We start from the raw sequence: 56,708 nt of genomic DNA on the forward strand, positions 1-56,708 counted from the left end.
GTGGTTTGATTTTCTCACGGGGGAGGGAAGAGCGTGGCGGGCCCCCGTCGGCGTTCCCCCCCCCCCCCCCCCCCCCCCCCGCGGTCGTTGTCGGTGCCCACCCGCACAATGGATGGCGGAACGCGGAATGTGACGGAAGGGCGGCGTGACCCATGACCGTGTGGGACGACATCGTCGGGCAGGAGAAGGTGAGCGCGGTGCTCGACGCCGCGGCCCGGGACGCCGACGCCCTGGTCACGGCCGCCGTGGCGGGCCAGCCGCCGCCGGAGGCGTCGAAGATGACCCACGCCTGGCTGTTCACGGGCCCGCCCGGAGCGGGCCGGAACCAGACGGCGCGGGCCTTCGCGGCCGCCCTGCAGTGCGTGAGCCCCGACCGCGCCCTCGGCGGATCACCCGGCTGCGGATTCTGCGACGGCTGCCACACCGCGCTGCTCGGCACCCACGCGGACGTCACCACGGTCGCCGCCGTGGGCTCGGAGATCCTGGTGAAGGACATGCGGGACACGGTCCGCAAGTCGTTCACCTCCCCCGCGAACGGCCGCTGGCAGATCATCCTGGTCGAGGACGCCGAGCGGCTGAACGAGAAGTCGGCCAACGCTGTCCTCAAGGCCGTCGAGGAGCCCGCCCCGCGGACGGTCTGGCTGCTGTGCGCCCCCTCGATCGAGGACGTCCTGCCCACGATCCGCTCCCGCTGCCGCCACCTGAACCTGCGGACGCCGTCGGTGGAGGCGGTCGCCGACATGCTCGTCCGCCGTGACGGCATCCAACCCGAGGTCGCCGGGGCCGCCGCCCGCGCCACCCAGGGCCATGTCGACCGGGCCCGCCGGCTGGCCACCGACCCGGCGGCCCGTGAGCGCCGCGCCGCCGTGCTGAGGCTCCCGCTGCGGCTGGACGAGGTGGGCGCCTGTCTCAAGGCGGCCCAGGAGCTGGTCGACGCGGCCGCCGAGGACGCCAAGCAGCTCGCCGAGGAGATGGACGGCAAGGAGACCGAGGAGCTGAAGGCGGCGCTCGGCGCGGCCCAGGGCGGCCGGCTGCCGCGCGGCACGGCGGGCGTGATGAAGGACCTCGAGGACATGCAGAAGCGCCGCAGAACCCGCACCCAGCGCGACAGTCTGGACGTGGCCCTCGGCGACCTCACCGGCTTCTACCGCGACGTCCTCGCCCTCCAGCTCGGCTCACGCGTCGCCATCGCCAACGGCGACACCGAGGACGCCCTGGAGCGGCTGGCCCGCGGCAGCACCCCGGAGGCCACGCTGCGCCGTATCGAGTCGATCGCAGCCTGCCGCGAGGCGCTGGACCGCAACGTGGCTCCGCTGCTGGCGGTGGAGGCGATGACGATGGCACTGCGGGCGGGGTGAGCCGGGCGTACGGTGGTTGACGGACCGCGTCCCCCGTACGAGGCCACACCATGAACGCACCGCACTCATCCCATCGCTCAGCGTTACGCTCGTCCGATGCACACCTGGCCCTCCCCCCGCCGGAAGCACGCCACCCGGACCGGAACCCGGAACCGGACCCGCCGGGCGACCGCGCGCGTCTCGGGCAGCCTGCTCGTGTCCGCCGCGCTGCTCGTGTCCGCCTGCTCCGCCGGCAGTTCGACCGCGTCGTCCGGCCGTGCGGCGGAGGCGGCGCTGGCCGCACTGCCGCGGTCCACCCCGTCGGCGCTGTCGTCGTACTACAACCAGCACCTGAAGTGGCGCAGCTGCGGTGCCCCCGGCTTCCAGTGCGCCACGATGGTGGCGCCGCTGGACTACGCCAAGCCCGGCTCGGGTGACATCCGGCTCGCCGTCGCCCGCAAGAAGGCCACCGGCAAGGAGCGGCCGCTCGGCTCGCTGCTGGTCAACCCCGGCGGCCCGGGCGGCTCCGCGATCGACTACCTCCAGCAGTACGCGGGCATCGGCTACCCCGCCGAGATCCGCGCGCGCTACGACATGGTCGCGATGGATCCGCGGGGCGTCGCCCGCAGCGAGCCCGTCGAATGCCTCGACGGGCGCCAGATGGACGCCTACACGCAGACGGACAACACGCCCGACGACCAGCGGGAGACGAACGCGCTGGTCAGCGAGTACAGGACGTTCGCCGACAGCTGCGGGGCGCACTCGGCGAAGCTGCTGCGGCATGTGTCCACCGTCGAGGCGGCGCGCGACATGGACATCCTGCGGGCGGTGCTCGGCGACCCCAAGCTGAACTATGTGGGAGCGTCGTACGGCACCTTCCTCGGAGCGACGTACGCCGGGCTGTTCCCGGGCCGGGTGGGCCGCCTGGTGCTGGACGGGGCGATGGACCCCTCCCTGGACGCCCGGAAGCTCAACCTGGACCAGACGGCGGGCTTCGAGACGGCGTTCCAGGCGTTCGCCAAGGACTGCGTGCGCCAGCCCGACTGCCCGCTCGGCGGCAAGGGCACGACACCCGCCCAGGTCGGCGACCACCTCCAGGCCTTCTTCCGCAAGCTGGACGCCCACCCCATCCCGGCGGACGACGCGGGCCACCGCAAGCTCGGCGAGCCGCTGGCCACCACCGGCGTGATCGCGGCGATGTACGACCAGGGGACCTGGGGGCAGCTGCGTGACGCGCTGACCTCGGCGATGCAGAAGAACGACGGCGCGGGCCTGCTCGCTCTCTCCGACAGCTACTACGAACGCGACGCGAACGGCCACTACAGCAACCTGATGATGGCCAACTCCGCCGTGAACTGCCTCGACCTGCCGCCCGCCTTCACCACCCCCGAGCAAGTGGATAAGGCCGTCCCGCAGTTCGAGAAGGCGTCCCCCGTCTTCGGCAAGAGCCTGGCCTGGGCCTCCCTGAACTGCGCGTACTGGCCGGTGAGGGCCACGGGCGAACCGCACCGCATCGAGGCGAAGGGCGCGGCCCCCATCGTCGTGGTCGGCACCACCCGCGACCCGGCCACGCCCTACCCCTGGGCCCGCTCCCTGGCCGGCCAGCTCTCCTCGGGCCGCCTGCTGACCTACGTCGGTGACGGCCACACCGCCTACGGCCGCGGCAGCTCCTGCATCGACTCGGCGATCGACACCTACCTCCTCCACGGCACCCCGCCGCCCGCCGGAAAGCGCTGCTCATAGCCCCTGTGGCCCGCCCCGGACGCCCACGCTCCGGGGCGTGGGCGAAGCACCCCTCGAAACTGTGTAGACTTACCGACGTTGCTGATCGCACCATAAGTGCGGGCAACGCGCCGCTTTAGCTCAGATGGCCAGAGCAACGCACTCGTAATGCGTAGGTCTCGGGTTCGAATCCCGAAAGCGGCTCCCTTTGAACCCCAGGTCAGATGCTTCTGACCTGGGGTTCTGTCGTTGGGCGGTCCAGAGAGATCGAGGGCGGCGGATTCGGGAGTGTGTTCGGCGCCCCGCTGGCTAGTCTTCAGGCGTGACGACCGAGTTGACCCTGCTGCCCCGAGTCTCCTGTCGCGGACAGGAGATCACGGCGCCTCGACTGCGTGGACTGCTGGCGTTGCTCGCCGGGGAGCTGCGTACCGGGTGCAGTACGGGCCGGCTGGTCGAGGGGCTGTGGGCGGAGGAACTGCCCGAGCGGCCGGGCAAGGCGGTGCAGGTACTGGTGTCTCGGCTCCGGGCACAGCTCGGTGCCGGACTGATCGTGAGCACACCGACGGGGTACCGGCTCGCGCTGGACGAGGCGCAGGTCGACAGCTCGGCGCTGCTGTCGTACGAGGCCGCGAGCGCCGGGTGCGCGCGGGCGGGGGACCATGAGGGTGCCCTGGCGCGGGCCGAGCAGGGGCTGGCGCTGTGGGACGGCAGCCTGGGTGCCGGGGAAGCCGAGGAGCGGCACGATCCGGTGACGGCGTTGCGTGCCGACCGGGTCCGGGCGTTCCGTTCGCTGGTCCGGTACCGGGCGCTCGCGCTGGCGCGGCTGGGGCGCGGGGAGGAGGCCGCGGCACCGCTCGCCGAGCTGGTCCGCGAACTGCCGCGCGACGAGGAGGTGCTGGCGGAGCTGCTGCGCTGCGAGGCGGCCACGGCGGGCCGGGCCGCGGCGCTGGCCCGGTACGACGCCTACCGACGCGGGCTGCGCGACGAGCTGGGCACGGACCCGGGGCTCCGGCTCAGGTCCGTGTACCAGGAGCTGCTGCGTGCGGACACCCCGTCCGTCCGCCACGGCGTGCCGCACGAGCCGAACCCCCTGCTGGGGCGGGACGCCGACGTCGTCGCCGTCGCCGGGCTGCTGCGCGACGCGCGGGTGGTCACCGTCGTGGGCCCCGGCGGGCTGGGCAAGACGCGGCTCTCGTACGCGGTGAGCCGGGCGGCTGCGCAGCCCTTGGTGCACTTCGTCGCCCTGGCCGGTGTCACCGCCGACGAGGACGTGGCCGACGAGGTGGCCTCGGCGGTCGGTACCGGGGACGTCCGGCAGTTGGCCGGCGGCGGGGACGTGGTGAGCGGCATCGTCGCCGCGCTGGGGTCCGGCCCCGCTCTGCTGGTGCTGGACAACTGCGAGCACGTACTCGCCGGTGCGGCCGGTCTCGTCCAGGCGCTGGTGTCGCGGTCGAAGGAGCTGCGGGTGCTGGCGACCAGCCGGGCACCACTGGGGCTGACCTCGGAGTCCGTGTACGCGCTGCCCGAGTTGTCCCCCGCGACCTCGGTGGAACTCTTCGAGCAGCGGGCGCGGGCCGCCCGGCCCGGCGTCGAGCTGCCCGCCGACCGGGTGGCCGAGATCTGCCGTCATCTGGACGGGCTGCCGCTGGCCGTGGAACTCGCCGCGGCCCGGGTGCGGGTGCTCTCCGTGGCCGACATCGCCCGCCGCCTGCAGGACCGTTTCGCGCTGCTGCGCGGCGGCGCCCGGGACGCACCCGAGCGGCATCGCACGCTGCGGGCCGTGGTCGAGTGGAGCTGGAACCTGCTGGAGAGCGACGGCCGGGCGGCGCTGCGCGCGCTGTCGGTCTTCCCCGGGGGCTTCACCGTGGACGCGGCGGAGTACGTGCTCGGCGAGACCGGGGGCGCGCTGGATCTGCTGGAGCAGCTGGCCGGCCAGTCCCTGATCAAGGTGGGTGACAGCCCGTCCGGGGTGCGCTTCCACATGCTGGAGACGCTGCGGGAGTTCAGCGCCGCCCGGCGGGAGGAGGCGGGCGAGGGCGAGGCGGTGACCGGCCGGTTCCTCCGCTGGGCCCGGGACTTCGGCCGGGTGCACCACGACGCGCTGTTCGGCGGTGACGCGCTGGCCGCCTTCGGCCGCGTCCGTGCCGAGCAGGACAATCTCGTCCTGGCGCTGCGGCACGCCCTGGCCCGCACCGACGCGCCGGCCGTCGCCGCCGTGACCGCCGCGCTGGCCTGCGTGTGGTCCGCCGGCAACAACTACGCCCGGCTCACCGCCCTCGCCGCCGAGACCGGCGGGCCGCTGTCCCATTTCCGCCCGGGGCCGCAGGACCCCGAGGACCTGGAGGCGGCCCGAAGCGCGGCGGTGGTGTGCGCGGCCGGGCTCTTCATGGGGCACGGCCCGCACGCCGTGCGCCAGCTCGTCACTCTGCGCCGTCTGCCGCCCGCACCGGCGGACACCGTGCCGCGGGCACTGGCCGTCGTGCTGGGTGCCGTCCCGGACATACACCCGCCGCGGTACGCGCGGTTGCAGGAGTTGTGCGACGCCGACGAGCCCATGCTGGCGGGCATCGCGGCGGGCGTCGCCAGCTATGTGTGGGAATCCACGTACGAGACGGAGCGGGCGCTCGAGTGCGCCCGCCGGATGCTCACCGCGGTCGAGCCGCTCGGCAATCCGTTCCTGATGCTGCTCAGCCGTGGGCGGATCAGCGAGTTGTGCCTCAAGACGGAGCGCGGCGCGGAGGCGTACGGCCATCTGCGGGCGGCGGAGGCGCTCGGTGAGGTCGGGGACTGGTCCGACGCGATCGGTGTCCGCTACGGCCTGGTGTCCGCCTGTCTGCAGCGCGGGGAGGTCGACGAGGCGGAGTACTGGCTGGGCCTCGCGTCCCCGGACCGGCAGCCGGAGCACGCCCAGGCCGTCACTCCCGAGGGGCTGCAGGCGCGGGCGGAGATCGCACTGGCCCGGGGGCTGACCGAGGTCGGCCTCGGGCTGTGGCGACAGGCCGCGGCAGGGCTGCGGGAGAGCAGCCTGCTGGTGGCCGGTGATCCCTTCCTGGATTCGTGGGCGCTCCAGGTGCAGGCGGCCGCGCTCGCGGCGCACGCGCAGCACAGCCGGCTGGAGCCGGTGGCCCACCTGGCCGAGGACCTTCGGGTACGGCTGCTCGGGATGCTGTCCGGCTCGCCCGGTGCCGGGGATCTGCCGGAGCTGTCGGTGTACGGCACGGTGCTGCTGGCGCTCGGGTTCGCCGGGCTGGCCCGTGACGACACGGCGGCGGTACGGCTGATGGCGCTGGCGGAGCGGATGCCGGTGATGCGGGACCTGCCCACCCTGTCCTCGGCGCGGTCCCGGCAGGCGGCCGAGAACGCCGACAGGGCGGCCTACGCCGAGGCGAGATCGGCGTACGCCACCCTGGGCCAGGAGGAGTTGCGGGCCACGGCACTGCGCGAACTCAACTCCGCGGCTCGCGGTTGAACTGGGCCTTGGACCACAGGTAGCCCAGCACGGTCAGCGCCAGACACCAGCCGACCGCCAGCACCGCGTTCTTCGTGCCGATCTCGCTGCCGAGCAGCAGTCCGCGCAGGGTCTCGATGGCCGGCGAGAAGGGCTGGTACTCGGCGAACCAGCGGAATCCGCCGGGCATGGCGTCCACCGGCACGAACGCGCTGGACAGCAGCGGCAGCATCGTCAGCGGCATGCCGAGGTTGCTGGCCCCCTCGGCGTTCGGGCTGGCCAGGCCGATGCCGACCGCGATCCAGGTCAGGGCGAGGCTGACCAGGGCCATCAGGCCGGCCGCCGCGATCCACTCCAGCGGCGTCGCGTCCGGCCTGAAGCCCATGGCCACCCCGAGGCCCAGGATCAGCGCCAGGGCCAGCATCGTCTGGATCACGGTGCCGATCACATGACCGGTCAGCACGGAGGCGCGGGAGATCGCCATGGTGCGGAACCGGGCGATGATGCCCTCGGTCATGTCGGTGGCCACGGACACAGCGGTGCCGAGCGAGGTCATGCCCACGGTCATGAGGAGGATGCCGGGGACGATGTAGGCGATGTACTCGGAACGGTCCGCGTGGCCGCCGGCCATGCCCGCGCTCATCACGTCGCCGAAGACGTAGACGAAGAGCAGCAACAGCATGACCGGGGTGAGCAGCAGGTTCAGGGTGAGCGACGGGTAGCGGCGGGCGTGCAGGAGGCTGCGCCGGAGCATCGTGAGGTTGTCGCGGAAGGCGTGGGCGGGGGCGCTCATCGGACGGTCTCCCTGTCGGTGGTGGTGGTGGCGGTGGTGGCGGTGGGGTCGGTGGCGGGGTCGGACGTGCCGGTCAGGGCGAAGAAGACGTCGTCCAGGTCGGGGGTGTGGACGGTCAGTTCGTCGGCCTCGATGCCGGCGGCGTCGAGCCAGTCGAGGATGGCGCGCAGTTCGCGTTGGCTGCCGTCGCTGGGGATCTGCAGGGCGAGGGATTCGTCGTCGCGGGAGGTCTCGCGCAAAGCGGTCGCGGCCCGTTCGTAGGCGGTGGGGTCGCTGAAGCGGAGCCGGACGTGTCCGCCGGGGACGAGGCGCTTGAGTTCCTCCGCGCTGCCCTGGGCGACGATCTTGCCGTTGTTGAGTACCGCGATGCGGTCGGCGAGTTCGTCGGCCTCGTCGAGGTACTGGGTGGTGAGGAAGACGGTGACGCCGTCGGAGACGAGTTCCCGGATGATCTGCCACATGGTGTGGCGAGAGCGTGGGTCGAGGCCGGTGGTGGGTTCGTCGAGGAAGATGATCCGCGGGCTGCCGACCAGGGTCATGGCGATGTCGAGGCGGCGCTTCATGCCGCCGGAGTAGGTGGAGGCGGGCTTCTTCGCCGCCTCGGTGAGGTCGAAGCGTTCCAGGAGTTCGGCGGTGACCTGTCGTCCCTCGCGCTTGGAGAGGTGGTGCAGGTCGGCCATCAGGAGCATGTTCTCCTCGCCGGTGATCAGGCCGTCGACGGCGGAGAACTGGCCGGTGACGCCGATCGCGGCCCGTACTGCCTGGGCCTGGGCGGTGAGGTCGTGCCCGGCGATCCGCGCCCGACCGCCGTCGGCGGAGATGAGAGTGGAGAGGATCTTGACGGCGGTGGTCTTGCCCGCGCCGTTCGGGCCGAGCAGCGAGAAGATCGTGCCGGCCGGCACCTGGATGTCGATGCCGTCCAGGACGGTCTTGTCTCCGAAGGACTTGCGCAACCCGGTGGCTGCGATGGCGAGTTCGTGGTCTGTCGTCGGCATGCCGCAGAGCTTGCGGCCGAGGCGGTTCAGCGTGGTTTCAGCGCGGTTTCAACCGCGCGGGGGAGGCCCCCTGCCGGGTGGCCGGGTGCGCGCTGCGACGCACGATGAGCTGCCCTGCTCGGTACGGCCGGGACTGCCGGCGGTGTGGCGGAAGTGCCCCGAGCGGGACGCCGGGTGTCTGCCGGATGTTTCATCCCTTTTACCGCCGGATGCCTGGATACTGCGAGGCATGTCGCATCCCGGGACGCTCGTCCTGATCACGGCCATCGCGGTGCTGGCGCCGCTGCTCGCGTACGCCGGCGGCCGCTGGATCCCCGTCCCGCTGGTCGTCCTCGAGATCGTGCTCGGCATCGCCGTCGGCCCCGACGTCCTCGGCTGGGCCCGGCACGACCGGGCGATCGACGTCCTGTCGAACCTCGGTCTGGCCATGCTGGTCTTCCTCGCCGGGTGCGAGATCGACTTCGCTGCCGTCCGCGGCACCGTCCTGAACCGCTCGATCGCCGCCTGGGGCATCTCCCTGGCGGCCGGCCTGGGTATCGCGTTCGCGCTCACCGGCGGTGAGACCACGAAGAGTTTCGTCATCGGCACCGCGCTCACCAGTACCGCGCTGGGCACGGTCCGGCCGGTCCTGCGCGACTCGGGGGATCTGCGCGGTCGCTTCGGGACGGTCGTCCTCGCCTTCGGCGCGGCTGGTGAGCTCGGTCCCGTCATCGCCATGGCCCTGCTGCTCAGCGGCCGCGGGCCGGCCATGGCCACCGCGGTCCTGGTGGCGTTCGCGGCCGTGACCGCGGCGGGCATGCGGTGGGCACTGCGGCCACGCCCGGCACGGTTCTCCCGGCCGGTCGCCCGAACGCCGGACAGCGGCAGCCGGTTCGCCGTCGGGTACGTCGTGCTGCTGCTCGCCTCGGTGCTCGGTCTGGCCGGCGTGTTCGGCCCGGACATCCTGCTCGGCGCCTTCGCCGCCGGCGTCGTCACCCGCCCGATCCTGCACACCGCCGGCCCTGCGCGCAGCGTCCAAGTGCTCAGCAGGACGGGGGCGATGGGGTTCGGCTTCCTGGTCCCGCTCCTCTTCATCGTCACGGGCATCGACTTCGACCTCGACGCGCTGCTGCACGGAGGCAGTTCCCTCGTCCTGCTGCCGGCCTTCCTGCTGCTCTTCCTCCTGGTCCGCGGCCTGCCGCTCTACCTGCTCGCCCCGCCCGACCTGACCCGCCGCGACAGCGCCGCCCTGCTCCTGCACGGTTCCACGTGCCTTCCCCTCGTCGTCGCCGTCACCACCCTCGGCCTCGCCGACCGGTCCATCGCCCCGGGCGAGGCCGCCGCCCTCGTCGGCGCCGCCATGCTCTCCGTCCCGGTCTTTCCGCTCCTCGCTCTCCGGATCCGCGCGGGCCGTGGCGAGAGGGCCGAACGGCCGTCGGGAGTTGTCGGGAGCGCGCAGTCGTGGTGAGCCGAGGGAGGGGGCGCGGGGGAGGGGGTACGGCTCAAGTTCCCGCGACGCAGGGAAAGGTGCTCACAAAACCGGAGCAAAGGGGCGGCAAAGTGAATCTGCGTCAGGTGAACCGGCGCACCTGAGGCAACATCTTGGTGAACGGCGAGCGCCCCGCGGTCAGGACGCCGGTGCCGCCGTAGGCCGGATGGGGTGAGGGACGTGGTGGAGCCGAGGATCGCCGTCGCGGTGGTGACCATGGGCAACCGGCCCGCCGAAGTCGACGCCCTGCTGGAGTCCGTGGCCAAACAGGACGTCGCGCCCGCCCGCATCGTGATCGTCGGCAACGGCTGTCGGCTGCCCGAGTTCGCCGAACGGCTGTCCCTGCCGGGCGAGGTCACCACCATCGACGTCGAGGAGAACCTCGGTTGCCCGGGCGGCCGCAACGTCGCCCTGGCCCGGCTGCGGGAGTACGGCGACGTCGACGCCGTCGTGGAACTGGACGACGACGGACTGCTCGTCGACCCCGACGTGCTGCGCCGGGTGCGCGAGCTGTACGCGGCCGACCCGCGCCTCGGCGTCATCGGCTTCCGCATCGCCGACGAGCACGGTGAGACGCAGCAGCGGCACGTGCCCCGGGTGGGCAAGTCCGACCCCCTGCGCGGCGGTTACGTCACCGGCTTCCTCGGCGGCGGGCACGCCTTCCGCATGGCGATGCTGGCCGAGACCGGTGACTGGCCCGCCGAGTTCTTCTTCGCGCACGAGGAGACCGACCTCGCCTGGCGGGCCGCCGACGCCGGCTGGAAGATCCTCTACGCCCCCGAACTGCTGCTGCAGCACCCCAAGACCTCGCCGGCCCGGCACGCCATCTACTACCGCGTCAACGCCCGCAACCGGGTCTGGCTCGTCCGGCGCCGGCTGCCGCTGCCGCTCATCCCGGTGCACCTGGGGGCGTGGCTGCTGCTCACCCTCGCCCGCACCCGCTCCCCGGCCGGGCTGCGTGCCTGGTTCGGCGGGTTCGCGGAGGGGCTGCGGGAGTCGCCCGGCGAGCGGCGGCCGATGCGCTGGCGGACGGTGTGGCGGCTCACCCGGCTCGGGCGCCCGCCCGTCATCTGAGCGGAGGGCGGCGTGGCGCGGCGAAGGCGCGAGGACCGGAAAGCGAGAAGGGGACGGGACAGGTCCCCGGTCGTTCACCTCCGCCGACCGGGGACCCTTGAGTCCCCGGATCAGGCCTGCGGCGACACTCCCCCGAGTTACGCGACTTGCCGCGCGCGCCGTCGGGCCGGATCCGATGAAAAGATCACATCAGGGCGCGCCAACGGATCGCTAACATGTGGCCAACGGTTCGTCCGCAGGTCGCGGTTCGGCTGGCCGGAAGTAGCCGGGCGGCAGGGCTAGTAGGCAGGAACCCTAACGGATTCCAGCCCCGGCCAACAGATGGTGGCTGGCGGAAAATCGTTGTGAATGGGGCGGATTTCCGCCAAGGACCGGCGGGCGCACGCCCGCCGCGCAGCATGGTCGGACGGGACCGCGCGGGAAGGCAGTGGAGCGGGATGCGGCGGTGCGAGCTGCGCTTCGGACTGCTGGGACCGCCCGTACTGTACGACCGACAGCCGTACGAAATTTCGTACGACGCCTCCGACGGCGCCCTCGGCACCGCGGAGAACCCCGTCACCCCCGAGACCCCCGAGACCCCTGACAACCTCGTCCGTGCCATCGGCAGCCCCAAGGTCCGCGCCCTCCTCGCCGCGCTGCTGCTGGAGGCCGGCCGGGTCGTCTCGGTCGAGTCGCTGAAGGACGCCCTGTGGGGCGGGGCACCCCCCGTCTCCGCGCAGGCCTCCCTGCACAACCACGTCACCCGGCTGCGCAGGCTGCTGGACGACCCCGAGCGGCTCAGGGCCGTGGCGCCCGGCTATCTGCTGCGCGTGGACGAGGGCGAGTTGGACGTGCACGTCTTCGACGCCCGGGTCGCCGAGGCGCGCGCCGCGCACGCCCGGCGGGACTGGGCCGGTGTGGTGCGCCCCTGCACGGCCGCGCTCGCGCTCTGGCGCGGCACCCCGCTGAGCGGACTCCCCGCCGACCTCGGCGGCTACGCGCTCGTGCAGCGCCTGGAGGAGGCGCGGCTGTTCCTGCTGGAATGGCGGTACGACGCGGAAATCGCTCTCGGCGGAGCCCGGTTGGCCGCAATCGTCCCCGAGCTGGCGGCCCTGGTCGCCGAGCATCCGCTGCGCGAGGCGTACCACCGCCAGCTGATGCTCGCCCTGCACCGCACCGGCCGCCAGGCCGAGGCCCTGGCCGTCCACCGTGACCTGCGCGCCCGCCTGGTGGAGGAACTCGGCATCGAACCGGGCCCATCGGTCCGCGAGGCCCATGTGGAGGTCCTGCGGGGCGCCCCGGTACCGGAGGCGGGGGAAAGGAGCGCCCGGGTCCCCGCCCAGCGTGTCTACACCCCTGCGCCCGCCGACGGTGGGAAACCCCCGCAGGGCTCACCCGCGCCCGACGACGGGAGCGGTACGGGCCGTGCGGGCGGGAACCCGACCCCGGCCGAAGGCCGGGTCTCCACCCATGCACCCGCACCGGCCCAACTCCCCGCGCCCCCGGCGAACTTCACCGGCCGGGCCGCCGAGACCGAGGCGCTGCACCGCACCCTCGCCGCCCGGCGGAGCCGGCTCGCCGTGATCAGCGGCATGGCCGGGGTGGGCAAGAGTGCCCTCGCCCTGCACGTGGCCCACGAGCTGAGGGAACGTTTCCCCGACGGTCAGCTGTACGTGAACCTGCACGGCGCGACCCCCGGCATGGCCCCGCTCACCTCGTCCCAGGCGCTCACCGCCCTGCTCCGCGATCTCGGCGCCGAGCCCCGCAACATCCCGGAACACCCGGACGCCGCAGCCGCGTTGCTCCGCTCCCTGCTCGCCCCGGCCCGCATCCTGCTGGTGCTGGACGACGCGGCGAGCGCGGCTCAGGTACGGCCGCTGCTCCCGGCCGGGCCCGGCTGCGCCGTGATCATCACAAGCCGCTCCCCGCTGACCGCCCTGGACGGGGCCCGGTGCTTCCCGCTCGGCCCGCTGACCGGCGAGGACAGCGCGGCACTGCTGCGCGCGGTGAGCGGACGCGAGGGGCTCGACGCGAGCCACGCCCTGGTCGAGCTGACCGGCAGGCTGCCGCTCGCGCTGCGGGTCGTCGCCGCCCGGCTGGCCGCCCGCCGGGCCCTCACCCCGGACGTGCTGGCCGGTCAACTGGCCGCCACGGAAGGCCGCCTGCACCACCTGGAGTACGACGACCTGAGCGTCCGCCGGTCCCTGGCCGTCGCCCATGACGCGCTCGCCGCCGCCGAACGTGAGGCCGACCGGGATGCGGCCCTGGCCCTGCGCCGCATCGGCGCGCTCGACCTGCCCACCTACGGAGCCCCGCTGGTCGCCCGCCTCACCGGCACCGACGCGCGCCGCGCCGAGGCCGCCCTGGACCGGCTGGTCGACGTGGCCCTGCTGGAGGAGACGGAGTACGGCCGCTACGCCCCGCACGACCTGGTCCGGGACTTCGCCCGCGAACTGGCCGGGCAGAGCCCCGAGCCGGCCAACGGCGCCGATCCGGACCTGACCGCCCTGCGCTGGTACGCGGCAGCCGCCGAGCGGGCCCTCGTCGCCATCGTGGAGCCCGGTCTCGACCAGGACGACCGTCTGCGGCCCACCTCCGCCCAGCCGGCGGAGCACGCGGCGGACGTGGCGAACCTGGGCACCTTCGAGTCCGCCGAGCGGGCGTTCGCCTGGGGCGACGTGGAGCTGGAGAACATCGTGGCGCTGGTCGAGCGCAACGCCGGCCCGGGGGGCGAGTGCCGGGCCGCCCATCTCTCCACGCTCGTCCGGCTGTTCTTCCCCTATGTGCAGCGCAGCGGCCGGGTCGCCGAGATGGAGGTGCTGGGGCGGGCCGCGCTCGGCGCGGCGCGCCGGCTCGGCGACGAGGCGGCCGAGGCGTACGCCCTGGGCGACCTCGCGGGCCTGCACTTCCTGACCGGCCGGCAGAACGACGCCCTCGCCCTCACCGACCAGGCCCTCGTGATCTGGCGGCGGCTGGGCACGGTGTCCTGGATCCGGCGCTGTCTGAACAACCGCGGGCTGCTGCTGGAGGGGCTCGGCCGGTTCGAGGAGTCCGGCGAGGCGCTGCGGCAGAGCCTCGCCCACTCCCGGCAGCTGAACGACCCCTACGGCGAGGCCGTCACCCACAGCCACCTCGGCAACCTCTACGAGCACACCGACCCGCGGGCCGCCATCGAGCAGCACCGGCGCTCGCTGGCGATCGGGGACGAGATCGGCGCGGTCATCGTGCAGCACTCCGCGCACTGCAACATCGGCTACGCCCACCTCGCCCTCGGCGAACCGGCCGCTGCCGCCGGGCACTTCCAGGAGAGCCTGCGCATCCTCGGCGGGCACGGCGACTGGCACGGCGAGTCGCAGACCCGGCTCGGCCTGGTCCGCGCGCTGCGCCGGCTGGGCGAGGCCGAGCGGGCCGCGCAGGAGTGCACCGAGCTGCTGCGCCGGGCCGACGCCCGCGCCGACCGCTACATGGGCGGCCTCGCCCGTCACCAGCACGGGCTGCTGCTGCGCGAGCTGGGCCGGCGGCCGGAGGCCCACGACGCCTGGCGCGCGGCCCTCGTGGCCCTGGACGGCACCGACGAGCAGACGGTGCTGGAGGAGCTGCGCGAGCTGCTGGCCGAGGCCTCGGCCCCGTGAGGGGCCCTCACTTGGCGTCGGCGTAGCACTCCACCACCGCCGTCGTGAACGGGAAGCGCACCGGGGTCTCGCCGAAGGTCAGCCGTCCGGCGAGGTCGGCGGCGTCGCGGATGGCCCGGGCGACGGTGTCGGCCTCCTCGGCGGGGCAGTGCACGATCACCTCGTCGTGCTGGAAGAACACCAGCTCGGCCGCCAGGCCGGCGCAGGACCGGCGCAGCGCGGCGAGCAGCAGCAGGGCCCAGTCGGCGGCGCTGCCCTGCACCACGAAGTTGCGCGCGAAGCGGCCCCGCGCGCGGGAGTTGGTGGAGGCGTAACCGGGGACCCACGGCTGCCCGTCGGCGGTGTCCTCGCCGATCGGGATGCCCGCCTCCTCCTCCGCGTCCTCGCCCTGCCGGGCGGCGGGCGGACAGGTCCGGCCCAGCCAGGTGCGCACGAGCCGGCCCTCCTCGCCGGCCCGCGCGGCCTCGTCGACGTAGGCCACCGCCTTGGGGAACCGGCGGCGCAGCGCGGCGAGGTTCTTCAGACCGTCGCCCGAGGTCTGGCCGTAGACCGCGCCGAGCACGGCGAGCTTGGCCTGGTCGCGGTCGCCGGAGAAGGCGCGATCGGAGACGGACTGGTAGAGGTCGCTCTCGCGGCCGGCGACCTCCATCAGGCCCGGGTCGCGGGAGATCGCCGCCAGCACGCGCGGCTCCATCTGGTCGGCGTCGGCCACGACCAGCCGCCAGCCGGGGTCGGCGACCACGGCCCGCCGGATCACCTTGGGGATCTGCAGCGCGCCCCCGCCGTTGGTCACCCAGCGCCCGGTGACCGTGCCGCCGGCGAGGAACTCGGGCCGGAAGCGGCCGTCGCGGACCCAGTCCTGCAGCCAGGACCAGCCGTGGGCGACCCGGATGCGGTACAGCTTCTTGTACTCCAGCAGCGGTTTCACCGCCGGGTGGTCGAGGGATTCGATCTCCCAGCGGCGGGTGGACTTCACCTTGATCCCGGCCTGGGCGAAGGCCTTGACGACGTCGGCGGGCAGGTCGGGCCGGACCCGGCGGCCGAAGGCGGCGGACACCTCGTCGGCCAGCTCGGCCAGGCGGCGCGGCTCACCGCCGCCCGCGTACCGCTCGCCCAGCAGGTCGTGCAGCAGCTCGCGGTGGACCTCGGCGCTCCAGGGGAGGCCGGCGTGGTTCATCTCGGCCGCCACCAGCATCCCGGCCGACTCGGCGGCGGTCAGCAGCCGCATCCGGTCGGGGTGGGCGGTCTTCTCGTGCCGCCGCTGTTGGTCGGCGTAGACCGCGAGGAGGTCCGCCAGCGGCAGCCGGGTGCCGCTCGGCTCGAACAGCGGCGACTGGGCGCCCGGTTCGGCCGGGCGCAGCGGCGGGTCGGGCGGTACGGGGCCGCCGCGGAGGCGGGCCAGGGCGGCGGCGGCCGAGCGCGGCTCGCCGTACCGGCCCTCGTGGCCCAGCAGAAGTGTCTCGGCGTCCTCGATGTCGTAGCACCGCTCCACTCGCACCCCCGTGGCGAGCAGACGCGGATAGACCTCGGGGGTCGACCGCCACACCCAGCGCGTCACCTCCGGGCGGCTCCGTACCGCCCCGGCGAGATCGCTCTCCCGCCGCACCGGACCGACGGGCAGCCCGTCCGGGCCGAGGGGGGCGACGTCCACGCCACCGTCCTCGGCCGGTGCGAGAGCCCACCGGTCGGTCATGACTGCGAGTGTGGCAGGCGGCACTGACAATGGGGCTGACCTGCGTGTTCGCTCCTCGGGGCCAGGTTTTCCCGGACCGCTGTTCCGGACCCTGCTCAGTCCGCCGGTCCGTCGCTCGCGGCCTCCTCCGCGTCCGAGGCCGCCTTCTTCTGCTCCAGCAGCAGCGCCAGCACCCTGCCGACGTACTCCTCGGTCCCCGCCTTGGTGATGCCGAGCCCGCTGAGGACGCCCGTGCCGTTCTCGTGCTCCAGCAGGGCCAGCAGGAGGTGCTCGGTGCCGATGTAGTTGTGGCCGAGCCGGAGGGCCTCGCGGAAGGTGAGTTCGAGGACCTTCTTGGCCTCCGGGCCGTAGGGGACGAGGTCGGGGACCTCCTCGGCGGCCGGCGGGAGCGCGGCGGTCGCGGCCCGGCGTACGGAGTCCAGCGGGACGCCCTGCGCGGTGACCGCCTTCGCGGCCAGACCCTCCGGCTCGGCCAGCAGCCCGAGGACCAGGTGCTCGGGGCGGCCCTCGGTGCTGCGCGCGGCCAGCGCCTCGTTGTGCGCGGCCATGACCACGTTCCGCGCGCGCGGGGTGTAGCGGCTGAAGCCCTGGCTGGGGTCGAGGTCGGTGGACTCCTTCGGCACGAACCGCTTCTGCGCCGCCTGCCGGGTCACGCCCATGCTCCTGCCGATGTCGGTCCAGGAGGCCCCCGAGCGGCGGGCCTGGTCGACGAAGTGGCCGATCAGATGGTCGGCCACGTCATCGAGGTGGTCGGCGGCGATCACCGCGTCCTGGAGCTGGTCGAGAGGTTCGGTGTGGACCTTCTTGATCGCCTCGATGAGGTCGTCGAGGCGCACGGATGCCGTGATGTTCGGATGGGTCGCCATGTGTCAACCGTAGGTTGTCACTTCGGGAGTGTCAACCGGTGGTTGACAGTTCGGATGTCCTGCCCGTGCCGGCTGCTCGGGCGCGGCCGCCAGGCGCACCGCCGGCACCGCGAACACCGTTCCGCTGAAGTGATCCAGGCCCCGGGTCGCCCGTCGGCTGCGCCGCAGCGGCGAGGCGAACCGCCCGGAGGCCGGCCCGACCGAGCCGTCCATCAGAAGGCCCGCCGGCGTCCCGGTTCCCGGCAGGGTCAGGAACAGCGCCGCCAGGCCGAGCACCGAGGCGACCGCGTGCGCGGGTGACCGAATTCCGTGGAGTGAGATGCCGCAGTCCAGGCGGTCGCGCACGGAAGGTTGTCCACAGGGTGTGGACAGCCTCGGCCCGCTGTCCGCGGCTCATGGCACGATCGACAGCGTGACCAGCACCTCCAGCACCGTCGAGCGGGCCTTCCGGGCCGCCCTGTACGACGACACCGACGCCGGACTCGACACGGGCGCCTCCCTGCTCGCCGCCGACCCCGCGGTCGACGCCGAACTCGTGGGGCGCGGCGAGGAGTTCGTCGCCACGGCCTGGCAGCGCGGCTGGCAGCCCGCCGATGTCGTACGGCTCGTACGGCGCGACCTGGAGGACGGCCACGTCCGCCTGGCCGCGGGGCTGATCCGGGCGCAGGCCGGGCGGGACCGCCCGCGCGGACGCCGCTGGGCAGCCCAGTTGGAGGCCCTGCCGCAGGACTCCGCGCGCGGCGGCGACCGTTTCTCGCACGCCACCGCCGTCCTCCAGCTGTACCGCCTGCTGCTGCGGCTGCCCGCCCTGGAGCCTCTCGAGGAGCCGCGTCGCGAGCACGGACCCGCCGCCTCCCGCATGCTCGCGCGGATCCGCGCCCTGCTCGCCAAGGCCGAGGCCACCGGGTATCCGGAGGAGGCCGAGGCGCTCAGCGCCAAGGCGCAGGAGCTGATGGCCCGGCACAGCGTCGACGAGGCGCTGCTCGCCGCCGCTGCCCCCGCGCCGGACGTGCCCGGCGCCTGCCGCATCGGCGTCGAGCCGCCGTACGAACAGGCCAAGGCGATGCTGCTGGACGCGGTCGCCACCGCCAACCACTGCCGCGCGGTGTGGAACGAGCCGCTGGGCTTCTCCACCGTCGTCGGCTTCGAGGCGGACCTGGAGGCGGTCGAACTGCTCCACACCTCGCTGCTGGTGCAGGCCACGCACGCGATGACCAGGGCGGAGGCCGCCCAGCGGGCCGGGGGCCGGGGGCGCACCAAGACCTTCCGGCAGTCCTTCCTCGCGGCCTACGCCCACCGTGTCGGCGACCGTCTCGCGGCCGTGGCCGAGACCCAGGTGACCCAGGACCTGCTGCCCGTCCTCGCCACCCGCGAGGTGGCCGTCACCGACCGGCTGGAGCGCATGTTCCCCGAGACCACCACGACCCGGCTGCGCGGCGTGACCGACGCGGCCGGCTGGACGGAGGGCGCGCGAGCGGCGGACGAGGCCCAGGTCAGGGCCCGCCCCAGGCTGCCGTGAGGGTCAGTCGCCGACCTGCTGGAAGGCGCTGACGGAGGCGTTCGGGGTCCCCTGCGTGCCCTTGGCGGCGACGGGCCCGTACGACCAGGGGAAGCTCCGGGTGGTGCTGGAGCCGGGCAGGGAGATCAGCACGGTCTTCGCCTCGACGCTGCTCCTGTCGCCCGCCTTGCCGCGCACATAGGAGATGGTGAAGCTCGCCGAGTCGCCCTTGGCGAGCTTCAGCTTCTGGGCCTTCGCCCCCTGCTGCACGGGCACGTCGACCGCGGCGGCGCCCGTCTTCAGCCGGGCGCCCGGGAACTTGTCCAGGGTGCAGGGCGCGCTCTGGTTGGTGATGCTGACGGGCACCTCGCCCGTGTCACCGGCGGCCGGGGCGACGCTGGCCGACCCGATCTGCACGGACACACCGCCGATCTCGCAGGCGGAGCTGCTCTTTCCGTTCTTGCCGCCGCCGCCGTCATTGCAGGCGGTCAGCAGGAGGGCGGCAGCGAGGGCGGTGACGGTGAGCGGAATGGCGCGCATGAGCAGATCCCCATCGAGGTCGTGACGGTCTCCCCGCATCATGGCCCCTGCGCCCGGGACGCGATCACGCACCCCGGGCGAATTCACCGCTTCAGGGGCCCCGTCACTGCTTCACGGGTGCCGTCGGCAGCCCGGACGGCAGCTTGCCGCCCTCGGCCTTGGTGTAGGTCTCCTGGCCCAGCTTGCCCGACCAGGTCACCTTCATCGCGTCCGCCCGCACCGAGTCGACCATTCCGGTGACCCGGTCCTTGCTGCCGCCGGTGCAGGTCAGATGGATCATCTGCATGCCCGCCTCGGTACCCGCGGCACCGCTGCACACCGTTCCGCCGGTCACGAACAGCCCGGCCTGTTTCCCGGTGATCACCAGGGCCACGATGCTGCCCTTGCTGGTGGTGATCCAGCTGCCCTGGAGCTTGTCGGAGGAGCCCGTCACGGCGCCCGTGCCCGTGGACGTCGGGGTCGCGCTCGGGGTGGGCGAGGAGTCGTCCTCGGAGCCGCCCCCGCTGCACCCGGTCAGCGCGAGCGCGCCCACCAGCCCCGCGGCCGCGGCCGCGGTCCGCACCCTTGCAGTCGCCGTAGTCACGTCAAGCTCCCCAAGCTCTGGCGGGCCGGCCGCACCGGGGCCGTCGGCCCGTCGTGGTCGGTGCCCCCCGGACCGGAGGGACCGCAGCAAGTTACCAGCCGTTATCAGGAGGACTTCCGGACACCGGGCAGGAATCCGTTGTGAGGCCATGTTTGACAATGGGATTCATTTTCATTCATATGCCCGGCATGGCACGCAACGAACTCCGCCCGGTCGTCAGGCTCCGGTCCACGGCCGGTACCGGGCACACCTATGTGACCCGCAAGAACCGCCGCAACGACCCGGACCGCATGACGCTGCGCAAGTACGACCCGGTCGCCGGCCGGCATGTCGAGTTCCGAGAGGAGCGCTGAGGCAGCCCACTGATAGGTAGGCAATTCCCTACGGTTGACGCGTAGGGAATTGCCTACCTATTCTTTGGGGCATGACCATCACGCACGCCTCGTTCGTCACGCTGCCCGTCACCGACCAGGACCGCGCCCTGCGCTTCTACCGGGACCTCCTCGGCTTCGAGGTGACCGCCGACCTCCGGATGCCGCCGGGTCGCTGGCTCCAGGTCGCGCCGAAGGGCGCGCAGACCGTCTTCACGCTCTCCGGGCCCGGCATGGGGGATTTCGAGCCCGGTTCGGCCCGGGGGATCATGTTGGTGACGACCGATGTCGACGCCGACTGCGCACGGCTCGCCGAGGCGGGCACCGCGGTGCAGGGCCCCGACGAGTACCCCTGGGGGCGGATGGCTTCCTTTCGGGACCCGGACGGCAACGGTCTGATGCTGCTCACGGAGGTTCACCAGTAGAAAGGCCGGCGATGACCGCAGCCGGAAGCCGGGAGGCCGTCGACGATCGCGTCTTCGCCGCGCTCGCCAACGCCACCCGCAGGGAAGTGCTCCGGCTGCTGCGCGAGCGCGGGCCGCAGCCCGTGCAGGCCCTGGCCGACCACTTCGACATGCGCCGCCCGAGCCTCTCGGAACACCTCAGGGTGCTCCGGGAGGCCGGCCTCGTCTCCGAGCAGCGCTCGGGCCGGCAGCGGATCTACCGCCTGGAGGCGGCCCCGCTCGCCGAGGTGCAGGACTGGCTCCACCCGTACGAGCGGTTCTGGCGGGAGCGGCTGAAGGGCCTCGGTGATCTGCTCGACCGCATGCCGGACGATGACCGCCCATGAACACCGCACCCGGCGACGCCGACGACCTCACCACGATCCGCGTCGACCAGTTCTTCCCGCACCCGCCCGCCAAGGTCTGGCGCGCCCTGACCGAGCCCGGTCTGCTGGCCCGCTGGCAGATGCCCGGTGCCGAGGGCTTCCGGCTCGAGGTCGGTCACCGGTACCGGATGACCTCGGTCCCGCGTCCCGGCACCCGCTTCTCCGGTGTCGTGGAAGTGCAGGTGCTGGCCTACGACACCGGGCGGATGCTGTCCCTCCGGTGGGCGGACGCCGATCCGGCCAATCCCGCGGACTGGACCATTACCTGGACCCTGGAACAGGAAGGGCGCGGAACGCGTCTGTTCCTAGTGCACGAGGGATTCGATCCGGACGACCCGGCGCAGATGATGGCTCGGAAGATCATGGACGGGGGCTGGAGGGGGCATGTGCTGCCGTCTCTGGGGCAGACGCTGGAACGACTTCGGTAAAGCGGACGTCAAAGCTGTAATCACGGGAACACCCCCGTGCACGTGCATCTGCTCATGCATCTGCACATGAACAGGGTTATGATCCGGGTCGGTTGACTACAGCATCCATGGCCACACCAGCCAGTGCACCACCGGGGAGCGACCTGTGGACCGCGACGTTGACGGCGTGTACGGGGGGTACGACGTGTACAACGGCATGGCTTACAACGGCATGGCTGCCACGCAGCTGGACGGCGTGGCCTGGCAGAAGAGCAGACACAGCAACTCGCAGGGCTCCTGCGTGGAGTTCGCGAGGCTGCCCGGCGGCGAGGTGGCCGTGCGCAACTCGCGCTTCCCGGACGGGCCCGCGCTCGTCTACACGCGCGCGGAGATCGAGGCCATGCTCCTCGGTATCAAGGACGGCGAGTTCGACCATCTGATCGCCGGCTGAAACGACTCACCGGCCCGGTCGGCCGGGGTGGTCGGGACAGTCGGGCGGCGGCCGGGCGAAGTCCGGGTGTACGCGCGTAGAAATGTGGCGTCGGTCGACGCCGCATTGCGTCACTCGGCCGTTCGGAGCCGGAACAGCGCCCAGACGACCTTGCCGTCGAGGCTGCCCGCGAGCGGGTGCCAGCCCCAGCTGTCGGCGAAGGAGTCGACCAGGAACAGTCCGCGCCCCGACTCGGCCGAGAAGTCGTCCGAGTCGCGCGGGACGGGTGTCTCGTGACTGGGGTCGCGCACCGCGCACACGAGCCGCTCGGTCCAGCGCATCAGGTGCAGCCGTACCGAGGGTGCGCGCTCGGGGCACACCGTGTCGGCCGAGTCGGAGGACGCGGCCCGCAAGGCCTCGCCGGAAGGGCGGTGGGGAAGCGGCAGTCCGTGACGCAGGGCGTTGGTGACGAGTTCGGAGACGACCAGACATATGTCGTCGAAGCGGTCGCCCACGTCCCACTGGTCCAGAGTGGCCCGGGTGAAGCGGCGGGCCTCGCGCACCGCTTCGTAGCGGGCGGGCAGAGCGCAGGAGGCGGCATCGGACACGGCCGCGGGATCCAGCGGCGGAAGGCCCTGCCGTAACGGCTTGAGCATGGTCGATCCATTCGTTCCCATGCGAGGCACTCCCGGGAATTCGCGGTCGTTGCGATGCAGCGGTGGCGCTGCACCATGGTTTCGGATGGGAAGGGCAGATGCAAGGGCAGATGCACGTGCACGCGACCGAATTGAACCTGCCCGTACCGCTTCTTGGCCATTTTTTCCGCCAACTTGGATCGCAAGTCTGTCAGAGGTCCTGACCTCTTCCTGTGGAAAACGGCTGACCTCTTTCCGTTTCCGTAACCGGACGAGTACTGCTCGAAGTGTTTTAGTGGCAGACTTCGGCCCCAAAGACGGTTGGGGAGGCTGGCGAACGTGAGCGCGGGAGAGCCCGGATCGGTGGTGCGGCGCATGCTGCTCGGCTCGCAACTCAGGCGACTGCGTGAAGCACGGGGGATCACGCGCGAGGCGGCGGGGTACTCGATCCGTGCGTCCGAGTCGAAGATCAGCCGGATGGAGCTGGGCCGGGTGAGCTTCAAGACCAGGGACGTGGAAGACCTGTTGACGCTGTACGGCATCACCGACGAAGCGGAGCGCGAGTCCCTGCTCTCCCTCGCCCGGGAGGCCAACGTCGCGGGCTGGTGGCACAGTTACACCGACGTGCTGCCCAGCTGGTTCCCCACCTATGTGGGTCTGGAGGGCGCCGCCTCCCTGGTCCGGGTGTACGAGGTGCAGTTCGTGCACGGCCTGCTGCAGACCGAGGAGTACGCCCGCGCGGTGGTCCGGCGCGGGATGAAGGGCGCCGGCGCGGCTGACGTGGAGCGGCGGGTGGCGCTGCGTCTGGAGCGGCAGAAGCACCTGCTCGACGACAACGCCCCCGAGTTCCACATCGTCCTGGACGAGGCCGCCCTGCGCCGTCCCTACGGTGACCGCGACGTGATGCGCGGCCAGCTCCAGCACCTGATCGAGATCTCCCAGCGGCCCAACGTGCGGCTGCAGGTCATGCCGTTCGGCTTCGGCGGGCACTCCGGCGAGAGCGGCGCCTTCACCATCCTCAGCTTCCCCGAGTCGGACCTGTCCGACGTGGTGTACGTGGAGCAGCTGACCAGCGCCCTCTACCTGGACAAGCGTGAGGACGTCGCCCAGTACGAGCAGGCACTGAAGGAGCTGCAGCAGGACAGCCCGGGCCCGGACGAGAGCCGGGACCTCTTGCGGGGTCTGCTTCAGCTGTCTTGAGCGCTTACCTTCAACTCTCTTGAATCACAAGTACGATGACGGATGATCAGACCGTGACCAGGATCTGGCATCGCTAGTGATTGAGGGATCACATGTCGTCCTACTTCACCGAGCTGGCCCAGCAGTACATCGACGGTGAATGGCGCCCGGGCACCGGTTCCTGGGACGTCATCGACTTCAACCCCTACGACGACGAGAAGCTGGCCTCGATCACGGTGGCCACCGTCGAAGAGGTCGACCAGGCCTACCGGGCCGCGGCCCGTGCCCAGAAGCAGTGGGCCGCGACCAACCCGTACACCCGTCGTGCGGTCTTCGAGCGGGCCCTGAGGCTGATAGAGGACCGCGAGCAGGAGATAGCCGACCTGATCATCGCGGAGCTCGGCGGCACGCGCGTGAAGGCGGGCTTCGAGCTTCACCTCGCCAAGGAGTTCTTGCGCGAGTCGGTCCACCTGGCGCTGCGTCCCGAGGGGAAGATCCTGCCCTCGCCGGCGGACGGCAAGGAGAACCGCGTCTACCGGGTGCCGGTCGGTGTGGTGGGCGTGATCAGCCCGTTCAACTTCCCGTTCCTGCTGTCGATCAAGTCGGTGGCCCCGGCCCTCGCCCTCGGCAACGGTGTGGTGCTCAAGCCGCACCAGAACACCCCGATCGCCGGCGGCACCCTGGTCGCGAAGATCTTCGAGGAAGCCGGACTGCCCGGCGGCCTGCTCAACGTCGTCGTCACCGACATCGCCGAGATCGGCGACGCCTTCATCGAGCACCCGGTCCCCAAGGTCATCTCCTTCACCGGCTCCGACAAGGTCGGCCGGCACGTGGCCACCGTCTGCGCCTCGCACTTCAAGCGCTCGGTGCTCGAACTGGGCGGCAACAGCGCGCTGGTGGTCCTGGACGACGCCGACATCGACTACGCGGTCGACGCGGCGGTCTTCAGCCGGTACGTCCACCAGGGCCAGGTCTGCATGGCCGCGAACCGGGTGCTCGTGGACCGCTCGATCGCCGACGAGTTCACCGAGAAGTTCGTAGCCAAGGTCAGGACGCTCAAGGTCGGCGACCCGCGAGACCCGCAGACCGTCATCGGCCCGGTGATCAACTCCGCGCAGGCCAACGCCGTTTCGGGCGCCGTCGAGCAGGCGCTCGCCGAGGGCGCCACGGCCCTGGTGCACGGCACCACCACGGGCAACCTGGTCGAGCCCAGCGTGCTCACCGACGTCCCCGCCGACTCCGCGCTGCTCCAGCAGGAGGTCTTCGGGCCGGTCGTCTTCCTCGTCCCCTTCGACGGCGAGGAGGAGGCGGTCCGGATCGTCAACGACACCCCGTACGGCCTCAGCGGCGCGGTCCACACGGGCGACATCGAGCGCGGTGTGGCGTTCGCCAAGCAGATCGACACGGGCATGTTCCACGTGAACGACGGCACGGTGCACGACGAGCCGCTCGTGCCCTTCGGCGGTGAGAAGCACTCCGGCCTCGGCCGTCTGAACGGCGAGACGACCCTGGAGGCCTTCACCACGATCAAGTGGATCTCGGTGCAGCACGGCCGCAGCGGCTTCCCCTTCTAGGCCGGATTCCGGAACATTCTCGATCGGCGGGCCCTTGCGGACAGAACCTGACCGCAAGGGCCCGTAGCTTCGTCGGTGGCAGGGAAACGGACCCGATGGAAGGCGGTCGGTCATGGTCACTCACGTGGCGGCGGAGACGCAGGGCGACGAGCGGGGAGCGCTGCTGGCGTTCATCGAGGAACAGCGCGGCGGGATCCGCCGGGCGCTGCTGGGGCTGACCGAGGAGCAGGCCCGATCCCACCCGAGCGCCAGCGAGCTGTCCCTGGGCGGACTGCTCAAGCACGTCGCCGAGGTCGAGCAGGGCTGGGTGGCCCGGGCCAAGCAGGAACCGCCGGCGATCCGGCGCGACGAATCGAACTGGCACGAGAGTTTCCAGCTCGTCGGCGACGAGACGATCGCCTCGCAGCTCGCGTTCTGGGAGGAGGTCACCGCCGAGACGGAGAAGTTCATCCGATCCGCGCCCAGCCTGGACGACAGCTTCCCGCTGCCGCCCGACCCGTGGTTCCCGCCGGAGGGCCGCGTCTCCCTGCGCTGGCTGTGCCTGCACCTGATCCGCGAGACGGCCCGGCACGCCGGCCACGCCGACATCATCCGCGAGTCCCTGGACGGGAAGACCGCGTTCGAGCTGGTGGCCCTGGAGCAGGCGGGCTAGCTGCGCGCCATAACCTGGACCGCATGTCAGCGATCCGTCTTCTCGTGCTGGGCGCGGTGCGCCAGCACGGGCGGGCCCATGGCTACCAGGTGCGCAACGACCTGGAGTACTGGGGCGCGCACGAGTGGTCCAACGCCAAGCCGGGCTCGATCTACCACGCCCTGAAGCAGATGGAGAAGCAGGGGCTGCTGCACGCGCACGAGATCGCGCCCTCCACGGCCGGCGGGCCGCCGCGCACCGAGTACGAGATCACGGACCGGGGCGAGGAGGAATTCTTCCGGCTGCTGCGGGAGTCCCTGGTCTCCTACGACCAGAAGATGGACATCCAGTCGGCGGCCATCGGCTTCCTGGTCGAGCTGGCGCGGGCCGAGGCGCTGGACCTGCTCCGGGAGCGGATCCGGCGGATCGGGCAGTGGCGGGCCGCCGTCACCGGGCACTACATCCCCGAGGACGGTCCCGGGCAGCTCGGCCACATCGGCGAGATCATGAACCTCTGGGTCCACACGGCCGACTCCGACGAGGCCTGGACCCAGGGGCTGATCGCCCGCCTGGAGGCGGGCGCCTACACGTTCGCCGGCGAGGGCGAGCGCTTCGTGGGCGTGCTCACCGAGGGTCAGGAGAACCCGTACGCGACGGGGGAGCGGCATCCGGAGGACGACCGCTAATCAAGTTTGACCAATGGGTCGGCCCGCGTTACTTTCGAGGAAGTAGTCAAGTTTGACTAGCGAGGGAGTTGGCACGTGGCCGACACGGCGATCACCGTCGAGGACGCACGCAAGACCTACGGCACCAGACACGCCCTGGACGGGCTCGACCTGCACATCAGCCGCGGCACGGTGCACGCGGTGCTCGGCCCCAACGGGGCGGGCAAGACCACCCTGGTGCGGATCCTGTCCACCCTGCTCAGGCCGGACGGCGGCCGCGTCGAGGTCGCCGGGCACGACGTCCTCACCGAGGCCCGCGCGGTGCGGCGGCGCATCGGCCTGCTGGGCCAGTACGCGGCCCTGGACGAGCAGCTGGACGGCCGGCAGAACCTGGAGATGTTCGCCCGCCTGCACCACCTCGGCGCCCGCCGCGCGCGCGTGCGCGCCGCCGAACTCCTGGACCGCTTCGGCCTCGGCGACACCGGCCGCACCCCGGTGGCCCGCTACAGCGGCGGCATGCGCCGCCGCCTCGACCTCGCGGCCTCTCTGATCACCGACCCCGAGGTGCTCTTCCTGGACGAGCCGACGACCGGCCTCGACCCGCGCGGCCGCGCGGAGGTCTGGGCCGCCGTCCGCTCCCTGGTCGGCGGCGGCACGACGGTCCTGCTCACCACCCAGTACCTGGAGGAGGCCGACCAGCTGGCCCATCGCATCGCCTTCGTGGACCACGGCCGGGTCGTCGCCGACGGCACCCCCGACGAGCTGAAGACCCTCACCGGCGGCGACCGCATCGACGTCGTCCTGCGCGACGCGGGCCGGCTCGGCGAGGCCGTCGCCCTGCTGCCCGTCACCGGCGTCTCGGTGGACACCGACCGACGGCTGCTCAGCGCCGCGGTCACCGACCGCATGAGCGCGCTCTCCGGGGTCGTACGCGCCCTCGACGCGGCCGGCATCGAGGCGGCGGACGTCGCCCTGCGCCGGCCCACACTGGACGAGGTGTTCCTGCACCTGACCGGTGACGGGAACCGAGTGAAGGAGGCCGTGTGATGGCGGTGGCCCCGTACGTCCTGACCGACTCCTGGACCATGACCCGGCGCGAACTCGCCCACTGGGCACGGCAGCCCGGGCAGGTGCTGGTGGCCCTGGTCTTCCCGGTGATGCTGCTGCTGATGTTCGGCTACCTGGTCGGCGGCGGCCGGGGCGTCACCGGCGACTACGTCGACTACCTGGTGCCCGGCATGCTCGCGCTCACCATGGCCTTCGGCCTGGAAGGCACGATGCTCAACGTCACCCAGGACCTCGACAAGGGCGTCATCGACCGCTTCCGCTCCCTGCCCATGACCAACGGGGCGGTCCTGGTGGGCCGTTCGGCGGCCGACATGCTCCAGTCGGCGGTCGCGCTCGCCCTGATGACGGCGGTTGCGTACGCGCTCGGCTGGCGGGCGCACGGCGGCCCGGGCGCCTTCCTGGGCGCCGTGGGTCTGCTCCTGCTGCTCCGCTTCGCGATGCTCTGGGTCGGCATCCACCTCGCCCTGGTCGCCGGCCGGCCCGAGATGGTCCAGGGCGTGCAGATCCTCGTCTGGCCGGTCGGCTTCTTCTCCAACGCCCTCGCCACGCCGGACGCCATGCCCCACTGGCTGGGCACGGCCGTCCGGTGGAACCCGCTGTCGCGGACAGCGACGGCGGTGCGCGACCTGCTCGGCGGCCAGGGCGGCGATCCGGGCCACGTGGGGGCGGCCGTGATCTGGCCGCTCGGCCTGCTGGCCGTGTTCCTCCCGCTGGCGGTACGGAAGTTCGCGCGCCTGGGCCGCTAGTGGTGGAAGCCGGTGGCCGCCTCCTTGTCCCGGGTCAGTGGATGCGGCTGCCGGCGCAGCTCCGGCACCAGGCGGGCCAGGTCGTCCACGAACAGGTCGGCGAGGTCGTGGGAGAAGCCGTTGCGGCACACGATCCGGATCACGGCGAGATCCTCCCGGTTGGGCGGGAAGGTGTACGCGGGCACCAGCCAGCCGCCCTCGCGCAGCCGCCGGGCGACGTCGAAGACGTCGTACGACGTCACGCCCTCAGCGGTGGTGAAGGCGAACACCGGCAGTTCGTCGCCGTGTGTGAGCAGCCGGAAGTCGTCCAGCGCCTCGATCCTGCCGGCGACGTAGCGCGCCACGTCCCGGGTCGACTGCTGCACCGCCCGGTAGCCCTCCCGGCCCAGCCGCAGGAACGTGTAGTACTGCGCGACCACCTGGGCGCCGGGCCGGGAGAAGTTGAGCGCGAAGGTCGGCATGTCGCCGCCCAGGTAGTTCACCCGGAAGACCAGTTCGTCGGGCAGCGCCTCCTTGTCCCGCCACAGGGCCCAGCCGACGCCCGGGTAGACCAGGCCGTACTTGTGGCCCGAGGTGTTGATCGAGGCCACGCGCGGGAGGCGGAAGTCCCACACCAGGTCCTCGTCGAGGAAGGGCGCCACCATGGCCCCGGACGCGCCGTCCACGTGCACCGGGATGTCCAGACCGGTGCGCTCCTGGAGGTCGTCCAGGGCCGTGCACAGGTCCGCGATCGGCTCGTAGGACCCGTCGAAGGTGGAGCCGAGGATGCCGACGACCCCGATGGTGTTCTCGTCGCACAGCTCGGCCGCCGCCTGCGGATCCAGGTGGTACCGCTCGCCCTCCATCGGGACCAGCCGGGGCTCCACCTCCCAGAAGTTGCAGAACTTGTCCCAGCAGACCTGGACGTTGACGCCCATGACCAGGTTCGGGCGTGCCCCCGGGTAGCGGTCGGCGTTGCGCTTCGCCCAGCGCCGCTTCAGCGCCATCCCGGCGAGCATGCACGCCTCGCTGGATCCCGTGGTCGAACAGCCCACGGCGGCCGACGGGTCCGGCGCGTTCCACAGGTCGGCGAGCATCGCCACACAGCGCCGCTCCAGCTCGGCCGTGCGCGGGTACTCGTCCTTGTCGATCATGTTCTTGTCCGTGCACTCCGCCATCAGCACCCCGGCCTGCGGCTCCATCCACGTGGTGACGAACGTGGCCAGGTTCAGACGGGAGTTGCCGTCCAGCATCAGCTCGTCGTGCACGATCTGCGCCGCCGTGGTGGGAGGCAGGGGCGTGTCGGGGAGCCGGTGCTTGGGCGGGGCCTCGGCCATCTCGACAACCGGGTTCGCCTCCCCGAAGAACGGGTTGACCGACATCGGCCGCTCGTCGTGCTTCTCGGGACCTCTGTGCAGGGCCATGTACGTGCCTCCAGAAACGGGAGTTGGTCAGCGGATCTGTGTGCCGTCCGCCCGCATCTGCATCTGCGGCCGCCCCGTCACCAGCAGCCAGGCCGGCAGCGAGGCGATGCAGAGCAGGGCGAGGATGGCGGGCGAGGCGACCAGGACCGCCGCGGTGAACAGGCTCACCCAGCCTTGCCGGGTGATGGCCAGGAGCATGCCCAGCACGCCCGCCGCCACCCCCACGGCGGGCTGGACGCCGGGCACCAGGGCGTGGGCGCACAGACCGAGTGCGGTGCCGATGAACACGCCGGGGAAGATCCGGCCGCCGCGGAAGCCGCAGGTCGCGGCGACCGTCAGGGCGGCCAGTTTCACCACCGTCATGGTGGCGAACTGTCCGGCCGTCCAGCCCTCGGGGTCGGCCGCCAGCTCGGAGATCTGGTCCAGCCCCTTGAAGAGCGTCAGCGGGCCGCCCAGGGCCCCCAGCGCACCCAGGACGAGTCCGCCCACCGGAAGCATCAGCATCGGGTGCCGCAGCCGCTGGAAGGCGCGGTGGAGGTACGGGAAGGCGTGGACCGCGCACATGCCGAGCACCGCTGCGACCGACGCGACGACGATCGCCGCCAGGATGTTGCCCGCGTCCGGCCGGCCGACCGGGGGCAGATGGAGGTCGAAGCTCGGGTGGTGGAGGAGGTCGGTCGTCAGGGCGCCCGTCGCGGCGGCGGCCAGCGGGGCGAAGAGGTTGTCCCACAGCAGCCCTCTGATCCGCTGCCCGGCCAGTGCCTCCGAGATCACCAGGGCGGCGGCCACCGGGGTGCCGAACAGCGCGCCGAGCGTCCCCGCCTCCGCCAGTGCCATCCACAGCGGGTTCGGCAGCCTGGGCATGAACCGGTGGCCCAGCCACACCGCCAGCCCGACGTTCGTGGCGATGATCGGGTTCTCGGGGCCCAGGCTCGGGCCGCCCGCGAGCATCAGGGCCGCCGCCAGCAGCAGGCCGGGCAGTACGACGGGCGGCAGCGCGGGCGCGTTCAGCCCCATGGTGGCCGGGTCCGGACCCGCGTGTCCCGGCACCTTCCACACCACCAGACCGACCGCGATGCCGGTCGCGGTGAGCATGACGAAGATCCACAGCGTGGAGTAGCCGCCGATCCCCAGGGCGGCGGGCAGGTTCTGCCACAGCACGTCTTCGAGCTGCTCGGCGGCGACGCTCACCCCGACGTAGAGCAGGCTGCACACCACGCCCACGAGCAGAGCGGGCAGGATCAGGGGCAACAGGGCGCGCGCGGGGGCCGCGGGAGCGGTGGTGGGCGCTTGCTGCGCGCTGTCCTGGGCCACGAGATCACCATAAGCGGACAAAAGATGTCGAACATCCCGAAACGAAACGGGGTTGCACCTCACGTGGCGTGAGGCCTCAGCGTGGAGGACGTACCGACGACAAGGAGCGGAAAAGTGAGCTACTCCGTGGGACAGGTCGCGGGGTTCGCCGGGGTCACGGTGCGCACCCTGCACCACTACGACGAGATCGGCCTGCTCGTGCCCAGCGAGCGCACCCACGCCGGCCACCGGCGCTACGGCGACGCCGACCTCGACCGGCTCCAGCAGATCCTGTTCTACCGGGAGCTCGGCTTCCCGCTCGACGAGGTCGCGGCCCTTCTCGACGATCCGGAGGCGGACCCGCGTGTGCACCTGCGCCGCCAGCATGAGCTGCTGACCGCCCGGATCGAGAAGCTGCAGAAGATGGCCGCGGCCGTGGAGCACGCGATGGAGGCACGCACGATGGGCATCAACCTCACGCCCGAGGAGCGGTTCGAGGTCTTCGGGGACAAGGACCCCGAGCAGTACGCCGAGGAGGCGGAGCAGCGCTGGGGCGGCACCGAGGCGTACGCGGAGTCGCAGCGCCGCGCCGCCCGCTACACCAAGGAGGACTGGAAGCGCCTCCAGGCGGAGGTCGACGACTGGACCGAGCGCTACGTCGCCCTGATGACCGCCGGCGAGCAGCCGTCGGGGGAGGCGGCCATGGACCTGGCCGAGGAGCACCGCCGGCACATCGGCAAGTGGTTCTACGAGTGCCCGCACCCCATGCACCGCTGCCTGGGCGCGATGTACGTCGCCGACGAGCGCTTCAAGGCGTTCTACGACGCCATGCGGCCCGGGCTCGCCGATCACCTGAGCGAGGCGATCACCGCGAACGCGGACCGGCACACCGCGTGACGCCTGGCCCGGGGGCCTAGTCCCGGGCCAGGACCACCGCGGTCCCGTACGCGCACACCTCCGTGCCCACGTCGGCGGCCTCCGTCACGTCGAAGCGGAACGCCAGCACCCCGTTGGCGCCGCGCGCGCGTGCCTGCTCGACCAGCCGCTCCATGGCCTGGTTGCGGGTCTGCACGAGCGTCTTGGTGAGGCCCTTCAGCTCGCCGCCGATCATCGACTTCAGTCCGGCGCCGATCTGGCTGCCCAGGTGCCGCGAGCGCACGGTCAGCCCGAAGACCTCACCGAGCACCTGCTGCACCCGGTATCCGGGCACGTCGTTGGTCGTGACGACCAGCACGTCGGGCTGGGGCCCCTGGCCGCCGCCGTAGTCATCGAGTCCCATGGCTCACAGCTTTGCCCCAGTTGCCCCACAGTGCATCCTGGAGTCACCGGTGGAACCTGGGGCGGTCACATCGCGTTGGTAGTTTTGTGCGGCCGCACAAGGACGCCGTAGCCGCCCTCATCCCCCTCAGGAGCCCGGACCCGTGATGACACTCGCCCTCGGCCCGAGCTGGCTCGATCCCGATTACCTGCTCAACACGTACAGCATCTGGGGCCTGCTGCTCATCGTCTTCGCCGAGTCCGGTCTGCTCATCGGGTTCTTCCTGCCGGGCGACTCGCTGCTGTTCACCTGCGGTCTGCTGATCACGTCCCACCAGCTGGACTTCCCGTTGTGGGGCGCGATAGCCCTGATCTGCCTCGCCGCGGTCCTCGGCGACCAGGCGGGCTACATGTTCGGCAAGAAGGTCGGCCCGTCCCTCTTCAACCGCCCGGACTCCCGCCTCTTCAAGCAGGAGAACGTCACCAAGGCGCACGAGTTCTTCGAGAAGTACGGCCCGAAGTCCCTGGTCCTGGCCCGCTTCGTGCCCATCGTGCGCACGTTCACGCCGATCATCGCCGGCGTCAGCGGCATGAAGTACCGCTCGTTCCTGGTCTTCAACGTCATCGGCGGTGTCCTGTGGGGCGCGGGCGTCACCCTGCTCGGCTCCTGGCTCGGCAACATCGACTTCGTCAACAAGAACATCGAGGCGATCCTCATTCTGATCGTCCTCGTCTCGGTGGTCCCCATCGCGATCGAGTTCCTCCGCGCGCGCGGCAAGGCCAAGAAGGCCCCGCAGGAGACGCCTCGGCCTGCCCAGCAGCCCCAGTACCAGCAGCAGCCCTCCCCGGTCATGGACGCCGCCACCACCCAGCTCCGCCGCATCGAGCCGGAGGAGCCGTACCAGCCCCAGTACCAGCAGCAGCCGCAGCCGTACCAGCAGCAGCCGCAGCAGGACCAGCAGTACTGGAACCAGGGCTACGACCACCACGGCCAGCAGGGTTATGACAACCAGGGCCACCAGGGCCATCAGGGCCACCAGGGCCACCAGGGCCACCAGGGCCACCAGGGGTACGACGACCAGTACTACGACCAGCAGCAGTACCCGCAGCAGCAGTACGACCAGAACGGGTACCCCCGGAACTACTAGGCGGCTCAGAATCCCCTGGTCCGCTTGGCAGCCCTCCGCTTGCCCGCGGAGCCGACCCGCAGGGTCAGCCTGGAGATCTCCGATCCCAGGTTGACCCCGATGGCGATCGCCATGGCCAGCGAAGCGGCCTTCGCCAGGGACACCAGTCCCTTGTCGATCTCGTTCTGCGCCATGGACAGCAGCCCGAAGTACGTGGCCGAACCGGGCAGCAGCGGCCCGATCGCCGCCGTCGTGTAGGGCAGCGCGGACGCGAACCGGTACCGCGACAGCAGCTGCCCGAACAGCCCCACCAGCCCGGCAGCCACCGCCGTGGAGGCGACGGGGGAGATGCCGCCCACGTAGTGCATGGCGCCGTACACCGACCACGCCACACCGCCGTTGAGGGTCACCGCCAGCACGGTGGATCGTTCCTGCTGCAGCAGCACGGCGAACGTCAGCGACAGCAGCATGGACGCCGCGATCTGGATCAGCGGCCGGTCGGAGATGTTCATCGCCGCGTCCGGGTTGAGCTCGCCGCCCACCTTCACGCCGAAGTACAGGACGGTCAGCACACCGATGACGATGCCGACGAAGAAGTACATGACCTCCAGCAGGCGGGCCGCCGCGGTGATGTAGAAGCCCGTCAGCCCGTCCTGCACGCCCGCCACCAGCGCCCGCCCGGGCAGCAGCGCGAACAGCCCACCGGTGACGACCGCGGACGCCGCCACGTCGACGTGCGCCAGCGAGAACGCCACACCGATCGCCGCCGGGGGCATCGCGGCGATCGTGAACTGGTAGAACTCCGGCAGCCCCCGGCCCGCGCACAGCCACGCCAGCCGGTCGCCGAGCATCGCGCCGATCGCCGCCGCCACGAAGACGATCAGGTCACCGCCGACCAGCACGGAGGCCGCACCCGCGAGCAGCCCGCTCGCCAGGGTCAGGGCCCAGCCGGGGTAGGGGTGCCGGTTGCGGCGGATCTCCGCCAGCCGCCGGTAGGCCTCCTCCAGGGAGACATGGGTCTCCGGGTCGGTCAGGTCGTCCACCAGCTGGAACACGGCCGCGAGCCGTGTGTAGTCCGTGCCCCGCCGGCGTACCGTCCGGGACGCGGTGACCGGGTCCTCCACCAGGGACGGCTGATGGGAGATCGACAGCAGCGTGAAGGTGACGGTCGGCTCGCAGCGGTCCAGCCCGTAGGACCGGCACACCGCGAACATCGCGGCCTCCACGTCCTCCGCGCCCTCGCCGCCCGCCAGCAGCAGCTCCCCGATACGCAGCGTCAGGTCGAGCACGCGCGGGACGGCGGGCCCGCCCTCCTCGGCCTTCTGCACCGGCTCCGGCGCCGGCCGCTCGGCCACCGGCATGCGCAGCATCGTGCGCATCCGGTCCTGCCAGGGCGCGTCCTTGATCAGGCTGACCGCCGGCATCCCGGTCGCCGGGGTGAACGCGGGCGGGGCGTCCGTGGCGCTGTAGGTGCGCGGCAGGCTGAACGCCGACCCCTCCGGCTCGGCACTCGGCGGCTGCGGCACCGCCAGCCCCTCCGGCACGGCGAACTCGGAGGTGGTCTCCGGCTCGACCGCGCCCTCGGGCGCCTCGATGCCCTCGGGAACGGCGAACTCGGACGTGATCTCCGGGTCGTACCGCGCCTCGTCCGACCGGGGCTTGCGGTCCTCCGCCTCCGTCACCTGGCACTGCTCCCTGAACGCGACCTTCCGTAAGCCTCAGTATGCGCATGGGTACGCCAACGGGCCGCACGCGTGCGCGTACGGCCCGTTCGCGGGCGCGGGGTGGTCAGTGACCGCCCTGCTCCTTGAAGCGCTTGTACGACCGCTCGATCTCCACCTCGGCGTCCGTGCGGCCCACCCAGTTGGCACCCTCGACCGACTTGCCGGGCTCCAGGTCCTTGTACACCTCGAAGAAGTGCTGGATCTCCAGGCGGTCGAACTCGGACACGTGGTGGATGTCCCGCAGGTGCTCCACCCGCGGATCCGTGGACGGAACGCACAGCAGCTTGTCGTCGCCGCCCGCCTCGTCCGTCATCCGGAACATGCCGATCGCACGGCACTTGATGAGGCAGCCCGGGAAGGTCGGCTCGTCCAGGATGACCAGCGCGTCCAGCGGGTCGCCGTCCTCGCCGAGGGTGTTCTCGACAAAGCCGTAGTCGGCCGGGTAGGCGGTCGAGGTGAAGAGACGACGGTCCAGCCGGATCCGACCGGTCTCGTGGTCCACCTCGTACTTGTTCCGCGAACCCTTCGGGATCTCGATCGTGACGTCGAACTCCACCGGTGGCTCCTCCATGATCAGCACATAGTTCTGGTGGTTAAGTGTCCCTCACGCAGGTGTGTGATCGCGAAAGGGGCTGGTGGTCGTGCCAGAGCTGAGGCCTTGGCGAGCCGCGAGACCGCAGATGGTGCGGCTCGCGAACGCCGTACGACCGCGACTGGCGCGCGCCGTGACGGCCGCGAAACCAGGGGTCGCGCGGCTGACGAAGGCAGTGCGCCCCGGGTTTGCACACCTCCCCCGGCCGCGAGCCGTCAGGACCTGGCAGTACACCGCGGGCGCCGCCACCGCCGGGCTGGCGCTGGCCGCCGGTGTGGTGACCGTCGCCGGTCCCTGGGACGCCAACGGTCAGCGTACGGCCGAGCGGGACCGGGTCGCCGCCCTGGAGCGGTCAGGTGGCGCAGATCACGGCGACTCCGGCACCAGCCCGCGGGGACCCCGGCCCGCACCGAGCGCCGCGGCCGTCCTGACGGGCCTGGGCAGCTCCACGGGCACCGTCAGCACCAAGAAGGCCCCGCCGGGCCGGCAGGCCCTCTCGGACGTCCTGGAGCCGCTCCTGGCCGCCCCCGAGCTCGGCGGCGGCCAGGCGGCGGCCGTCGTCGACGTCAGCACCGGCAAGCAGCTGTACGGCACCGCCGCCGACCGGGCCTTCACCCCCGCCTCCACCACCAAGATCGCCACCGCCGTCGCCGCCCTGTCCGCGCTCGGCCCCGACCACCGCCTCACCACCCGTGCCGCACTCGAACCCGACACCAAGGAACTGATCCTGGTCGGCGGCGGCGACCCCACCCTCACCGCCCGCCCGAAGGCCGAGGGCTGGGCGAGCCTGCGCACACTCGCCGCCGACGCGGCGGCCGCCCTCGAGAAGCGCGGCATCGACCGGATCACGCTCTCCTACGACACCACGCTCTTCTCCGGCCCCGCGCTGCATCCCGTCGGCGTCGACGAGAACCTCGCCCCGGTCAGCGCCCTGACCGCCGACGAGGGCCGCATCGGCAAATCCACCAGCGGCCCGGCGACCCGCGTGAGTGACCCGGCGGCCGACGCGGCCCGCAAGTTCGCGGACTACCTCGGGCAGGCCGGCATCAAGTCCACGCCTCCCGGCCCCTCCAAGGCCACCAGCCGGGCCGAGACCCTCGCCACCGTCTCCTCGCCCCCGCTGTCCGCCCTGGTCGAGCGCATGCTGACGAACAGCGACAACGACATCGCCGAGGCCCTGGCCCGCCAGACCGCCCTGGCCAGTGGCCGGGCGGGCAGCTTCGACGGCGGCGCGAAGGCCATCGCCACCCGGCTCACCAAGCTCGGCCTGCCCATGACCGGCGCCGCATTCCACGACGGCAGCGGCCTCAACCGCGACGACCGGCTCACGGCGAACCTCCTCACCGCCCTGCTGGTCAAGGCCGCCGACCCCGCCCGCCCCGGCCTCCGCCCGGTCCTCACCGGCCTCCCCGTGGCCCACTTCACCGGCACCCTGGCCGCCCGCTACACCGACGGCGCCGCAGGAGTCGTACGCGCGAAGACGGGCACCCTCACCGGAGTGAACACCCTGGCGGGCACGGTCGTGGACCAGGACGGCCACCTCCTGGCCTTCGCCTTCCTGGCCTCCGGCACGACCAACCGCGACGAGGCCCAGGCGGCTTTGGACAGGACGGCGACGGCGCTGGCGGGCTGCGGCTGCCGGTAGTACGCCAACACCCGCCGCCACACGGGAAACCGCACCTCACCCGACGCCCATGGCCTGCCCCAAGCGGGAGTGCTCACGTACCGTTGACGCATGACGAGCTTCGGTGGCACCGCATCTCCCGGGATGGTCGACTGGAACCTCGCGGTGGCGACCGCGACACGGCTCGTACGACCGGGACCCGAAGTCAGCCGCGACGAGGCGAGGGCCGTCGTGGCGGAGCTGCGCCGGCACGCGAAGGCCTCGGAGGAACACGTCCGGGGCTTCACCCGGCTGGGCACCGAGGAGACCCACGACACCCCCGTCCTGGTCGTCGACCGGCCGGGCTGGGTCCGGGCCAACGTCGCCGGCTTCCGGGAGATCCTCAAGCCCCTGCTGGACAAGATGCAGGAACGTCGTGGCAGCAGCCCCGGCAACGCGGTCCTCGGCGCCGTCGGCGGCAAGGTCACCGGCGTCGAACTCGGCATGCTGCTGTCCTTCCTCTCCTCCCGCGTCCTCGGCCAGTACGAGACCTTCGCCCCCGCCTCCCGCGACCTCCCGGCCGGCGGTTCCCCCGACTCACCGAGCGGCGGCGGCCGCCTCCTCCTCGTCGCCCCCAACATCGTCCACGTGGAGCGCGAACTCGACGTCGAGCCGCACGACTTCAGGCTCTGGGTGTGCCTGCACGAGGAGACCCACCGCACGCAGTTCACCGCCGTGCCGTGGCTCCGCGACCACCTCGAGGGTGAAATCCAGTCGTTCTTGGCGGAGACCGACGTCGATCCGATGACCGTCCTGGAGCGCATCCGGGAAGCCGCCCAGTCCCTCGCCGGCGGCCGCCCCGAGGGCGAGGAGGACGACGACGGACGCTCCTTCGTGGAGCTGGTGCAGACCCCGGTGCAGCGCGAGATCCTCGGCCGCCTCACCGCGGTCATGTCCCTGCTGGAGGGGCACGCCGACTTCGTGATGGACGGGGTGGGCCCGAGCGTCGTGCCGACCGTCTCCGAGATCCGCGAGAAGTTCCAGCAGCGCCGCGCCAAGGGGGCCTCCCGCCTCGACCTCGCCCTGCGCAAACTGCTCGGCCTCGACGCCAAGCTCAGGCAGTACCGGGACGGCGAACGCTTCGTGCGCGCAGTCGTCGAACAGGTCGGCATGGACGGCTTCAACCGGGTGTGGACCTCCCCCAACACCCTGCCCACCAAGGCGGAGATCGCCAAACCGGCGGACTGGGTCGCACGGGTGCACCGCAAGGCCGAGTCGTGAAGCGCGTGGGGAAGTCGTGAACCGAATCCGGCCTACGGCAGGCGAACGCCCCTCCAATCACCCGTCCGAGGGACCGTGAGCGATGGGTAGGCGTGCAATGCTCGGGGAACGGCCCGCTTCTGTCACCATCTACACACTCTGAGTGACCGACCTCGGGCTCACCCCCCGAAAACTTCATGAAGGGAACCGGACATGGGTCCCCATCCTGCGGTCGCGGCGATACGCCTGGCGGTCCGCCGCGCCCTCCACGACCTCCTCATCGACCACAGCCACATCACCGAAGCAGCGATGACAGCCGCGACGGCCGGCACCGTGGAAGCCCGCGGACCGAGCCGGAACGAGCGCACCCCCTCCCCGCTCGTGCTGGTCGCGTGCTCCGGCGGCGCCGACTCCATGGCGCTCGCCTCGGCCCTCGCCTTCGAGGCCCCCAAGCTCGGTATCCGCGCCGGCGGCATCACCGTGGACCACGGCCTCCAGCCCGGCTCCGACCTCAGGGCCGACGAGGTCGTCCTCAGGCTGCGTGAGCTCGGCCTCGACCCCGCCGAGTCCATCGCCGTGACCGTCGGCCGCGAGGGCGGCCCCGAGGCCGCCGCCCGGGACGCCCGCTACGCCGCCCTCGACGCCGCGGCCGAACGCCACGGCGCCGCCGCGGTCCTGCTCGGCCACACCCGCGACGACCAGGCCGAAACCGTCCTGCTCGGCCTCGCCCGCGGCTCCGGCATCCGCTCCCTGTCCGGAATGGCCGCGGTCTCGGGGGCCGACGGCCGTTACCGGCGCCCCTTCCTGCACATCGACCGCCAGACCGCCCGCAAGGCCTGCATGGTGCAGTCCCTGCCCGTCTGGGACGACCCGCACAACGCCGACCCCGCCTACACCCGCTCCCGGCTCCGGCACGAAGGTCTGCCCGCCCTGGAGAAGGCCCTCGGCAAAGGCGTCGTGGAAGCCCTCGCCCGCACCGCCCAGCTCTCCCGCGACGACGCCGACGCCCTCGACTCCTGGGCCTCCCAGGCAGAGGCCTCCGTACGCGACGCCACGGGCCTCCTGGAGTGCGCCAAGCTCTACGCCCTCCCGCCCGCCGTACGCCGCCGCATCCTGCGCCGCGCCGCCATCGAGGCAGGCGCCCCGGCCGGCTCCCTCTTCGCCCGCCACATCGAGGAGGTCGACCGGCTGATCACCGGCTGGCGGGGCCAGGGAGCCATCAATCTCCCGGGCAAAGTCGTCGCCCAGCGTCAGGGTGGCAGACTGGTGATTCGGCAAGGCTGAATCGGGACCCCCGGAGCGACCCTCCGACGGGCCGGACAGCCGGTGGCCGTAAGAGCGGCCGTAAGTGCGGGACGACCGAAAGTGATGCGGGTGGACGCGAAAGACATGGGTGCCGACCTCAAGCAGGTACTCATCACCAAGGAAGAGATCGACGCGAAGCTGGCCGAGCTGGCCGCGAAGATCGACGCGGAGTACGCGGGCAAGGACCTGCTCATCGTCGGCGTGCTCAAGGGCGCCGTCATGGTCATGGCCGACCTGGCCCGGGCGCTGTCCACCCCCGTCACCATGGACTGGATGGCCGTGTCGTCCTACGGCGCGGGCACCCAGTCCTCCGGTGTCGTGCGGATCCTCAAGGACCTGGACACCGACATCAAGGGCAAGCACGTCCTGATCGTCGAGGACATCATCGACTCCGGACTGACCCTGTCCTGGCTGCTGTCCAACCTCGGCTCCCGTGAGCCGGAGTCCCTCAAGGTGTGCACGCTGCTGCGCAAGCCGGACGCCGCCAAGGTCGCCATCGACGTGGAATGGGCCGGCTTCGACATCCCGAACGAGTTCGTCGTCGGCTACGGCCTCGACTACGCCGAGAAGTACCGCAACCTGCCGTTCGTCGGTACGCTCGCGCCTCACGTCTACGGCGGCTGAGCCAATCGGGCCAGCCCCTGTAAGACGATCGGGAACCCCAGCGGGTTTCGCGCCGTTGGAGCAAGCAGAGACGGGAATGCCAGTCGTCCATGCCACTCCGTGCGGCTTCGGACAACAATGCTGGGGTACCGTCAGAAGAACTGTCTTATCAAACTCACTATGGCAGGAGGGACGGGGCGACACCGCTCCGTATGGATGGACGTGAAGCGATACTTCCGTGGGCCGGTCATGTGGATCGTGCTGGCCGTCCTTGCCGTGGTCGTGTTGATGCAGGTCGTCGGCTCGTCCGGCGGCTACAAGACGGTGGACACCGGCCAGGTCGTGGCGGCGATCAACGAGAACAAGGTCGAGTCGGCCAAGCTCACCACCGGTGACGAGCAGACCATCAAGGTCACCCTCAAGGACGGCCAGAAGGTCGAGGACAGCTCGAAGATCCAGGCGAGCTACATCGGCGACCAGGGCGTGACCATCGCCGCCACACTGCAGACCAAGTACCAGGACAAGCAGATTCCGGACGGCTACACGGTCTCGCCGTCCAAGCAGAACCCGTTCGTCGGCGTCCTGCTCTCCCTGCTCCCCTTCGTCCTGATCGTGGTCGTCTTCCTGTTCCTGATGAATCAGATGCAGGGCGGCGGCTCCCGGGTCATGAACTTCGGCAAGTCCAAGGCCAAGCTCATCACCAAGGACACCCCGAAGACGACCTTCTCCGACGTTGCGGGCTGCGACGAGGCCGTCGAGGAGCTCCACGAGATCAAGGAGTTCCTCCAGGAGCCGGCCAAGTTCCAGGCCGTCGGCGCCAAGATCCCCAAGGGCGTGCTCCTCTACGGCCGTCCCGGTACCGGCAAGACGCTCCTCGCGCGCGCCGTGGCCGGCGAGGCCGGAGTGCCCTTCTACTCGATCTCCGGTTCCGACTTCGTCGAGATGTTCGTCGGTGTCGGTGCCTCCCGAGTCCGTGACCTCTTCGAGCAGGCCAAGGCGAACGCCCCGGCGATCGTCTTCGTCGACGAGATCGACGCGGTCGGCCGCCACCGCGGCGCCGGCCTCGGCGGTGGTCACGACGAGCGCGAGCAGACCCTGAACCAACTGCTCGTCGAGATGGACGGCTTCGACGTCAAGGGCGGCGTGATCCTCATCGCCGCGACGAACCGGCCCGACATCCTCGACCCGGCTCTGCTCCGCCCCGGCCGCTTCGACCGCCAGATCGCGGTCGACCCGCCGGACCTGCAGGGCCGCATGGAGATCCTCAAGGTTCACCAGAAGGGCAAGCCGGTCGCGCCCGACGTCGACCTGGCCGCCGTCGCCCGCCGCACCCCCGGCATGACCGGCGCCGACCTCGCCAACGTGCTGAACGAGGCCGCGCTGCTCACCGCCCGCAGCGATCAGAAGCTGATCGACAACAAGGCGCTGGACGAGGCGATCGACCGCGTGGTCGCGGGCCCGCAGAAGCGGACCCGGATCATGTCGGACAAGGAGAAGAAGATCACCGCGTACCACGAGGGCGGTCACGCCCTGGTCGCGGCGGCCTCGCCGAACTCCGACCCGGTCCACAAGATCACGATCCTCTCCCGCGGCCGCGCCCTCGGTTACACGATGGTGCTCCCGGACGAGGACAAGTACTCGACCACCCGCAACGAGATGCTCGACCAGCTCGCCTACATGCTGGGCGGCCGCGCGGCCGAGGAACTGGTCTTCCACGACCCGACCACCGGCGCCGCCAACGACATCGAGAAGGCCACCAACCTGGCCCGCGCGATGGTCACGCAGTACGGCATGACCGAGCGGCTCGGCGCGATCAAGTTCGGCGGCGACAACAGCGAGCCGTTCCTCGGGCGTGAGATGGCCCACCAGCGCGACTACTCGGAAGAGGTCGCCGCGCTGGTCGACGAAGAGGTCAAGAAGCTCATCGAGACCGCGCACAACGAGGCCTGGGAGATCCTGGTCGAGAACCGCGACGTGCTCGACCAGCTCGTCCTTCACCTGCTGGAGAAGGAGACCCTGGGCAAGGAGGAGATCGCCGAGGTCTTCGCCCCGATCCACAAGCGCCCGCCGCGGCCCGCGTGGACCGGCTCGTCCCGTCGTACCCCGTCCACCCGCCCGCCGGTGCTCTCCCCGAAGGAGCTGGCACTGACCAACGGGGCGAACGGCGCGACGGCGGCGATCAGCACGGCCAAGTCGACGGCGTCGGAGTCCGCCCCCATGACGGACAAGACTCCGGAAGACCGCCCCGAGAGCTGAACAGTTTCAGCCAACAGGCCGGAATGAATGCCGCGGCCCCCAGGTTCTAGCCTGGGGGGCGCGGCATTTCGTATGTCCGCAGACAGAGCGCGTGGACGCACGCGTGACAGCACAGGAACGAGGAACCAGATGACCGACCCCGTGACCCTGGACGGTGAGGGCACCATCGGCGAGTTCGACGAGAAGCGCGCCGAGAACGCCGTACGGGAACTGCTGATCGCGGTCGGTGAGGATCCGGATCGTGAAGGCCTCAGGGAGACGCCGGCGCGCGTGGCCCGGGCGTACAAGGAGATCTTCGCGGGCCTGTGGCAGAAGCCCGAGGATGTCCTGACCACGACGTTCGACCTGGGGCACGACGAGATGGTGCTCGTGAAGGACATCGAGGTCTACAGCACCTGTGAGCACCATCTGGTGCCGTTCCGGGGCGTCGCCCACGTCGGCTACATCCCGTCCGTGACCGGGAAGATCACCGGTCTGTCCAAGCTGGCCCGGCTCGTGGACGTCTACGCCCGGCGCCCGCAGGTGCAGGAACGGCTCACCACGCAGATAGCGGACTCCCTGATGGAGATCCTGGAGCCGCGGGGCGTGATCGTGGTCGTCGAGTGCGAGCACATGTGCATGTCGATGCGGGGCATCCGCAAGCCCGGCGCGAAGACGATCACCTCGGCGGTGCGTGGTCAGCTGCGGGACGCGGCGACGCGGAACGAGGCGATGAGCCTCATCATGGCGCGCTGACCGGCCTTCGGCGAACGGCAGGAGCCGGTGGTCAGGCCGCCGGCTCCGCGCCCGCGTGATTGTGGTCCTCGTCCTCGGGGAGCTTGCAGACCCGCTCCAGGAACACGGCCGCCGCTATCACGCCGATGCCGGCCAGTACCGAGAGGCCGGCGTAGATGGCCTGGTCGCGGCGGGCGGGGATGTCGAGGAGCTCCAGGAGGAAGACGCCCGTGCCGCCGTACATGCCGGCGACCAGGGCGGCCACCAGGGCGCTTGCCTGGCCGAAGACCACCGCTCGGGCGGCCATCAGGGGGTCGACGCCCTTGGCGCCGGGGCGGCGCTCGCGCTGGGCCTTGAGGCGGGCGCGCAGCGAGAGCGCCGTGGCGAGCAGGACCACCGCGATCAGCGCGAGGACGATGGGGGCGGCCAGGGGGACGCTGGGCAGTGTCCCGATCGAGTTCCAGAGGCGGGCACCCGCCCAGGACAGGACGCCGGCCACGACGAACACGCCGGCCAGCACCCTGATGCGCAGCTCTCTCACGGTGTCCCTTCAGCTCCCCCGGACCGATCCCGGACTGTGGTCGTCTTGACCTTAACGACTACTCGGGCAGTCGGAGTTCCAGGTCGGTGCGCGCCTCGACGCCGTCGCGGGTGACGGCCGTCAGGAGTTCGGCCACCGCGCCCCGGCCGGGCAGCAGCGCCTGGGGGTCGATGTCGTGCCAGGGGGCGAGCACGAAGGCGCGCTCGTGGGCGCGCGGGTGCGGGAGGGTGAGCTGCGGGTCGTCGGAGGTGACGTTCGCGTAGGCGACGATGTCGACGTCCAGGGTGCGCGGTCCCCAGTGCTCGTCGCGGACCCGGTTGAAGGCCTCCTCGACGGCGTGCGCCCGCTCCAGCAGGGAGGACGGCGGCAGGGTGGTCTTCAGGACGACGACGGCGTTGTAGTAGGTGGGCTGGCTGCCCGGCTCGACGCCCCAGGGCTCCGTCTCGTAGACCGGCGACACGGCCTTCACACGGACGCCGGGGGTGTCCTCCAGGGCGTCGACGGCTCCCTGGAGGGTCTCCAGACGGTTGCCGAGGTTGGAGCCGATGGAGATCACGGCCCATTTCGGGTTGCTCAGTGTCGTGTCGGCGGCGTCCACCTGCTCGACGACCGAGGCGGGCACCGGCTGGACGGTCGGGTCGCTGTGACCCTGGGCGAAAGGTCGGGTCATACTCGGCTCCGGGTGATGGTGACGGTCACGTCGTCGAAGGGGACGGTGATCGGGGCGTCCGGCTTGTGGACGCAGACCTCGGCCTCCTGGACCCCTTCGTGCTTCAGGCAGGTCTGGGCGATCCGCTCGGCGAGGGTCTCGATGAGGTTCACCGGTTCGCCCTCGACCACGGCCACGACCTCTTCGGCCACGATGCCGTAGTGGACGGTCTTCGCCAGGTCGTCGTCGGCGGCGGCCGGCCGGGTGTCCAGGCCGAGGACGAGGTCCACGATGAAGGTCTGGCCCTCCTCGCGCTCCTTGGGGAACACGCCGTGGTGCCCGCGGGCCTTCAGGCCGCGCAGCGCGACACGATCCACGCGAATCACTCCTGCAATCGTCGGGAACGGCCGGGCGGTGTCGCGTGCGGGCGGCACACCGGCCTCTGACGAATCTACCTGCGGGCGCCGACACATCCGGGTGACGGGGGCGCGTGCCCCGGCGGGGACCCGGAGGCTTCACCGTGTGTTTCCCTTGGGGAACCCGGACGCGTCATGGGCTGGTAGCCGCACATACCCCCGGGTAGGTGATTCCAACCACTTCTTGGTCCTTGTGGGGCTCGTACCCGGTTATGCGAGGGGGTTGTCACCCGAATTCTCGCCGTTCGCTCCGTTCTGGCCGTTCTCCTCTTCCTCGTCGGATTCGGCCAGGACGGGGGAGGCGTGGTGCGACCAGAGTTTCCAGCCGGTGGGGGTGCGCCGGAACACGTTCGTGGCGACGACGAGCTGGCCGACCAGGGGGCCGAGCTCCGCGCCGTCCTCGGGGGCGGGGCCGCCGCTGAGGATGTTCTCGGTGCAGGTCACGAGGGCGGTGTTGCCGGTGACGGAGACGTGCACGTCGGTCAGGAAGAACTGGATGTAGTCGGTGTTCGCCATGATCAGCGCGTACGACCTGAGGACCTCGGAGCGGCCGGTGAGCACCGGCCAGCCGGGGTGGACGCAGGAGATCACACCGGTGTCCGCCGGGTCGTGGTACTCCTCGTCGACGCCCAGGTCGGAGGGCGTGAGCCAGAGCGAGGACACTTCCTCGAAGTCACCGCGCTCCATCGCCTCGTAGAAGGCGGTGTTGGCGGCCTCCACCTGTTCGACGTCGGTGTGGGGGGCGCTCACCGGGCTCCTTCGACGGCGCGCGCGACCCGCACCGCGTCCGCGGTGGCGCGCACCTCGTGCACGCGCACCGCCCATGCGCCGGCGTGCGCCGCGAGCGCCGAGACGGCGGCCGTGGCGGCGTCCCGCTCGCGGGCCGGCGGGGGTGCGCCCTCCGGCCCGGCGAGGACGCGGCCGAGGAACCGCTTGCGGGAGGCGGCGACGAGCAGGGGGTGGCCCAGGGCGTGCAGGCGGTCGAGGTGGGCGAGCAGGCTGAGGTCGTGCTCGGCCTGCTTGGAGAAGCCGAGACCGGGGTCGACGACGATGCGGTCGGGGGCGATGCCGCCCTCCAGAACGGCCTCCACGCGGGCCCGCAGTTCGTCCACGACTTCGGCGACGACGTCCTCGTACGCGCCCTGGACGTTGCCGCCCTGCAGGAAGCCGCGCCAGTGCATGACGACGAAGGGGGCGCCCGTGGCGGCGACCACGGGGATCATCGCGGGGTCGGCGAGGCCGCCGCTGACGTCGTTGACGAGGGCGGCGCCGGCGGCGAGGGCCTGTTCGGCGACGGAGGCGCGCATGGTGTCGACGGAGACGGCCACGCCTTCGGAGGCGAGGCCGCGGACGACGGGGATGACGCGCCTGAGTTCCTCGGCCTCGTCGACGCGGGTGGCGCCGGGGCGGGTGGACTCGCCGCCGACGTCGACCAGGTCAGCACCCTCGGCCACCAGGTCCAGGCCGTGCTTGACGGCGACGGTCGTGTCGAACCAGCGGCCGCCGTCGGAGAAGGAATCGGGGGTCACGTTCACGACCCCCATGACCGCGCACCGGTCCCATGCCGGAAGGCCTGCCACTCGGCCGCGCCCGCTGAGGTTGTTCATACGTTCAGCGTAGGCCCAGGGGGGTGCCGCCCACGCGCCGCGGTCCGGGCGGAAGCTCCCGTGCTGGAGGGGGTGGGGCTTCCGCCCGGGCCGGTCAGGGGCCGGGCCGGGCTCTGCGCGCGGCGGGGCGGGCTCAGGCGGCTGGGTCAGGCGGCTCGGACGTCGCGTTCCGCCACGGCGTGCGCGCAGGGGCGCGCGGCGGCCGCCCGGCGCCGGCGCAGGAAGCGCGGGAGCGGCAGGGCGAGGTCGACGAAGCCCTCCGCCTGCATGGCGGCGAAGCCGATGCGGGGCAGGTCGGCGGAGGCGCGGTAGACGACGAAGCGCGGCTCCCAGCGCGGCTGGAACTTGGCGTTGAACTTGTACAGCGACTCGATCTGGAACCAGCGGGAGAGGAACACCAGCAGTCCGCGCCAGGCGCGCAGCACCGGGCCCGCGCCGATCTTCTCGCCGCGCGCGAGGGCGGAGCGGAACATCGCGAAGTTCAGCGAGACCCGGGTGATGTTGAACTTGGGGGCGGCCTGCAGGGCGGCGACGATCAGCAGCTCGTTCATGCCGGGGTCGGCGGTGCGGTCGCGGCGCATCAGGTCCAGGGAGACGCCGTCGGTTCCCCAGGGCACGAAGTGCAGGATCGCCTTCAGGTCGCCGTACTCGCCGGGCTCGTCGTCGGCCTTGTGGGCGGTGGCGATCAGACAGTCGCCGTCGGTGGGGTCGCCGATGCGGCCGAGCGCCATGGAGAACCCGCGCTCGGTGTCGGTACCGCGCCAGTCCTCCGCCGCCAGGCGGATGCGCTCCAGCTCTGCCTCGCCGAGGTCACGGATACGCCGTACCCGGGTTTCGTAGCCGGCCCGCTCGATGCGCTTGACCATCTGGCGCACGTTGCGCATCGCGCGACCGGCGAGCGAGAAATCCGCCACGTCGACCACCGCCTCGTCGCCCAGCTCCAGGGCGTCCAGGCCGGTCTCGCGGGTCCACACCTCGCCGCCCGTCTCCGAACAGCCCATGACGGCCGGGGTCCAGGAGTGCGCCTTGGCCTCGTCCATGAAGCGTTCGATGGCGCCGGGCCAGGCCTCGACGTCGCCGATCGGGTCGCCGCTGGCGAGCATCACGCCGGAGACGACGCGGTAGGTGACCGCCGCCTTGCCGCTGGGCGAGAAGACGACCGCCTTGTCGCGGCGCAGCGCGAAGTGGCCGAGGGAGTCGCGGCCGCCGTGCTTGTCCAGCAGCGCGCGCAGCCGGGCCTCGTCCTCCTCGGTGAGGCGGGCGGCCGGGTGTTCGGGCCGGAAGGCGAAGTAGATGGTGGTGACCGCGGTCAGCCAGCCGAGGGCGCCGAGGGAGAAGGCGACCGTCCAGGAGGTGCTGCCGTCGTAGTCCAGCGGGCCCTCGAAGCCGAACAGGCCGTAGACGACGTGCGTCAGGCGGTCGGCGAGGCTCGGGTCGCCGACCATCCGGTTCGGATGGACGCTGACGATGACCAGGCCGAGGGCGAGGGAACCGGCGGCCATCAGGACGAAGTTGGCGAGTGCGCGCCAGCGGCTGCGCGGGTCGGGCAGGGCGGCGAACTCGTCGCGGTGGCGCAGCAGCGGAATCAGGATCGCCATCGAGATGAGCATGCCGATGACCGAGTGCCGGTACACGAACTCGGCGGTCGCACCGGCGGGCAGGAGCGCGACCGCGGAGCGCCACGCCCGGCGCTTGCGCCGCTTGAGTCCGTGCGCGAGCAGGAGCAACAGCACGCCCGCGCTGAGCGAGAGTGCCGCCGCGAAGGGCCCGAAGGAGCCGGGCAGTACCTCGGCCAGGGCGTGCATACGGCTGTGACGGAAGCGCGGGAACACGCCGGCGGCGATGTCCACCACGCCCACGAGGGCGCACGCCCTGGCGACCAGAGCGGGAACGGCGTCGGGGCGCGGGCCGCGCAGTATGCGCCGCGCCCGGCTTGATCGGCCCGGAACCTCGCCCGACATTTCCCCATCTATCCTGACAGACATCGCATCCCGTAGTTCTGCGAGAGACCTTGAACCCGGTGCCGATCGGGGCATCCGGCGACATTGCGCCCTCTAGGACGGTGTCTCGGGGAGAGAGGTTCACTCCCCTCCGGAAAGTCGGGTCAAAGGCCAAGGAAAGCCCCGGGCAAGCCCTTGCAACGAAGCTGGGTGGGCCACGGGCGGAAAGCGCAGGCAGGAAGAGCCCATGGGTCTCACGAGCAACAAGGTGCTGGCGCTTGCGGTCATGCTCGCCGCGGTGCTGTTCATCGCCACGGTGTGGTTGTGGCCGCGGCTCGCCCGGCAGAACTGGCGGGCCGTCATCGGGCGCGTCGGTCTGCTCCTGGCCACACAACTGGTCCTCGTCGGCTCCCTCGGGATCGCCGCCAACCAGGCCTTCGGGTTCTACGCCAGCTGGGCGGACCTGTTCGGCCAGGAGACCGACCAGGGCATAGTCATCGACCACTCGGCCAACACGGGTACCGGCGGTCCGCTGCAGGTGGTCTCCACCTCCCTGGTCAAAGGGGTCAACGGATCACGGCCGCAGGCGACCGGGCAGATCCAGAAGGTGGACATCGTGGGGCGCAAGACCCACATCGCCACACCGGCGTACGTCTATCTGCCGCCCGAGTACTTCCAGCCGCAGTACCGCACGCGTACGTTCCCTGCGGCCGTCGTACTGACCGGCTACCCCGGTACGGCGCAGGCGCTGGTGGACAAACTGCACTACCCGCGTACGGCGCAGGAGCTGGCCAAGGACGGGCGGATGCAGCCGATGATCCTGGTGATGCTGCGGCCGACCGTGGCGCCGCCGCGCGACACCGAGTGCGTGGACATCCCGGGCGGACCGCAGAGCGAGACCTTCTTCGCCAAGGACCTGCCCGAGGCCGTACTCGCGCACTACCGGGTGGGAAAGCGGCCGGGCAGTTGGGGCGTCGTCGGCGACTCCACCGGCGGCTACTGCGCGCTGAAGCTCGCCATGCACCACCCGGGCGTCTACGCGGCCGCCGCCGGCCTCTCGCCCTACTACAAGGCGCCGATCGACCCCACGACCGGTGACCTCTTCCACGGCGACAGGAACCTGCAGAATCGTGCCGACCTGTGGTGGCTGCTGAAGCACCAGCCCGCGCCCGACACCTCGCTGCTCGTCACCAGCAGCAAAATCGGCGAACACAACTACAAGGACACCCTCAAGTTCATAGGGGATGTGCAGGCCACGAACCTGACTCGGATCTCCTCGATCATCCTGGACAGCGGCGGACACAACTTCAACACCTGGCGCCGGGAGATCCCGCCGACGCTGCAGTGGCTCAGCGGGCGGCTGAGCGACCGCTGAGCCGCCGGGCACCCGATGCCCGGGAAAGCTCATGGTGCGGCGGTGTTTTTACGGGGCGGGGGTCCACGAATCGCCTACGCGCGGTAAGTTTCTGGCCATGCCACGTGGACGCCACCGCCATTCACCGCCTCTGCACCGGCTGTTGCCTCCGTCGGCGATCGCCGGCGTGTCCGTCGTCTGCGCGCTGGGTCCCTGGGTGTTCTCCGAGGTCACGGTGTTGCGCACGCTGGCCGCGGCCGCCGCTGCGACCGCTGTCGTGGGCGCCGTCGTGATGCGCCGCTGGGACTCCCACGCGGGCAAGCAGGTCGCCGACCTCACGCGCGCGCGTGTCAGCGACGAGTGGCGCTACGACGAACGGGTCGCCGAACTGGAGACCGACCTGGAGGAGTCGCGCGAGCTGCGCACCAAGCTCGAGCAGCGGCTGCGCGCCAAGCGCGCGGAGCTGGCCGGGCTGCGCAACGAGCACGCGGCCCTGCTGCGCCGCTACGCCACGGCGGAGACCGAGCGCGCGACCGCCCTGGAGGGGCGCCGACTGCTGGAGATCGAGTCGGCCGAGCCGTCCGGCCCGCCCGCGCTGCCGCCCGCGCGCAGCGCCGAGCCCGAGGCCGCCGAGCCCGAGCCCGAGGCCGCGACGGTCGAGGCCGCCGAGGAGAAGCCGAAGGGCGGCCCGGTGTTCTCCGCCGAGGGTGCTCGGCTGTTCCTGAAGGCCGCGGTGGCGCTGTCCCGGCTGGACCGTGAGGGGGAGCCGGCCAAGGCTGAGGCCGACTCCGCTGAGGCCGACTCCACTGAGGCCAACTCCACTGAGGCCAACTCCACTGAGGCTGAGCCCGCTGCGGCCGACTCTGCTGAGACCGAGTCCGCCGAGGTCGTGGTTGCCCGGGCCGAGTCCGTAGCGCCCGAGTCCGCCGAACCCCGGCCGGTCAGGCCCGAGTCCGCCGAACCCGGGCCGGTCAGGCCCGAGCCCGTCACCGCCGAGCCGAAGCCGGCCGGGTCCGCCGAGGCCTCCGGTGACGGTGTGCGCAAGGAGCCCGCGCAGGAGGCCGTCACGGAGGGCGAGGCGCAGGGGAAGCCCGAGGCGGCCGGCGGGCACGAGCCGGCGGCCGCCCTCCCGACCGCACCGGACCAGCCCGCCAAGCCCGCGGGGCAGCAGCCCGCCGGTCACTTCACGGTGCCGACCGCGGTGGCCGTCGTACCGGCCGCGCCCGTGCGGCGCCCGGCGGTCGAGGGCGGGTTCGACTTCTTCGGCACCCAGAAGGAGTCGGCGTCCGCCGCGCTGGAGTCCGTGCAGAACGAGGACCTCGCCGACGTCGTCGGCCAGGAGGCGCTCGCGCTGCACAAGGCCGAGGCGGAGGCCGAGTTCAAGCCCGCCGACGCGGAGTCGCGCGGCGTGGGCCAGGTCATCGACCTGACCGCGCACGACGAGACGGAGCAGATCGACCTCCAGGGGCTGCGCACCGCCGCTTCCTGATACTCCGCCAGGTACCACCCAGGCACCGAGCCCGGTCCGCCCGCGAGGGGCGGGCCGGGCTCACGCCATCCAGCGGTCGGGGCGGGCGGCCCTGCGGCCGGTGCGGGACCGCTCCGCCTGGGCCCGCAGCAGCAGCGCGGCCTCCTCGGCGTCCCGCAGACGGGCCGTGACGGTCTTGTCGGCGCCGGTGTCCACGTGGACGTCGGCGAGCCGCCACAGCCGCTCCCAGGGCCCCTGGGTGAGCCGTACGCTCTGCACCTTGGCGTGCGGGACCAGTGACAGACGGCGGCGCAGCAGGCCGTGCCGGGCGGCGAACACCGCTTCGGTGACCGCGAGGCCGTGCCCGCGCCACCACACCGGCACGCACCGGCCGGCCCGCCGGGGCGGGCGGGACAGCGACTCCGGCACGGTCACGCCGGGCAGTATGCGCGCTATGACGGACTCGGCCACCGCGCGCGGGGCGACCGGCACCAGCACGGAGTTGTCGGACCCGGCCACGTCCAGCTCCACCCGCACCCAGCCCCGCCGTCGCCACAGCAGCGGTTCCACGATCCGCACGGTCTGCACCCGTCCCGGCGGCACGGTCTCGTGCGCGCGGTCGAGCAGCCCGCGGTCTATGCGCAGCCCGTCCGGGGACTCGCCCACCGTCCAGTCGTACTCGGCGACGAACCGCCCCGCGCTGCTCGCGCCCGCCGTACCGAGCAGCGGCAGGGCGGCGGCGAGGACCGTCCACATGCTGTGGGTGGCGAGCCACAGCACGGGCGGTACGACGAGGGCGGCGGTCAGCGAGCCCCAGGCGGCCCCCGTCAGCAGGAGGGAGAGCGCCAGCTCGCGCGGAGGGACCCGCAGCAGCTCGTGCGCCGGTGCCTCGCCCACTTCGCGCGCCGTCTCGGGCGCGAAACCGGCGGCGCGCGCGAGCAGCTCCGCGCGCAGGGCGCGCGCCTCCTGCTCGCCCAGGAAGGCCAGTTCGTCCTTCTTGTCGGCCCCGACGACGTCGATGCGCAGCTTGGCCACACCCGCCACGCGTGCGAGGAGCGGGCGCGTGACGTCGATCGCCTGGATGCGCTCCAGCCGGATGTGCGCGGTGCGCCGGAACAGCAGCCCGGTACGGATGCGCAGTTCGCCGTCGGTGACCGCGAAGTGCGTGAACCACCAGGACAGGAAGCCGTAGAGGCCGGCCGCCGGGACCAGCACGGCGAGCCCGATGAGCAGCATCGTGGAGGTCAGCCGCTGCAGCTGCTCCTGCGCGCCGCTCGGGTCGTGCCCGGCCCAGCCCGCGAGTACGGCGACCGGCGCCCAGGCCCGCCGGAAGGGCGTGACGGGGTGCAGTCGCCGCTCGGCCAGGGGCGGGCGTGCCGCCACGTCGTCGAGGCCGGGCGCGGTCACAGGCCCGCCGATCGGGCCTCACCGAGTTCGGTGAGCCGGTCGCGCAGCCTCTCCGCCTCGGCCGGGTCCAGACCCGGGATGGTCGCGTCGGTCGCCGCGGCGGCGGTGTGCAGCTGCACGCTGGCCAGCCCGAAGGACCGCTCCACGGGCCCCGAGGTGACCTCCACCAGCTGCATCCGCCCGTACGGCACCACGGTCTCCTCGCGCCACAGGACACCGCGGCTGATCAGCAGGTCGTCGGCCCGCTCGGCGTACCGCCAGGAGCGCCAGTTGCGGCCCAGCAGCAGCCAGCCCCACGCGCCCAGGGCCAGCGGGAGCAGCGCGAAGGCGGCCCACGTCCAGCCGGCGAGCAGGCCGGGCAGCAGCCCCGCCACGAGGGCGAGCACGCCCGTCCACACCGCCAGCAGCAGTCGGCGCATGCGCAGCAGGCCGGGCGGCAGCCCCCGCCACACCGGCTCCTGCCCCGACACCCCGGTCTCCTCGGGGATCCCCGTTTCCATGGAGCCAGCGTACGTAGGGGAAACTGGGTCCATGACTGCGACGGAGACCACGGTCGGCATCGGCGGCGCCGCCGAGAGTACCGACATGGTGCTCAACATCGGCCCCCAGCATCCGTCCACGCACGGCGTGCTGCGGCTCAGGCTGGTGCTGGACGGAGAGCGCATCCTGCACGCGGAGCCGGTGATCGGCTACATGCACCGGGGCGCCGAGAAGCTCTTCGAGGCGCGCGACTACCGGCAGATCATCATGCTCGCCAACCGCCACGACTGGCTGTCGGCGTTCTCGAACGAGCTGGGCGTGGTCCTCGCCGTGGAGCGGATGCTCGGCATGGAGGTCCCCGAGCGCGCGGTGTGGACGCGCACGCTGCTCGCCGAGCTGAACCGGGTGCTGAACCACCTGATGTTCCTCGGGTCGTACCCGCTGGAGCTGGGCGGGATCACGCCGGTCTTCTACGCGTTCCGGGAGCGCGAGGTGCTCCAGAACGTCATGGAGGAGGTCTCCGGCGGGCGCATGCACTACATGTTCAACCGTGTCGGCGGCCTCAAGGAGGACCTGCCGGCCGGGTGGACGGCACGCGCGCGTGCCGCCGTCGCCGCAGTGCGCTCCCGGATGGACGTCTTCGACGACCTGGTGCTCGGCAACGAGATCTTCCGGGGGCGTACGCGGGGCGTGGGGGCGCTGGCGCCGGAGACCGTGCACGCCTACGGCGTGAGCGGGCCCATCGCGCGCGCCTCCGGCGTCGACTTCGACCTGCGCCGCGACGAGCCGTACCTGGCCTACGGCGACCTCCAGGACACGCTGAAGGTCGTCACCCGGAGCGAGGGCGACTGCCTCGCCCGTTTCGAGGTGCTCCTGGAGCAGACCCACAACGCCCTGGACCTCGCCGACGCCTGCCTGGACCGGTTCGCCGAGCTGGCGCCCGGGCCGATCAACCAGCGGCTGCCCAAGGTGCTGAAGGCGCCGGAGGGGCACACGTACGCCTGGACCGAGAACCCGCTCGGGATCAACGGCTACTACCTGGTCAGCAAGGGCGAGAAGACCCCGTACCGGCTGAAGCTGCGCTCTGCGTCCTACAACAACATCCAGGCGCTGACCGAGCTGCTGCCGGGGACGCTGGTGGCGGACATGGTGGCGATCCTGGGGTCGTTGTTCTTCGTGGTCGGCGACATCGACAAGTGAGCCGCCGGCCGGGCCCTAGAGGCCCTGGACGAGTGGGTCCGGGATACCGACCGGCTGGAGCAGCCAGCCGAAGTCGCCGAGGCCACCGGGGGCGGTGAGTTCGGCGGCCTCGCCCGCGCCAGCCAGGGCGCGGACGTAGGCGGCGGGGTCCGTCGAGGCCAGCGCGAGCGGGGGGCGTGCGCCGGTGAGGTCCAGGGCGCGCAGGGCCGCGCGTTGCGTGAGCAGGCGTGCAGCGGGACGTGTGAGCGCTGCGCCTGATGGTGTGTGCGCCGTTTCGTGAGGTGTGTGCGCCGTCGCGCGTGCTGACGCGCTCGCAGCCGCGCACGCGTCCAGCGCGACATGCGCCGTGATGTCGCACGAGCCGTCCGGCACGGGCGCCGTCTCGCGCCCCTCCCGGAAGCCGGCGAGCGTCCCGAACGGGGGCCGCGCGTCCGCGGTGTGCGCGTAGTCCACGGCCACCGCGAGTCCCCGCGCCACCCGGTCCACCGCCGCCGCCCACGCCAGGTCCCTGGGCAGCCCGATCTCCGCGCGCAGCCCCTCCTCGCCCGGCAGCGGCCACCACCGCGCCAGCCAGTCCGCGTCCGCGCCCGACACCGGCTCCCCGAGCCGTTCGGTGCCGTCAGCCGCGACGAGCACCAACCGGGGCACGCCCGCCGGGTCCGCCTCGGCGACGTCCACGGGCACGTTGTCCAGCCATTCGTTGGCGAACAGCAGCCCGGTGATCGTCGCCGGGGGTTCGCTCAGCCAGACGATCCGGTCGTCCAGGCCCGCCGGACGGTCCGCGATCTCGACGGCGTACCCGCGCGCGCGGGCCGCCACGTCGGCCGGCAGGGCGGTGAGCACGCCGGTCACCAGCTCCCCGCGCCCGGCGCCCATGTCGACGAAGTCCAGCGTCCGCGGCCGCCCGAGCGCCTCGTCGACCCGGCACAGCAGCCGCGCCACGGCGCCCGCGAACAACGCGGACGCGTGCACGGACGTACGGAAGTGACCGGCCGGGCCCTCGGGCCGCCGGTAGAAGCCGCCCGGTCCGTAGAGCGCCTCCCGGGTCGCCTCCCGCCAGCCGCGTCCCGCGGGGACGCTCTGCGCCGTCGCCTCATCCGTCACCGGGACAGACTAGGCGCACAGGTGATCACGGCATCCACCTTGCGGAGTACGCGTCGCTCCTGCGGATCGGCCCTCCGGTTGACCCCTGCACGCATCCGGCTTCCCTACTCTGGGTTACGTGCAACGCCTTTATGACTTCCTCCGCAGGCACCCGATGTGGGTCGACAGCTTCTGGGCCGTCGTCCTGTTCGGGCTTTCCGGCGTGAGCGTGGTGAGTCAGAACGGCGTGCCGGACCGCCACATGTCGGTCGGCGGCGGGCTGGCGGTGTCCGCCGTCCTGTGCGTCGTCGTGGCGCTGCGCCGCCGCTTCCCCGAGGCGATGCTGCTGCTGGCCCTCGCGACGGGGCTGGCCCAGCTGGTCCTGGACATCGAGATGACCGCCGCCGACTTCGCGATGCTGGTGATCACCTACACGGTCGCGGCGGTTGGTGCGCGCTGGGCTTCCCGGCTCGCGCTCTTCACCAGCCTGTTCGCGGCCACCCTGGCGCAGATCCGCTGGCCCGACCAGCACTCCAGCGGACTGGGCCAGCTGGCGATCGCGGTGTTCCAGACGGTGCCGTTCGCCCTGGCCTGGGTGCTCGGTGACTCCATGCGCACCCGCCGGGCCTACTTCGCCCAGCTGGAGGAGCGCGCAGCCCGGCTGGAGAAGGAGCGCGAGGCACAGGCGAAGGTGGCGGTCGCGGCCGAGCGCGCCCGGATCGCGCGCGAGCTGCACGACGTCGTCGCACACAACGTGTCGGTGATGGTGGTCCAGGCCGACGGCGCCGCCTACGTCCTCGACGCCGCGCCCGACCAGGCGAAGAAGGCCCTGGAGACGATCTCCTCCACCGGCCGCCAGGCCCTCGCCGAGATGCGCCGCCTGCTGGGCGTGCTGCGCACCGGCGAGCACCAGGAGACCGGCGAGTACGTCCCGCAGCCGGACGTCGAGCAGATCGACGACCTCATCGAGCAGTGCCGCAGTTCCGGTCTGCCCGTCGACTTCAAGGTCGAGGGAACCCCGCGCCCGCTGCCCAGCGGCGTGGAGCTGACCGCGTACCGCATTGTGCAGGAGGCGCTCACCAACACCCGCAAGCACGGCGGGCCCAACGCGGGCGCGAGCGTGCGGCTGGTCTACTTCGACGACGGGCTCGGCCTGCTCGTCGAGGACGACGGCAAGGGCGCCCCGCACGAGCTGTACGAGGAGGGCGGCGCCGACGGCCAGGGGCACGGTCTGATCGGCATGCGCGAGCGGGTCGGGATGGT

Annotated in this window: 52 protein-coding genes and 1 tRNA gene (1 of these 53 cut by a window edge); 31 read left to right on the forward strand and 22 right to left on the reverse strand. The window is 71.9% G+C overall.

Translation table 11 applies throughout. The features are described from left to right. The first annotated feature begins 152 nt into the window (after positions 1–152). The 4 genes from AC07DS_RS39290 to AC07DS_RS39305 all read left to right on the forward strand — a co-directional run bounded on the left by AC07DS_RS39290 (position 153) and on the right by AC07DS_RS39305 (position 6,528). Complete coding sequence (locus tag AC07DS_RS39290; protein WP_479153407.1) at positions 153–1,358, forward strand: DNA polymerase III subunit delta'; 1,206 nt, start codon at positions 153–155, stop codon at positions 1,356–1,358. A 96-nt stretch (positions 1,359–1,454) separates the two neighbouring features. Next, the gene (locus AC07DS_RS39295; protein ID WP_479153409.1) at positions 1,455–3,080 is read left to right on the forward strand and encodes an alpha/beta hydrolase; all 1,626 of its coding nucleotides are present in this window, start codon (positions 1,455–1,457) and stop codon (positions 3,078–3,080) included. 109 nt (positions 3,081–3,189) lie between these two features. After that, a tRNA-Thr gene (locus tag AC07DS_RS39300) sits at positions 3,190–3,263 on the forward strand. A gap of 118 nt (positions 3,264–3,381) precedes the next feature. Continuing rightward, positions 3,382–6,528, forward strand: a complete 3,147-nt coding sequence (locus AC07DS_RS39305) for an ATP-binding protein (RefSeq protein WP_479153410.1) — start codon at positions 3,382–3,384, stop codon at positions 6,526–6,528. Here the strand turns inward: AC07DS_RS39305 and AC07DS_RS39310 are convergent. Both AC07DS_RS39310 and AC07DS_RS39315 read right to left on the reverse strand, forming a co-directional pair. Further along, positions 6,506–7,300: an ABC transporter permease gene (locus AC07DS_RS39310; protein WP_479153412.1), complete on the reverse strand. Its 795-nt coding sequence runs from the start codon at positions 7,298–7,300 to the stop codon at positions 6,506–6,508. The genes AC07DS_RS39305 and AC07DS_RS39310 overlap by 23 nt on opposite strands. Beyond that, the gene (locus AC07DS_RS39315) at positions 7,297–8,295 is read right to left on the reverse strand and encodes an ATP-binding cassette domain-containing protein (protein WP_479153414.1); all 999 of its coding nucleotides are present in this window, start codon (positions 8,293–8,295) and stop codon (positions 7,297–7,299) included. The genes AC07DS_RS39310 and AC07DS_RS39315 overlap by 4 nt, the downstream gene beginning before the upstream one ends. 229 nt (positions 8,296–8,524) lie before the next feature. Here AC07DS_RS39315 and AC07DS_RS39320 point away from each other — a divergent pair, with 229 nt between their 5' ends. The 3 genes from AC07DS_RS39320 to AC07DS_RS39330 all read left to right on the forward strand — a co-directional run bounded on the left by AC07DS_RS39320 (position 8,525) and on the right by AC07DS_RS39330 (position 14,448). Further along, complete coding sequence (locus AC07DS_RS39320; protein WP_479153416.1) at positions 8,525–9,742, forward strand: cation:proton antiporter; 1,218 nt, start codon at positions 8,525–8,527, stop codon at positions 9,740–9,742. Between the two features lie 201 nt (positions 9,743–9,943). After that, entirely contained in the window at positions 9,944–10,837 is an 894-nt protein-coding gene (locus AC07DS_RS39325; protein ID WP_479153418.1) for a glycosyltransferase family 2 protein, read from the forward strand. Positions 10,838–11,274: 437 nt separating this feature from the next. Further along, entirely contained in the window at positions 11,275–14,448 is a 3,174-nt protein-coding gene (locus tag AC07DS_RS39330) for an AfsR/SARP family transcriptional regulator (RefSeq protein WP_479153420.1), read from the forward strand. Positions 14,449–14,455: 7 nt separating this feature from the next. Here the strand turns inward: AC07DS_RS39330 and AC07DS_RS39335 are convergent, their stop codons facing one another. The 3 genes from AC07DS_RS39335 to AC07DS_RS39345 form a co-directional block, all read right to left on the reverse strand. Next, positions 14,456–16,141, reverse strand: coding sequence for a bifunctional 3'-5' exonuclease/DNA polymerase (locus AC07DS_RS39335; RefSeq protein ID WP_479153422.1), 1,686 nt, complete (start codon positions 16,139–16,141; stop codon positions 14,456–14,458). A 95-nt stretch (positions 16,142–16,236) separates the two neighbouring features. Further along, on the reverse strand, positions 16,237–17,007 hold the full coding sequence (locus tag AC07DS_RS39340) for a Clp protease N-terminal domain-containing protein (protein ID WP_479153424.1): 771 nt from the start codon (positions 17,005–17,007) through the stop codon (positions 16,237–16,239). Positions 17,008–17,010: 3 nt separating this feature from the next. Then, positions 17,011–17,352, reverse strand: a complete 342-nt coding sequence (locus AC07DS_RS39345) for a hypothetical protein (protein WP_479153426.1) — start codon at positions 17,350–17,352, stop codon at positions 17,011–17,013. A 67-nt stretch (positions 17,353–17,419) separates the two neighbouring features. Between AC07DS_RS39345 and AC07DS_RS39350 the strand changes: the two genes are divergently transcribed. Continuing rightward, positions 17,420–18,526, forward strand: coding sequence for a DUF2786 domain-containing protein (locus AC07DS_RS39350; RefSeq protein ID WP_479153428.1), 1,107 nt, complete (start codon positions 17,420–17,422; stop codon positions 18,524–18,526). 3 nt (positions 18,527–18,529) lie between these two features. On the opposite strand, the gene AC07DS_RS39355 is transcribed toward AC07DS_RS39350, so the two are convergent. Both AC07DS_RS39355 and AC07DS_RS39360 read right to left on the reverse strand, forming a co-directional pair. Beyond that, a complete protein-coding gene (locus AC07DS_RS39355) occupies positions 18,530–19,045 on the reverse strand; it encodes a DUF4232 domain-containing protein (RefSeq protein WP_479153430.1) in 516 nt (171 codons plus the stop codon). Positions 19,046–19,148: 103 nt separating this feature from the next. Further along, positions 19,149–19,628 carry a hypothetical protein gene (locus AC07DS_RS39360; RefSeq protein ID WP_479153433.1) on the reverse strand — a complete coding sequence of 160 codons (480 nt, stop codon included), beginning with the start codon at positions 19,626–19,628 and terminating at the stop codon, positions 19,149–19,151. A 188-nt stretch (positions 19,629–19,816) separates the two neighbouring features. On the opposite strand from AC07DS_RS39360, the gene rpmG reads away from it, so the two are divergent. The 5 genes from rpmG to AC07DS_RS39385 all read left to right on the forward strand — a co-directional run bounded on the left by rpmG (position 19,817) and on the right by AC07DS_RS39385 (position 21,686). Then, a complete protein-coding gene (rpmG, locus tag AC07DS_RS39365; protein ID WP_479153435.1) occupies positions 19,817–19,981 on the forward strand; it encodes a 50S ribosomal protein L33 in 165 nt (54 codons plus the stop codon). 71 nt (positions 19,982–20,052) lie between these two features. Then, positions 20,053–20,424, forward strand: a complete 372-nt coding sequence (locus AC07DS_RS39370) for a VOC family protein (protein ID WP_479153437.1) — start codon at positions 20,053–20,055, stop codon at positions 20,422–20,424. 11 nt (positions 20,425–20,435) lie between these two features. After that, positions 20,436–20,789 (forward strand): ArsR/SmtB family transcription factor, encoded by a 354-nt coding sequence (locus tag AC07DS_RS39375; protein WP_336115207.1) that lies wholly within the window; start codon positions 20,436–20,438, stop codon positions 20,787–20,789. Next, the gene (locus AC07DS_RS39380) at positions 20,786–21,256 is read left to right on the forward strand and encodes an SRPBCC family protein (RefSeq protein ID WP_479153439.1); all 471 of its coding nucleotides are present in this window, start codon (positions 20,786–20,788) and stop codon (positions 21,254–21,256) included. The genes AC07DS_RS39375 and AC07DS_RS39380 overlap by 4 nt, the downstream gene beginning before the upstream one ends. 196 nt (positions 21,257–21,452) lie before the next feature. Next, entirely contained in the window at positions 21,453–21,686 is a 234-nt protein-coding gene (locus AC07DS_RS39385; RefSeq protein WP_145885903.1) for a DUF397 domain-containing protein, read from the forward strand. A 110-nt stretch (positions 21,687–21,796) separates the two neighbouring features. On the opposite strand, the gene AC07DS_RS39390 is transcribed toward AC07DS_RS39385, so the two are convergent. Continuing rightward, positions 21,797–22,342 carry an ATP-binding protein gene (locus tag AC07DS_RS39390; protein ID WP_479153441.1) on the reverse strand — a complete coding sequence of 182 codons (546 nt, stop codon included), beginning with the start codon at positions 22,340–22,342 and terminating at the stop codon, positions 21,797–21,799. Positions 22,343–22,675: 333 nt separating this feature from the next. Here AC07DS_RS39390 and AC07DS_RS39395 point away from each other — a divergent pair, with 333 nt between their 5' ends. The 6 genes from AC07DS_RS39395 to AC07DS_RS39420 all read left to right on the forward strand — a co-directional run bounded on the left by AC07DS_RS39395 (position 22,676) and on the right by AC07DS_RS39420 (position 28,163). After that, positions 22,676–23,500, forward strand: a complete 825-nt coding sequence (locus tag AC07DS_RS39395; protein ID WP_479153587.1) for a helix-turn-helix domain-containing protein — start codon at positions 22,676–22,678, stop codon at positions 23,498–23,500. 92 nt (positions 23,501–23,592) lie between these two features. Continuing rightward, on the forward strand, positions 23,593–25,053 hold the full coding sequence (locus AC07DS_RS39400) for an aldehyde dehydrogenase family protein (RefSeq protein WP_479153443.1): 1,461 nt from the start codon (positions 23,593–23,595) through the stop codon (positions 25,051–25,053). Positions 25,054–25,165: 112 nt separating this feature from the next. Continuing rightward, positions 25,166–25,705, forward strand: a complete 540-nt coding sequence (locus tag AC07DS_RS39405; protein WP_479153446.1) for a DinB family protein — start codon at positions 25,166–25,168, stop codon at positions 25,703–25,705. A gap of 23 nt (positions 25,706–25,728) precedes the next feature. Beyond that, positions 25,729–26,370, forward strand: a complete 642-nt coding sequence (locus tag AC07DS_RS39410; protein ID WP_479153448.1) for a PadR family transcriptional regulator — start codon at positions 25,729–25,731, stop codon at positions 26,368–26,370. A 75-nt stretch (positions 26,371–26,445) separates the two neighbouring features. Beyond that, positions 26,446–27,396, forward strand: coding sequence for an ATP-binding cassette domain-containing protein (locus tag AC07DS_RS39415; RefSeq protein WP_479153450.1), 951 nt, complete (start codon positions 26,446–26,448; stop codon positions 27,394–27,396). 5 nt (positions 27,397–27,401) lie between these two features. Beyond that, entirely contained in the window at positions 27,402–28,163 is a 762-nt protein-coding gene (locus AC07DS_RS39420; protein WP_479153589.1) for an ABC transporter permease, read from the forward strand. Here AC07DS_RS39420 and gad read toward each other — a convergent pair. Both gad and AC07DS_RS39430 read right to left on the reverse strand, forming a co-directional pair. Then, the gene (gene gad / locus AC07DS_RS39425; RefSeq protein WP_479153452.1) at positions 28,160–29,566 is read right to left on the reverse strand and encodes a glutamate decarboxylase; all 1,407 of its coding nucleotides are present in this window, start codon (positions 29,564–29,566) and stop codon (positions 28,160–28,162) included. The genes AC07DS_RS39420 and gad overlap by 4 nt on opposite strands. 27 nt (positions 29,567–29,593) lie before the next feature. Next, positions 29,594–30,880, reverse strand: a complete 1,287-nt coding sequence (locus tag AC07DS_RS39430; RefSeq protein ID WP_479153454.1) for an ion channel protein — start codon at positions 30,878–30,880, stop codon at positions 29,594–29,596. Positions 30,881–30,994: 114 nt separating this feature from the next. Here AC07DS_RS39430 and AC07DS_RS39435 point away from each other — a divergent pair, with 114 nt between their 5' ends. After that, complete coding sequence (locus AC07DS_RS39435; RefSeq protein WP_479153455.1) at positions 30,995–31,756, forward strand: MerR family transcriptional regulator; 762 nt, start codon at positions 30,995–30,997, stop codon at positions 31,754–31,756. Between the two features lie 16 nt (positions 31,757–31,772). Here AC07DS_RS39435 and AC07DS_RS39440 read toward each other — a convergent pair whose 3' ends face one another. Then, entirely contained in the window at positions 31,773–32,138 is a 366-nt protein-coding gene (locus tag AC07DS_RS39440; protein ID WP_479153457.1) for a YbjQ family protein, read from the reverse strand. A gap of 142 nt (positions 32,139–32,280) precedes the next feature. On the opposite strand from AC07DS_RS39440, the gene AC07DS_RS39445 reads away from it, so the two are divergent. Further along, positions 32,281–33,264 carry a DedA family protein gene (locus AC07DS_RS39445; RefSeq protein ID WP_479153459.1) on the forward strand — a complete coding sequence of 328 codons (984 nt, stop codon included), beginning with the start codon at positions 32,281–32,283 and terminating at the stop codon, positions 33,262–33,264. Positions 33,265–33,269: 5 nt separating this feature from the next. Here AC07DS_RS39445 and AC07DS_RS39450 read toward each other — a convergent pair whose 3' ends face one another. Both AC07DS_RS39450 and AC07DS_RS39455 read right to left on the reverse strand, forming a co-directional pair. After that, positions 33,270–34,925, reverse strand: coding sequence for a threonine/serine exporter family protein (locus AC07DS_RS39450; protein ID WP_479153461.1), 1,656 nt, complete (start codon positions 34,923–34,925; stop codon positions 33,270–33,272). A 106-nt stretch (positions 34,926–35,031) separates the two neighbouring features. After that, positions 35,032–35,523 carry an inorganic diphosphatase gene (locus tag AC07DS_RS39455; protein WP_073901115.1) on the reverse strand — a complete coding sequence of 164 codons (492 nt, stop codon included), beginning with the start codon at positions 35,521–35,523 and terminating at the stop codon, positions 35,032–35,034. A gap of 124 nt (positions 35,524–35,647) precedes the next feature. Here AC07DS_RS39455 and dacB point away from each other — a divergent pair, with 124 nt between their 5' ends. From dacB to folE, 6 genes are all read left to right on the forward strand, one after another. Further along, a complete protein-coding gene (gene dacB / locus AC07DS_RS39460; RefSeq protein ID WP_479153592.1) occupies positions 35,648–37,204 on the forward strand; it encodes a D-alanyl-D-alanine carboxypeptidase/D-alanyl-D-alanine endopeptidase in 1,557 nt (518 codons plus the stop codon). A 90-nt stretch (positions 37,205–37,294) separates the two neighbouring features. Then, positions 37,295–38,443, forward strand: a complete 1,149-nt coding sequence (locus AC07DS_RS39465) for a zinc-dependent metalloprotease (RefSeq protein ID WP_479153465.1) — start codon at positions 37,295–37,297, stop codon at positions 38,441–38,443. A 192-nt stretch (positions 38,444–38,635) separates the two neighbouring features. Next, positions 38,636–39,706 carry a tRNA lysidine(34) synthetase TilS gene (gene tilS, locus AC07DS_RS39470; RefSeq protein ID WP_479153468.1) on the forward strand — a complete coding sequence of 357 codons (1,071 nt, stop codon included), beginning with the start codon at positions 38,636–38,638 and terminating at the stop codon, positions 39,704–39,706. Between the two features lie 84 nt (positions 39,707–39,790). After that, positions 39,791–40,351 carry a hypoxanthine phosphoribosyltransferase gene (gene hpt / locus AC07DS_RS39475; protein ID WP_145885803.1) on the forward strand — a complete coding sequence of 187 codons (561 nt, stop codon included), beginning with the start codon at positions 39,791–39,793 and terminating at the stop codon, positions 40,349–40,351. Between the two features lie 195 nt (positions 40,352–40,546). Next, positions 40,547–42,586, forward strand: coding sequence for an ATP-dependent zinc metalloprotease FtsH (gene ftsH, locus AC07DS_RS39480; protein ID WP_479153471.1), 2,040 nt, complete (start codon positions 40,547–40,549; stop codon positions 42,584–42,586). A gap of 129 nt (positions 42,587–42,715) precedes the next feature. After that, on the forward strand, positions 42,716–43,321 hold the full coding sequence (gene folE, locus AC07DS_RS39485) for a GTP cyclohydrolase I FolE (protein WP_094218329.1): 606 nt from the start codon (positions 42,716–42,718) through the stop codon (positions 43,319–43,321). A 31-nt stretch (positions 43,322–43,352) separates the two neighbouring features. Here folE and AC07DS_RS39490 read toward each other — a convergent pair whose 3' ends face one another. From AC07DS_RS39490 to AC07DS_RS39515, 6 genes are all read right to left on the reverse strand, one after another. Continuing rightward, the gene (locus AC07DS_RS39490) at positions 43,353–43,841 is read right to left on the reverse strand and encodes a DUF3180 domain-containing protein (RefSeq protein WP_479153474.1); all 489 of its coding nucleotides are present in this window, start codon (positions 43,839–43,841) and stop codon (positions 43,353–43,355) included. Between the two features lie 58 nt (positions 43,842–43,899). Further along, positions 43,900–44,511 (reverse strand): 2-amino-4-hydroxy-6-hydroxymethyldihydropteridine diphosphokinase, encoded by a 612-nt coding sequence (gene folK, locus AC07DS_RS39495; protein WP_479153476.1) that lies wholly within the window; start codon positions 44,509–44,511, stop codon positions 43,900–43,902. Next, positions 44,508–44,867, reverse strand: a complete 360-nt coding sequence (gene folB, locus AC07DS_RS39500) for a dihydroneopterin aldolase (RefSeq protein WP_403962403.1) — start codon at positions 44,865–44,867, stop codon at positions 44,508–44,510. Before folB ends, folK begins: the two co-directional genes overlap by 4 nt. 249 nt (positions 44,868–45,116) lie before the next feature. After that, on the reverse strand, positions 45,117–45,656 hold the full coding sequence (locus AC07DS_RS39505; protein WP_479153479.1) for a nuclear transport factor 2 family protein: 540 nt from the start codon (positions 45,654–45,656) through the stop codon (positions 45,117–45,119). Further along, positions 45,653–46,513 carry a dihydropteroate synthase gene (folP, locus tag AC07DS_RS39510; RefSeq protein ID WP_479153482.1) on the reverse strand — a complete coding sequence of 287 codons (861 nt, stop codon included), beginning with the start codon at positions 46,511–46,513 and terminating at the stop codon, positions 45,653–45,655. Before folP ends, AC07DS_RS39505 begins: the two co-directional genes overlap by 4 nt. Before the next feature lie 146 nt (positions 46,514–46,659). Further along, the gene (locus AC07DS_RS39515) at positions 46,660–48,474 is read right to left on the reverse strand and encodes a phosphatidylglycerol lysyltransferase domain-containing protein (RefSeq protein WP_479153484.1); all 1,815 of its coding nucleotides are present in this window, start codon (positions 48,472–48,474) and stop codon (positions 46,660–46,662) included. 226 nt (positions 48,475–48,700) lie between these two features. Here AC07DS_RS39515 and AC07DS_RS39520 point away from each other — a divergent pair, with 226 nt between their 5' ends. Continuing rightward, entirely contained in the window at positions 48,701–49,828 is a 1,128-nt protein-coding gene (locus AC07DS_RS39520) for an alpha/beta hydrolase (RefSeq protein ID WP_479153487.1), read from the forward strand. A 97-nt stretch (positions 49,829–49,925) separates the two neighbouring features. Then, entirely contained in the window at positions 49,926–51,296 is a 1,371-nt protein-coding gene (locus tag AC07DS_RS39525; RefSeq protein WP_479153489.1) for a hypothetical protein, read from the forward strand. A 60-nt stretch (positions 51,297–51,356) separates the two neighbouring features. On the opposite strand, the gene AC07DS_RS39530 is transcribed toward AC07DS_RS39525, so the two are convergent. Further along, positions 51,357–52,682, reverse strand: coding sequence for a PH domain-containing protein (locus AC07DS_RS39530; RefSeq protein ID WP_479153491.1), 1,326 nt, complete (start codon positions 52,680–52,682; stop codon positions 51,357–51,359). Next, positions 52,679–53,182, reverse strand: a complete 504-nt coding sequence (locus AC07DS_RS39535; protein ID WP_479153493.1) for a PH domain-containing protein — start codon at positions 53,180–53,182, stop codon at positions 52,679–52,681. The genes AC07DS_RS39530 and AC07DS_RS39535 overlap by 4 nt, the downstream gene beginning before the upstream one ends. 31 nt (positions 53,183–53,213) lie before the next feature. Between AC07DS_RS39535 and AC07DS_RS39540 the strand changes: the two genes are divergently transcribed. Then, positions 53,214–54,362 carry an NADH-quinone oxidoreductase subunit D gene (locus tag AC07DS_RS39540; RefSeq protein ID WP_145885780.1) on the forward strand — a complete coding sequence of 383 codons (1,149 nt, stop codon included), beginning with the start codon at positions 53,214–53,216 and terminating at the stop codon, positions 54,360–54,362. A gap of 15 nt (positions 54,363–54,377) precedes the next feature. Here AC07DS_RS39540 and AC07DS_RS39545 read toward each other — a convergent pair whose 3' ends face one another. Beyond that, on the reverse strand, positions 54,378–55,466 hold the full coding sequence (locus AC07DS_RS39545) for an SAM-dependent methyltransferase (RefSeq protein WP_479153496.1): 1,089 nt from the start codon (positions 55,464–55,466) through the stop codon (positions 54,378–54,380). Positions 55,467–55,584: 118 nt separating this feature from the next. On the opposite strand from AC07DS_RS39545, the gene AC07DS_RS39550 reads away from it, so the two are divergent. Continuing rightward, positions 55,585–56,708 carry the 5' portion of a sensor histidine kinase gene (locus AC07DS_RS39550; protein ID WP_479153498.1) on the forward strand. 82 nt of this gene lie beyond the right edge of the window, so the window shows 1,124 of its 1,206 coding nt (coding positions 1–1,124); the start codon lies at positions 55,585–55,587; the stop codon falls past the right edge of the window.

The organism is Streptomyces sp. NPDC044064 (assembly GCF_056434245.1).

Bases quoted from the DNA above. Each gene is read 5' to 3' on its own strand.
- AC07DS_RS39290 (WP_479153407.1), top strand. From the start codon at position 153: ATGACCGTGTGGGACGACATCGTCGGGCAGGAGAAGGTGAGCGCGGTG.
- AC07DS_RS39295 (WP_479153409.1), top strand. From the start codon at position 1,455: ATGCACACCTGGCCCTCCCCCCGCCGGAAGCACGCCACCCGGACCGGA.
- AC07DS_RS39310 (WP_479153412.1), bottom strand. From the start codon at position 7,300: ATGAGCGCCCCCGCCCACGCCTTCCGCGACAACCTCACGATGCTCCGG.
- AC07DS_RS39315 (WP_479153414.1), bottom strand. From the start codon at position 8,295: ATGCCGACGACAGACCACGAACTCGCCATCGCAGCCACCGGGTTGCGC.
- AC07DS_RS39320 (WP_479153416.1), top strand. From the start codon at position 8,525: ATGTCGCATCCCGGGACGCTCGTCCTGATCACGGCCATCGCGGTGCTG.
- AC07DS_RS39330 (WP_479153420.1), top strand. From the start codon at position 11,275: ATGCGGCGGTGCGAGCTGCGCTTCGGACTGCTGGGACCGCCCGTACTG.
- AC07DS_RS39335 (WP_479153422.1), bottom strand. From the start codon at position 16,141: ATGACCGACCGGTGGGCTCTCGCACCGGCCGAGGACGGTGGCGTGGAC.
- AC07DS_RS39340 (WP_479153424.1), bottom strand. From the start codon at position 17,007: ATGGCGACCCATCCGAACATCACGGCATCCGTGCGCCTCGACGACCTC.
- AC07DS_RS39355 (WP_479153430.1), bottom strand. From the start codon at position 19,045: ATGCGCGCCATTCCGCTCACCGTCACCGCCCTCGCTGCCGCCCTCCTG.
- rpmG (WP_479153435.1), top strand. From the start codon at position 19,817: ATGGCACGCAACGAACTCCGCCCGGTCGTCAGGCTCCGGTCCACGGCC.
- AC07DS_RS39370 (WP_479153437.1), top strand. From the start codon at position 20,053: ATGACCATCACGCACGCCTCGTTCGTCACGCTGCCCGTCACCGACCAG.
- AC07DS_RS39375 (WP_336115207.1), top strand. From the start codon at position 20,436: ATGACCGCAGCCGGAAGCCGGGAGGCCGTCGACGATCGCGTCTTCGCC.
- AC07DS_RS39380 (WP_479153439.1), top strand. From the start codon at position 20,786: ATGAACACCGCACCCGGCGACGCCGACGACCTCACCACGATCCGCGTC.
- AC07DS_RS39385 (WP_145885903.1), top strand. From the start codon at position 21,453: ATGGCTTACAACGGCATGGCTGCCACGCAGCTGGACGGCGTGGCCTGG.
- AC07DS_RS39390 (WP_479153441.1), bottom strand. From the start codon at position 22,342: ATGGGAACGAATGGATCGACCATGCTCAAGCCGTTACGGCAGGGCCTT.
- AC07DS_RS39395 (WP_479153587.1), top strand. From the start codon at position 22,676: ATGCTGCTCGGCTCGCAACTCAGGCGACTGCGTGAAGCACGGGGGATC.
- AC07DS_RS39400 (WP_479153443.1), top strand. From the start codon at position 23,593: ATGTCGTCCTACTTCACCGAGCTGGCCCAGCAGTACATCGACGGTGAA.
- AC07DS_RS39405 (WP_479153446.1), top strand. From the start codon at position 25,166: ATGGTCACTCACGTGGCGGCGGAGACGCAGGGCGACGAGCGGGGAGCG.
- AC07DS_RS39410 (WP_479153448.1), top strand. From the start codon at position 25,729: ATGTCAGCGATCCGTCTTCTCGTGCTGGGCGCGGTGCGCCAGCACGGG.
- gad (WP_479153452.1), bottom strand. From the start codon at position 29,566: ATGGCCCTGCACAGAGGTCCCGAGAAGCACGACGAGCGGCCGATGTCG.
- AC07DS_RS39440 (WP_479153457.1), bottom strand. From the start codon at position 32,138: ATGGGACTCGATGACTACGGCGGCGGCCAGGGGCCCCAGCCCGACGTG.
- dacB (WP_479153592.1), top strand. From the start codon at position 35,648: ATGGTGCGGCTCGCGAACGCCGTACGACCGCGACTGGCGCGCGCCGTG.
- AC07DS_RS39465 (WP_479153465.1), top strand. From the start codon at position 37,295: ATGACGAGCTTCGGTGGCACCGCATCTCCCGGGATGGTCGACTGGAAC.
- tilS (WP_479153468.1), top strand. From the start codon at position 38,636: ATGGGTCCCCATCCTGCGGTCGCGGCGATACGCCTGGCGGTCCGCCGC.
- hpt (WP_145885803.1), top strand. From the start codon at position 39,791: ATGCGGGTGGACGCGAAAGACATGGGTGCCGACCTCAAGCAGGTACTC.
- ftsH (WP_479153471.1), top strand. From the start codon at position 40,547: ATGGACGTGAAGCGATACTTCCGTGGGCCGGTCATGTGGATCGTGCTG.
- folE (WP_094218329.1), top strand. From the start codon at position 42,716: ATGACCGACCCCGTGACCCTGGACGGTGAGGGCACCATCGGCGAGTTC.
- folK (WP_479153476.1), bottom strand. From the start codon at position 44,511: ATGACCCGACCTTTCGCCCAGGGTCACAGCGACCCGACCGTCCAGCCG.
- folP (WP_479153482.1), bottom strand. From the start codon at position 46,513: ATGAACAACCTCAGCGGGCGCGGCCGAGTGGCAGGCCTTCCGGCATGG.
- AC07DS_RS39515 (WP_479153484.1), bottom strand. From the start codon at position 48,474: ATGTCGGGCGAGGTTCCGGGCCGATCAAGCCGGGCGCGGCGCATACTG.
- AC07DS_RS39520 (WP_479153487.1), top strand. From the start codon at position 48,701: ATGGGTCTCACGAGCAACAAGGTGCTGGCGCTTGCGGTCATGCTCGCC.
- AC07DS_RS39525 (WP_479153489.1), top strand. From the start codon at position 49,926: ATGCCACGTGGACGCCACCGCCATTCACCGCCTCTGCACCGGCTGTTG.
- AC07DS_RS39535 (WP_479153493.1), bottom strand. From the start codon at position 53,182: ATGGAAACGGGGATCCCCGAGGAGACCGGGGTGTCGGGGCAGGAGCCG.
- AC07DS_RS39540 (WP_145885780.1), top strand. From the start codon at position 53,214: ATGACTGCGACGGAGACCACGGTCGGCATCGGCGGCGCCGCCGAGAGT.